The sequence below is a fragment of the Parviterribacter kavangonensis genome, from assembly GCF_056863335.1.
The window spans coordinates 110,290-165,503 of the sequence record NZ_JBXPJA010000003.1 but is presented as its reverse complement, the minus strand read 5'-3'; the positions used below and the strand labels follow the sequence as shown (position 1 = coordinate 165,503).

The window sequence follows — 55,214 nt, the reverse complement described above, 5'->3', positions numbered from 1 at the left end:
CCACCCGTCGACGCGCACCGAGGCGCGGCAGACGCCGGTGCACGCCACCTTCGGCAGCAGCCCGACGTCCTGCATCGCGACGCGCCCCAGCGGGACCAGGTGGACCTGGCGCGTGATCCCGCCCCAGTTCCACCAGCCCTCGCGGAAGCCCGGCGTGCGCCGGTTGTCGACGCGGACGACGAGCAGGTTCTCCGCGCCCGGCCGCAGCCCGGCGGCCGTGAGCTGGAACGGCGTGTACGGATCGGCGTTCGTGCCGAGCAGGCGGCCGTTGAGGAACACCTCGGCGCGCCGGCGCACGCCGTCGAAGCGCAGCCCCCACGCGAAGCCCTCGGGCGCGCGCGGCGCGCGGAACCGCAGGCGGTACCAGCTGACCTGGCCGTCGAACGTCGCCGGATCGGGCCGGCCGTCGTTGAAGACGTGTGGGACGGTGACCCGCTCCCAGGCGCCGTCGTCGGTGGCGCGGAACTCCCAGCCGCGGTCCAGCTCGGCGGCGCGCGGCGGCCCCGCGGCGTGCGCGGCGGCGGGCGCGAACGCCGCCAGGACCGCGAACGCGGCCAGGACGGGGAGCAGGGAACGACGCACCGGGGGGACCATCATGACGACGGGAGGTCAGGACGCCGCGAGCTTCTCGAGCCGCTCGGCCAGACGGAGCATGCCGTAGGACCGGGCCGTCTCCGCCGCGGACCGCCAGTCGGTCTGACGGTCGTCCGGCCTCCGTACCGGAACATCGACGAGCGTCGCGATCTCCTTGAACCGCCGCAGCGCCTCCGCGTCGTCGCGCAGGGCGGCGCCGATCCGGGGGCGCATCCGGACCGACGCGGCGATGGCGTCCTCGAGCGTTCCGTGCTCACGAAGGATGTCCTTCGCGGTCTTCTCCCCGATGCCCTTCGCACCTGGCAGCCCGTCGCTCGGGTCGCCCCGCAGCGCGATGAAGTCCGGGACCTGCTCCGGATCGACGCCGTAGCGCTTGCGGACCTCGGCGGGGCCGATGAGCTCGGGCCCCTCCTTGGCGCCGCGGGGGAACATGATCGTGACCGAGTCGTTGGCGCACTGGAACAGGTCGCGGTCGCCCGTGAAGAGCAGCGTGCGCCCGCCCGCCTCCGTCTCCGCCTGCGCGTAGGCGCCCAGGAGGTCGTCGGCCTCGAGCGTGTCGTGCTCCTCGACGTACCACCCGAACGCCTCGAAGTACGACCGCGCGCGGTGCCACTGGTGCGCCAGCTCTCCCGGCATCTCGGGGCGGTCGCCGTGGTAAGCGGGGAAGAGCTCCTTGCGGTAGACCGCCGCCTCGGCGCCGAAGCACAGGACGACGGCGCGCGGCGTGTGCTCCTCGATCGCCCGCAGCAGCAGGTTCGTCGTGCCCAGCAGCGCGTTGACCGGGTGGTCGTCGGCGTCGGTGATCGACTTGGGCAGCGCGAAGAACGCCCGGTAGAGCAGCGAAGGGGCGTCGACGACGAGCAGCGGAGCGGGCGGCACGGCGGCAGAGGCTAATGGCCGCCGTGGTGCGTGCCTTCGCGCATGACCGGGGTCAGACCCCATGCATGCACGGTGCGGCTGGTCGCGAGCGGCGTCCATCCGTCGGCGTCGAGCAGGACGACGCGGTAGGGGCGGCGCGCGGCCGGGACGCGGAACGTCGTCTCGGAGACGTAGTCGAGCTTGCGGCGGCGGTCGAACCACCAGCCGAACCGCTCGCGCCGGTAGGACTGCAGCGCGACGCGTCCGTACGGCAGCGGCGGCGTGACCTTCACCGTGACCGTCCGGCCGCGCACCGTCAGCGCCACCTTGCGGTCGGACACGAGCAGCTTGCGCGGGCGGCTCGTGCCCGCCGGCACGCCGGCGACGAGCGAGCCCGTCCGCTGCGCGGTGACGGTGGTGCGCCACGTGCCGTCCGCGGCGGCGGCCGCGGACGCGACCACGCGTGAGACGCCGGCGGCATCGACCTCGGAGACGACGACGGGCGCGGCCGGCGCCGCCCGGCCGGAGACGACGACCGGGTCGCCGGCGGGCACGGCGAGCACCGGCAGGACGTCGAGCGTCACGGGCGCGACGACGACGGCGCCGGTCATGGACGGGTGCAGCGTGCAGTGGTAGGCGATGACGCCCGGCTGGGCGACGGGCAGCTCGAACCGGCCCTCGGGCTCGAGGACGCCCGAGTCGAAGGCGCCGTCGTCGGCCGTGACCGTGTGGGTCCGGGCGCTCACGTTCGTCCACGCGACGACGTCGCCGGGCAGCGCATCGAGGTCGCCGGGCCCGTAGGCGTCCTGCTGGATCCCGACGCCCAGCGTCTCCGCCGCGGCCGCCGGAGCGAGGACGAGGGTGGCGACGAGGGCGAGGAGGGCTGCCGCTCTCACCGCGCGACCCGGTAGATGCCGATCATGCCGCGCATCATGTGGTCCTCCACGTGGCAGTGGTAGAGCCACGTGCCCGGCGCGTCCTCGCGCCAGCGGATGCGGAAGCTCTCGGCCGGCCCGACCGTCTGCGTGTCGCGGCCCTCGCCGTCCGGGGTGACCCAGCGGTGCCCGTGGACGTGGAAGGTGTGGAAGTCCGAGCCCATCGCCATGACGTCCCACTGGACGGTCTCGCCGACCTTGGCGGTGAAGACCGGCGTGTTGCCGACGAAGGCGCGGCCGTCGATCGCCATGAACTTGCCCATCGGCGACATCACGACCTGGAACTCGCGGTCGGGCGCACGCTCGTGGCGGCCGCGGATCGAGAGCATCCCGAACATCCCGCCCTCGATCGAGTGCATCATCGACGGCGAGTGGTCGTGGTACGGCCACACGCCCGCGGCGTTGCGGCCCGCGGTCAGCCGGTACGTCCACGACTGGCCCGGCTTCACGTCGGCGTCGCGCCCGGAGAAGCCGGGGACGTACGCGCCGTCGGAGCTCGGCTTGTAGGACACGCCGTGGAAGTGCATCGAGTGCGGCTCCCGACGCAGGGTGTCCATGTTCTTGAAGTGGATCCGCAGCTTGTCGCCGACGCGGGCGCGGATGAGCGGGCCGGGCACGAGCTGCCCGTCCGCGCTGGACCGCGACGCGTTCGGCAGCGGCGCGCGCCAGCCCTTCGTGTAGCGCCGGTAGACGACGGTCGGGAAGATCGTGCCCGCCGGGTCGACGGCCACGCCCTCGATGGCATCGCGACCGTTCGGCGCGATGTTCCAGCTCGTCGGGACGGCCGCCACCCACACGTCGACGACGCGCGCGTGGGCGGATGCGGCGCCCACCCACCCCACAAGCACGAGGGCCCCGGCTGCCGCCAGGGCCCTCATGGTCCTGCGAACGGGCATCGCGATCAGCCGACGATGACCTTCGCCTGCATCTGGCTGTGAAGCAGGCACATGAAGTACAGGGTCGTGCCCTTCTTGGCGGTGACCTTGAGGTCGACGGACTCGCCCTTCTCGCCGGGCCCGACGAGCGCCGAGTCGCCCGCCCTGTCGATCTCCGGCGCGGTGTTCTGGCCGGTCCCGTTCTCGAGGAACTGGAACTTCGGCGGCGCGTCGCTCTCCGGCTCGGCACCGTGAGCCGCGCCGAGCGTCTCGCAGATCTTGCAGTTCAGGAACTCGGAGACGGTGTTGGGGAGGTCCTTCTTCGCCACGACGGAGAGCGTGTGCGGGCCCTCGGTGACGACGTTGTCGACGACGTGCAGCGTGCCGCCGGACTTGACGCGGTACACGTCGCGGTCCCACCGCAGGGTGTCCTTGAAGAAGCGGTTCGCCTTGATCTGGAAGCTCTGCTTCTGCTTGATCGTGACCTTGGAGGGGACGGCGGCGGAGTGCGCGCCGCCGGCGAGCGCGACGCTCGACCCGGCCACGGCGACGACAGCGCCCGTGGCGAGGGCGATGAGCTTGGGGTGCTTCATGAAGATCCTTCCGGCCGGGAGGGTGGAGAGGGTGGGGGGAGACCCCGGCAAGCCGACCCTAACCAGGCACCGGAAGCCGGTGCAAGACCCCAGTTGCCGTGATACCGCGCCTTGGCGCGGCCGTACTCTCGAACGGTGCCCAAGCTCCCCACAGGCAGGATCGCCAGGACCGCCCGCTTCGGGTCGATGGTCGCCGGCGCCGCCCTCAAGCGCGACGACCCGGTCGCCGTGGCCGACCAGATCGTCCGCCAGCTGGGGCAGATGAAGGGCGCGGCGATGAAGATCGGCCAGGTCCTCTCGACGATCGACTTCGACATGGTCCCCGAGGACCGCCGGGAGGAGTTCAAGGAGCGGCTGGCATCCCTCCGCGACCAGGCGCCCGTCGTCCCGTTCGGGCAGATGGAGAAGCTGCTCAAGCGCGAGCTCGGCGGCCCGCTGAGCGCGACGTTCGCGGAGTTCGACGAGACGCCGGTCGCGGCCGCCTCGATCGGCCAGGTCTACCGCGCCCGCACGCGCGACGGCGACGACGTCGCGGTGAAGGTCCAGTACCCCGGCGTCGCCGAGGCGGTCGACACAGACCTGCGCAACATGAACCTGCTCTTCCCGCTCGTGAAGCGGCTCGCGCCCGGCCTCGACGTCAAGGCGCTGGGCGCCGAGCTGCGCGAGCGGATCGGCGAGGAGCTCGACTACGAGATCGAGGCGCAGAACCAGCGGCGGGTCGCCCGCGTCTTCCGCGGCCATCCGCACGTCTTCGTTCCCGCCGTCGACACGGCGCTGAGCACCCGCCGCGTGCTCGTGACCGAGTTCGTCGAGGGCGAGGGGTTCGCGGTCGTCAAGCGCGCCGACGAGGCCGAGCGCGACCGCTTCGCGGAGATCGTGTACCGCTTCTTCTGGGGCCTGCTCACGCAGGAGCGCCTCGTCGCCGGCGACCCGCACCCCGGCAACTACCTCCTGTGCCCCGACGGACGCGTGTGCTTCCTCGACTTCGGCCTGATGCGGCAGATCGCGCCCGAGTACCTCGAGGAGGAGCGACGCCTGGCGCGCGCGGTGGTGGCGGGCGATGCCGCGACCGTGCACGCGGTCATGGGCGACCTCGGCTACCTGCCCGACCCCGCCAGCTTCGACCCCGAGTCGGTCATGGACCAGATCGCGGCCGCCGGAGCCTGGTTCTTCGTGCCCGGCTTCCGACGCCTCGACCCCGAGTTCGTGCGCCACACGATGGAGGTCTCCGGATCGCCGCGCTCGCCGTGGTTCGAGCAGATGCGCCGCCAGAGCGTCCCTCCGCAGGCGCTGCTGCTGCGCCGCGGGGAGGGCCTGCTGTTCAGCGTCCTCGGCGAGCTGCGGGCGGGCGCCGACTGGGGCGCGATGGCGCGCGAGTACTTCGACGACGACGAGCCCTCCACCCCGATAGGTGCGCAAGATGCGGGCTTCTGGGGTGAACGGGTGCTCAGTTAGCGCGCATCCGCTCAAGGAACCGTGCGTGGCAGCCGAAGGGCGTGGCCATGGGACCCGATCCGGCCAGCCGCGCCGCGCACCGCCTGCTCTGCGGGCGGCTCGCCGGCCTGCTCTTCCTCGTCGGGTCCCTCGCGACGATCCCGGTCCACCAGATGTGGCAGCCGTCGGTCGGCGCGCACGTCTACGCCATCACGGCCCTCGGCGTGCTGTCGGGCCTCCTGTCGCTGCTCATGCCGTGGGACGCGATCAACGAGCGCTGGCTGCGGCTCGTGCCGCCGATCGCGTCGCTCGAGGTGGGCATCACGATGTGGGGCGTCGGCCGCCACGCCCAGGCCTTCATGTGGTTCCTCGTCTTCGTCGCCGTCTGGTCGGCGTACGCGTTCGACGACCGCCGCTCGATCATGTTGCACCTCGCCGGCGTGCTGGCGGTCGGGTGGTACCCAACGCTGCTGGCCGCCCCCGACGCGCGCGCGAACGTCGTCGCCGAGACGCTCATCGCCGTGCCGATCATCGCGGTGGCCGCCGGCGTGGTCGCGTACCTGCGCGAGCGGCTGACCGCCGCCATCGGCGCGCTCGGCCACGAGGCCCGCAGCGACGCGCTCACCGGCGTGGGCAACTACCGCCTGCTCGAGGAGCTGCTCGGCTACGAGCTGACGCGCCACCGGCGCAACGGCAAGCCGCTGTCGCTGCTCGTCTTCGACCTCGACGGCTTCAAGCAGGTCAACGACACGCTCGGCCATCCGGTCGGCGACCAGCTGCTGCGCGAGGTCGCGGCGGTCCTCGCCGACACGGTCCGCGACCAGGACACGGTCGTCCGTCAGGGCGGCGACGAGTTCTGCGTGCTCGCGCCGGAGACGGACGCCGAGGAGGCCGCCGCGCTCATCCAGCGCTGCAAGCACGGGCTGCGAGGCATCGTCGCGCAGGGCGTCCCGGTGTCGGCGAGCGCGGGCTCGGCCACGTTCCCGGCCGACGCGACGACGCCGGACGTGCTGCTCGCACAGGCGGATCTCGAGCAGCGCCGCGACAAGGCGATCGCTCGCGCGCGGCGCGGCGGGCTGCAGGCCGTCAGCTAGCTCGGCGGCGGGCGCGCGGTAGCGTGCGCGCCATGACGACACAGGTGGTGGTCAACGGCCTCGACGAGCTCAAGCAGCGCGTCGGCGAGGAGCTCGGCGTCAGCGACTGGCACGAGGTCACGCAGGAGGACATCGACACGTTCGCCGAGGTCACCGGCGACGATCAGTGGATCCACGTCGACGTCGAGCGGGCGAAGGACACGCCCTTCGGCGGGACGATCGCCCACGGCTTCTACACGCTCTCGCTCGCGCCGAAGTTCTCGTACTCGCTGTTCAAGCTCGAGGGCGTCGCGTTCGGCCTCAACTACGGGCTGAACAAGGTGCGCTTCCCCGCGCCGCTGCCGGTCGGCAAGCGCGTCCGCATGCGGATGGCGCTGCAGAACGTGGAGGACATCCCGGGCGGCGCGCAGATGACGATGCTCTACACGTTCGAGGTCGACGGCGGAGACAAGCCGTGCTGCGTCGCCGAGCACCTCACGCGCATCTACACCGGCTGACTCGATGACGACCGCCGCGACGCCGCCCGTCCTCGACCTCGTCCAGAGCGACGAGGAGATCCGCATCCGCGAGACCGTCCACGCGATCACGAGCGACTTCGGCCCCGCGTACATGCGCAGGTGCAACGAGGAGGGCGAGCCGCCGTCCGAGCTGTGGGAGGCGCTCGCCTCGCGCGGGTTCCTCGGCATCAACCTGCCGGAGCAGTTCGGCGGGGGCGGGCTCGGCATGAGCGCGCTGGCGGCGGTCGCGGAGGAGATCGGCGCGGCGGGCTGCTCCCTGCTGCTGATCGTCGTCTCGCCGGCGATCGTCGGCAGCATCCTCGTCAAGCACGGGACGCTCGAGCAGCAGGAGACCTGGCTGCCGGGCATCGCCGCGGGGACGACGCGCGTCGCGTTCGCGATCACCGAGCCGGATGCCGGGTCGAACTCGCACGAGATCTCGACGACGGCGCGGCGCAGCGACGGCGGCTACGTCATCAACGGGCAGAAGACGTACATCTCGGGCGTCGAGGACGCGCAGGCGATCCTCGTCGTCGCGCGGCAGAAGCTCGACGACGGGACGCTCGGGCTGCCGATGCTCTTCCTCGTCGACAGCGACGCGAAGGGGCTCGAACGCCAGCACATCCCGACGGCGCTGCGCAACGCCGACCGGCAGTGGCAGCTGTTCTTCGAGGACGTCGAGGTGCCGGCCGAGCGGCTCGTCGGGTCGGAGACCGCAGGCCTCAAGGCGGCGTTCGACGGCCTGAACCCCGAGCGCATCATGGGCGCCGCGGTGGCCCTCGGCGCGGGGCGGCGCGCGCTGAAGATCGGCGCGGACTACGCGCGGGAGCGCAGCGTCTGGCGCGGCAAGCCGATCGGCACGCACCAGGGCCTCTCGCACCCGCTCGCGCAGGCGAAGATCGAGCTCGAGCTGGCGAAGCTCATGACCCAGAAGGCGGCCGCGCTCTACGACGCCGGGGCGCCGTCGGGCGAGGTCTCGAACATGGCGAAGTACTCGGCCGCCGAGGCGGCCATCAAGTGCGTCGACCAGGCGATCCAGGTCCACGGCGGCAACGGCTTCGCGCTCGAGTACGGCCTGACCGACCTGTGGTGGGGCGTCCGCCTCGCCCGGACCGCGCCGGTGTCGCGCGAGATGATCCTCAACTACGTGGCCGAGCACTCCCTGGGGCTGCCCCGCTCCTACTAGACCGAGCGCCAGCGAGGGCTGGCGCGGCGGCCGTCATCCGCACTGACCTGCTCGCGCAGGAACGGGACCACGAGCGCGGCGACGCGCTCGGGGTCCTCGAAGAAGACCCAGTGGCCGTGCCCGGGCAGCCGCTCGATGCGCGCCGACGGGAACGCGCGCCGCTGGTGCTCGGCCTGCTCCGCCGGCAGGTAGGGGTCGCGGTCGGCCCAGAGGACCAGCGCCGGGCGGTCGAGCGCGCGCAGCGCCTCGACGGGCTCCTCCCACACCGGCTCCGGCGTCGCGCGGTACAGCGCGAGGATCGCCCGCTTCGTCTCCTTCGACCGCGCCTGCTCGGCGATGCGGCGGACGTGCTCGGCCGGCAGCTTCGGGTTCTCGCGGGCGATGAGGAACCGCACGGTCGGCGGGAGCGCGCCGGCCTGGAACAGCTCGCCGAGCACCGGCGTGCGCCAGATGCGGGCGAACCGGTGCCAGCGGTAGCCGATCAGCACGCCCGTGTTGAGCAGCGTCACGCTCGCGAGGCGATCCGGGTGGTCGGCCGCCCAGCGCAGGCCCCACCCGCCGCCGAAGTCGTGCAGCACGAGGTGCGCCCGCTCGATCCCGAGCCGCTCGACCATGCCGTGCAGGTGCCGCGCGTAGCCGGCCACGGTGTACGGGAAGTGGCGCGGCTTGTCCGCCTTCCAGTAGCCGGGCATGTCGGGCGCGACGGCGCGGGCGAACGCGCCGACGCGCTCCAGGAGGTCCACCCAGTCGCGGCCGGCGCCCGGGTTGCCGTGCACGAAGACGACCGCCTCCGTCGCGCCTTCCGGGCCCGTCTCGAGGACCGGCGACGTGACGCCGGCGACCGTGACGCTCGACGACCTCACGCGTAGAGCGCCTCGATCGCCTCGGCGTGCTTGGCGGCGATCGGCTTGCGCTTGAGCTTCATCGTCGGCGTCAGCTCGTCGCCGCCCGGCAGCCACTCGTCGTCGAGCACCTTGTAGCGCTTGACCTGCTCGACGCGCGACAGCTGGGCGTTCGCCGTCTCGACCGCCTTGGCGATCGCGTCCGCGATCTCGGGGTCGGCGGCGGAGCGGCCGGCGCGGACGTCGGGGTCGAGCACGATGAGCGCGACGTTGTACGGGCGGGCGTCGCCGATGACGACCGCCTGGCCGATGAGCGGGTGGGCGGACTTCAGGCGGCTCTCGATGTTCGCCGGCGACATGTTCTTGCCGGCCGCGTTGATGATGATCTCCTTCTTGCGGTCGACGATCTTCACGTAGCCGTCGTCGTCGATCTCCGCGATGTCGCCGGTGCGCAGCCAGCCGTCCTCGCCGATCGTCTCGGCCGTCTTCTCCGGGTCGTTGCGGTAGCCGGCCATGATGTGGTCGCCGCGGACGAGCAGCTCCCCGTCGTCGGCCAGCATCAGCTCGACGCCGGGGAGCGGCTTGCCGCACGTGCCGAAGCGCGGGGCGTCCGGCGGGTTCAGCGTCGAGATCGCGGACGTCTCGCTCATGCCCCAGACCTCGAGGATGCGCAGGCCGAGGGCGTCGAAGTACTCGAGCACCTCGACGGGCGTCGGCGCCGCTCCCACTACCGACTGCTCCACCTGGTCGAGCCCCAGGTTCGTGAGGATCTGCTTCTTCGTCGCGTCGTCGAGCTTCGACGCGTCGCCGAAGCCGCCGGCCTCGAGCGCGGCCTTCAGCTTCTCCCAGATGCGCGGCACCGCGCCCCACACCGTCGGGCGCACCTCGGGCAGCACGCCGATGATCGCGCGCGGGTCCGGCGCGCAGGTGACGGTGAAGCCGCCCACGCAGAGCGCCTGGTAGTGGCTGCCCCAGCGGTCGGCCACGTGCGCGCTGGGCAGGAACGAGACGATCCGGCCGCCCTGCGTCTGCGGCGCGACCTCCAGGCAGCCGCGGACGACCGTCATGAGGTTGCGGTGCGTCAGCTGCACGCCCTTGGGCGGACCGGTCGTGCCCGACGTGTAGATGAGCGTCAGCAGATCGTCGGGCTGCACGGCCCGCCACGACGTCTCGACGTCGAACGACGGGTCGCCGTCGGCCTCGAACGCCTCGAGCTCCTCGACCATGACGATCTCGCCGTCGAACCCGGCGGCCTCGACGACCGGACGGAACTGCTCCTCGGTGACCACGATCCGGTTGCCGGCGTTGCCGAACAAGTAGGCGACCTGCTCCGGCGCCGACGTGTTGTAGATCGAGAACGGCGTCGCGCCGGCGTGCAGCACGCCGAGGTCGACCGCGTGGAACTCCGGACGGTTTACGAGCATCAACCCGACCGTGTCGCCGCGCCCGACGCCATGCGCGGCGAACGCCGCGGCGAGGCGGTGCACGCGGTCGCGAAGCTGCCCGAACGTCAGCTCCCGCTCGCCACCCGGCGCCCGCACCGCGGGTTGGCCGGACCGCTCGGCGGCGGTGAGCTCGAAGGCCTCGCAGATCGTGGTCGCCCGGGCCGCGCGCGGCATGCCGGCCGCGGTCGAAGGCGTCGTTGTGCTCGCCATGGCGCGACCATACGCCTCACGGCGCGGCGCGAGAACCCCGCGCTAGCGGAGCCGGACGGACGGCCCGGTGAAGCGCTTCGTGAAGACCCGGTACACGCCGCCGCGGGCGACGTGCGCGCGGTACCGGCCGCGCTTGCCCGTCTTGACGCGCGTCTCGGTGACCCACGTGCCCGCCTTCGTGCGGCGCTGGACCTGCAGCTCGGTGCCGCGCTTGACGGGGCTGACGGTGCCGCTGATCGTGCCGTGGCCGCCGAGCTCGAGGGACGCCGCCCACGCCGAGCCGGGGCGCAGCTGGCTGTACGCGGCGCGCTTCGACGCCTGCGCCTTCGCGGTGACGTACGTGAAGTACGCCCAGGTGTCGTAGAGGCCGAAGCGCGAGCGCAGCGTCGCGCCGTCGACCGTGCTGCGGCCGCGGCTGCCGACGACCTCGGCGCGCACGACGCGGGGCGACACGCCGCGCTGGACGACCCGGATGCCCTTGAACGAGCCCTGGACCAGGCCGCCGAGCTTGCTCTTGGCCTGCTTGGTCGTGAAGTTGAACGGACCCCAGCGGTGGCGCGGGGAGACCCGGTCCCACGGGTCGCTGACCGACTTCAGCCACGGCTGCGCGATCGCGCCGGTGAAGCCGTACTCGGCGTTCTCGGTGCGCCCGCCGGAGGTGGAGAAGAAGTAGGTCGTGACCGGCCGGCCGCGGTAGGTGACGACCTCGAGCCGGGTGCCCGCGACTGCGGCGTCCGTCGTCGCGGTCTCCGACCCGACGCCGCCGTAGACCTGCGAGCGCGTGTCCGGGTACTGGTCCCAGCCGTCGCCGCCCTTGCTCGTCGTGATCGCGTACGTCCGCGCCGCGACCGCCTGCGCCTTGAGCGCCTCGGCCGGCCACGACGACGGGCTCTCGGCGGCGACGACGCCGCGCACGTAGTCCTCGAGCAGCACCGCGTTGACGACGTTCAGCCCGCCGAGCGGGGCGCCGCGCAGCTCGAGGGCGCCGCGGTAGGCGCCGGCGTGGTCGCCGGAGGTGATCGTCACGGGCGCGCCGCCCGGGCCGATGATCCGCAGCGGCGCCTCCTGGCTGCCGAGCTTGCGGCCCGTGGGCGAGCGCAGGACGACGCCCTTGCCGCCGACCTCCGCGCTGTAGGTCGTGCCCGGCGTCATGCGCCGCGTGCCGGCCTGCGCGGCGCCGGTGAAGGTGACCTTGCCGCGGCCGGACTGCAGCAGGACGCGGACGGTCGGGTTGGCGTCCAGGCGCCCGAGGGCGGTGTCCGAGTAGTAGTGGCCGAGGATCTGCCGGTACGTGCGGCCGAGCTCCGCCTGGCCCATCGCGCCGTACTGGCTCATGCCCACGCCGTGGCCGAAGCCGCCGCCCTTGATCGTCAGGCGCGATGCGGCATCCGCGGCCGCGGGAACGGCCAGGACGGCGATGAGCGGGATGGGGAGCAGGCGGCGCATCAAGGAACGAAGACCCGGGTGAGTGGCGGGAGTTCCGGTGGTACTAGGGTCCACCGTAGGGAACTCGGAACACCTTCTTCATCGGAACTTGGGGGTCGGTCACTTGAGCGCACGCCGCGCGTCGGACGTGTTCGTCGAATGCCTGGAGGCGGAAGGCGTGCGCTACGTCTTCGGGATCCCGGGCGAGGAGACCCTCGACCTCAACGAGTCGCTCGCCAACTCGTCGGTGTCGTTCCTGCCGGTCCGCCACGAGCAGGGCGGCGCCTTCATGGCCGACATGTACGGCCGCCTCACGGGCCAGGCGGGCGTCTGCCTCGGCACGCTCGGACCGGGCGCGCTCAACCTCGTCCACCCGGTCGCGGACGCGTTCCTCGACCGGGCGCCGCTCGTCGCTCTGACCGGCCAGTCCGACCTCGAGCGGATGCACAAGGAGTCGCACCAGTACATCGACCTCGTCGACGTCATGCGGCCGATCACGAAGTGGAACGCCCGCGTGACCTCGCCGGAGATCATCCCCGAGGTGGTCCGCAAGGCGTTCAAGGTCGCCGAGTCCGAGAAGCCCGGCGCCACGCACCTCGAGCTGCCCGAGGACGTCATGGGCATGGAGGTCGACGCCCAGCCGTTGCAGCGCCGGCGCAACGTCAAGCCCGAGCCGGGCGCGCGCGAGCTGCTGAAGGCCGCCGACCTCATCCGCAACGCGATCAACCCGGTCGTCCTCGCGGGCAACGGGGTCGTCCGCGCCAACGCCGCTCCGGCGATGCGCGAGTTCAGCCGCGCGACCGGCATCGCGGTCGCCGAGACGTTCATGGGCAAGGGCGTCATGGACTACGAGGACCGCCGCGCGCTCGGCACGGTCGGGCTGCAGTCGCGCGACTACGCGATGGCGGGCTTCGAGGACGCCGACGTCGTGATCGCCGTCGGCTACGACCTCGTCGAGCACGCGCCGAAGCACTGGAACCCGCGCAAGGACAAGAAGATCGTCGTCATCGACTCCGAGCCCGCGGAGATCGACGAGTGGTTCCAGCCCGAGGTGGAGCTCGTGGGCGACATCTACCACGTGCTCACGCGGCTGGCGGAGGAGTGCCGCGACGTGCCGCACTCCGGCGGGTCGCAGCGGCTGCGCGAGGTGGTGCTCGGCCGCTTCGAGGCGGCGAAGACCGACGATCACTTCCCGATGCAGCCGCCGCGCGCGCTGTGGGAGATCCGCCAGGCGCTCGGGCGGCACGACGTCCTCATCTCCGACGTCGGCCTGCACAAGCTGTGGATCGGGCGGATGTTCCCCGCGCACGAGCCGAACACGGTCCTCATCGCGAACGGCCTGGCGGGCATGGGCTTCGCGGTGCCGTGCGGGATCGCGGCGAAGCTCGTGCACCCGAACCGCAAGGTCGTCACGGTCAACGGCGACGGCGGGTTCCTCATGAACTTCCAGGAGCTCGAGGTCGCGATGCGGCTCGGCACCCCCACGGTCAACGTCGTGTGGGAGAACCGCCAGTTCGGGTCGATCGTCTGGAAGCAGGACAAGAAGTTCGGCCGCCACTTCGGGGTCGACTTCACGAACCCGGACTTCGTCAAGCTCGCCGAGGCGTTCGGCCTGCCAGCGAAGCGCTGCGAGGCCGTCGGCGACTTCGGCGAGCACCTCAAGTGGGCCCTCGCGCTCGACGTCCCCTCGGTGATCGTGCTGCCGATCGACTACTCGATCGACGTCGCGATCTCCGAGGAGCTCGGGACCGAGACCGTGGTTGCGTAGGCTGGCGGACATGGCCGTGGCAACGAACGAACAGGCGGTCGTGGACCGCGTCCCGAAGGGGCTCTACATCGGCGGCGAGTGGCGTGACGCCTCGGAGGGCGGGACGCTGACCGTCGAGGACCCGTCGACCGGCGAGGGGCTCGCCGAGGTCGCCGACGCCACCGTCGACGACGCGCTCGCGGCGCTGACCGCCGCGCACGAGACGCAGGCCGAGTGGGCGGGCACGCCGACGCGCGAGCGCGGCGAGGTGCTGCGCAAGGCGTACGAGCTGATCATCGAGCGCGCGGACGACCTCGCGCTGCTCATGACGCTCGAGATGGGCAAGCCGATCGCCGAGTCGAAGGCGGAGGTGCTCTACGCCGCCGACTTCTTTCACTGGTTCGCCGGCGAGGCGACGCGCATCGAGGGCTACTACAAGCCCGCCGAGAAGGGCGGCTTCCGCGTCCTGACGATGAAGCAGCCGGTCGGGCCGTGCGTCTTCATCACGCCGTGGAACTTCCCGCTCGCGATGGGCACGCGGAAGATCGGCCCGCAGATCGCCGCGGGCTGCACCGCCGTCATCAAGCCGGCGAAGCAGACGCCGCTGTCGATGCTGGCGCTCGCGCAGATCCTCGAGGAGGCCGGCCTGCCCGGCGGCGTGCTGAACGTCATCACGGCGAAGTCGTCCGGGAAGACGATGGAGCCGCTCATCAAGGACCCCCGCACCAGGAAGCTGTCCTTCACCGGCTCGACCGAGGTGGGCAAGACGCTCATCGAGCAGTCGGCCGAGCAGGTGCTGCGCGTGTCGATGGAGCTCGGCGGCAACGCGCCGTTCCTCATCTTCGACGACGCCGACCTCGACGACGCGGTCGAGGGCGCGATGATCGCCAAGATGCGCAACATCGGCGAGGCGTGCACGAGCGCGAACCGCTTCCACGTCGCCGAGGGCGTCGCCGACGAGTTCGCCGAGAAGCTCGCCAAGCGGATGGGCGACCTGACGATCGGCCGCGGCACCGACCCCGACGTGAAGGTCGGGCCGCTCATCGACGACGACCAGCGCGGCAAGGTCGCCGAGCTCGTCGAGGACGCGGCGGGCAAGGGCGCGAAGGTGCTCGTCGGCGGCGAGCGCGTCGACGGCGCGGGCTACTTCTACAAGCCGACCGTCCTCACCGACATCAGCGACGACGCGCGGGTGCTCGAGGAGGAGATCTTCGGGCCGGTCGCGCCGGTCAAGGGCTTCGGGTCCGAGGAGGAGGCCGTCGCGGCGGCCAACGCCACCGAGTACGGGCTCGTGGCCTACGTCTACACGTCGAACCTCAAGCGCGCGTTCCGCGTCTGCGAGGCGCTCGAGACCGGCATGATCGGGCTCAACCAGGGGCTCGTCTCGAACGCCGGCGCGCCGTTCGGCGGCGTGAAGCAGTCGGGCTTCGGGCGCGAGGGCGGCCACGAGGGCATCAACGAGTACCTCGAGACGAAGTACATCGCGATGAAGCTGTAGGACCGGGGCCCCTCGGCGGATGTCGCGCGTCCGGGGGGAGCGGTTCAAGATCCGGCTCGAGGGTGCCGACCGAGGAGGGTGTGCATGCCGCGCACCCCGAGACCGATCCGACCGCTGCCGGCTTCGACCTGCGCGCCGTGCTGACGGCCGTGGTGGAGGCTGCGCGCAGCGACGTCACGGGCAGCGATCGCGAGCTCCTCGACGGCGTCGCCGCGCTGCTCGCCGGCGGGCCGGTGGGCGACGTGCTCGTCGACCAGGTCACGAAGCTCGGTTCGGCGACCGCCTGGGATCGCGCGCTGCAGGCCGAGTCGGGCCGCGCGCGCCGTCACGGCCGGCCGCTCGCGCTGGCGCTCTTCACCGTTGCGCCCGGCGACGACGACGCGGTGCGCCGGGTCGCCGCCGCGCTCGCCGACCTCCGCGCCGGCGACGCCGCCTTCCGGACCGGCCCCACCACGTTCGCGCTGCTGCTGCCGGAGACCGACCAGGAGGGCGCGCAGGTCGCCGCCTCGCGCGTCACGGCCGACGCGGGCGTCGACGTCGCGTCCGGCGTCGCCGCCTTCTGGGGCTCGGCGCCCGCGATGGTCGAAGAGGCGCAGGCGCGCCTCGCGCGCAGCTGACCGCCGATTCGCCGGAGCCTCCGCGGAGAGGCGGAGGCTCCTCAGAGCTCGCCGGCGGCGCGCTTCTTCTTGATGTCCGCGAGGCGGTCCTGCCGCGCGGCCTCGCGCTCGCCGCGCCTCGCGTTGCTCTCCCGCGCCGCGCTTCCCCTGAGGCCGAACTTCAGCGGCGGCGCGATCGGGCGCCAGAGGCGGCGGACCTCGGCGGAGTCGCAGGCCGGGCACGGCGCGGTGCCGCCCGCGGGCGCGGTGGCCTCGAACTCCTCCCCGCAGGCGTCGCACGCGAAGTCGTAGAGCGGCACGCCCTCATCGTGTCACCTCCGCCGCCCAGCGCGCCTCGATCTCGTGCTCGTTCGTCGCGTAGCCCTGCGTCACGTAGCTGAGCCACAGCCGCAGCAGCCGGTGCTGCACCTGCCAGCAGTGCGTCAGCTCGTGCACCACGAGGTCCTCGGGGCACTCCTCCAGCGGCATCCGCACGAGGATGAGCGGCCCGAGGTCGTAGCCGCGGAAGCGGCGGAAGCCGGGGATCCGGAAGAACCACGGCGCGCTGATGACGCGAACGTGCCGGATGTCGACGGGCCGCGGGTACAGCGACAGCCGGTCCAGACGGGCCTTCGCGTTCAGGATCAACGTCCGTTCCGGCTCCGACCGTCGGGGCATCCGCGTAGCCTCCCGGGTCGCCGATGCCGCTCGTCGACCTGTCCGCGCCGATCGTCGCCAGCCCACCGGAGACGCCGGAGGCCCTGCGGACGGAGATCGTGTTCGAGGACCACGAGGCCGGCGCGGCCGCGATCCAGGGGATGCTCGGCGTCCCGAAGGAGCTGCTGCGAGACGGCGAGGGCTGGGCGGTCGAGACCTTCACCCGCTTCGGCACGCACAACAGCACCCACGTCGACGCGCCGTGGCACTACAACTCGCGCATCCGCGGCGAGCGCGCGCAGACGATCGACGAGCTGCCGCTGGAGCTCTTCTTCGCGCCCGCGATCAAGGTCGACTTCAGCCACAAGGCCGACGGCGAGGCGGTCAGCGAGGCCGAGATGGCCGCCGCGGTGGAGGGAACGGGCCACGCGCTGAAGCCCGGCGACATCGTGCTCGTCCAGACGGGCCGCGACGCGTTCCTGCAGGCGCCCGACTACATGATCCGCGGGCCGGGCGTGACCGCCGAGGCGACGCGCTGGCTGTTCGACCACGGCGTGCGCGTCATGGGGATCGACGCCTGGGGCTGGGACCGGCCGCTGCACCTCCAGGCCGCCGAGGCGAACGAGCGCGGCGAGCCGGGGATCTTCTGGGCCGCCCATCAGGCGGACCTGCCGTACTGCCAGATCGAGCGGCTCGCGAACCTGGCCGCACTACCCTCCTCCGGGTTCGAGGTCGCGTGCTTCCCGCTGCGGATCGTCGGCGCCAGCGGCGCGCCGGCGCGGGTCGTGGCCATCGTCCCCGATTGACGCATGCCCCCGTCCACTCGCGCACGTCCGGCCTTGCGCCGGCCGCAGATCGTCGCCGCGGCCGCGCTGCTGCTCGCGATCGTCATCGCGATCGCCTTCGCGCTGCGCGGCGGCGGCGACGAGCCCTCGCTGCGCGAGCAGTACGGCGGCCACGGCGGCGCGCCGGTCAACGCGACGGGCGCCGAGGGGCGCGTCGCGCTCGACGGCCGCTGGCGCATGGCGAACGACCCGAACGCGACGGGCGCCGACCGCGGCTGGTCGCGCGGGCGCTTCGGCGGCCGGACGGTGACGCTGCCGTTCGTCCCGAACGCGGGCCGCATCACCGGCGCGGCGGGAGAGCGCTCGCACGAGGGCTCGGTCGCCTGGTACCGCACGACGCTGCGGGTGCCGCGCGACGGCACGTACGCGGTGCGGTTCGAGTCGGTCAACCACCAGGCGATCGTGTGGCTCGACGGCAAGCGCGTCGCCGAGCACACCGGCGAGTACCTGCCGTTCGAGGCGCGGGTGCCGTTGGCGGCCGGCCGGACGCACCAGCTGGTCGTCCGTGCGGACTGGCGCGATCCCGACGCGATGAAGGCCGCCGGCTGGCACCGCACGTGGTTCAACTACGGCGGGATCAACCGCGAGGTGACGATCCGGCCGCTCGGCGACGCGGAGGTCGTCACGCCCACGGTCCGCACGACGCTGCGCGGCAAGAGCGCGCGGGTGGAGATCACCGCGCGCGCCCGCAACCTCACCGGCGAGGCGCGCACGATCGCGATCACCGGCAAGCTCGGCGAGCAGGAGGTGACGCTGCCCGCGGTCCGCGTGCCCGGCCGCGCCAGCCGAGAGGTCCGGGCGGTCGTGGACGTCGAGAAGCCGAGGCTGTGGTCCCAGCGCGACCCGCAGCTCTACGACCTGACGCTCGAAGCGGGCGATGGCGAGACGGGTGGCTGGCGCGGGCGGATCGGCCTGCGGGAGCTGCGGCGCGACGGCTCGACGCTGCTGCTGAACGGCGAGCCGGTCAAGCTCATCGGCGCGTCGCTGCACGAGGACGCGATGGGCCGCGGCGACGGCCTGCGGGCGACGGACATGGACGAGCTCGTCAGCGAGCTCAAGGACCTCCACGCGAACGCCACCCGCGCGCAGCATCCGCTGAGCCCGGCGCTGCTCGAGCGCCTCGACGCCGCCGGGATCCTCATCTGGCAGGGCATCGGCCCGGTCGACGCGCCCGGCGCGTGGACGTCGAAGACGCCGGCGCAGCAGCAGCAGGCGCGCGACCGCGTCCGCGCGTCCGTCGCCCAGCTGCAGACGCACCCCTCGATCGTCGCCTGGAACCTCGCCAACGAGGTGGCCGGCCAGGGCCACCCGGACGGCCAGCCGGAGTTCATCCGGGCGTCGGCGCGCGAGCTGCACCGGCGCGACCCCGGCCGCCTCGTCGCGCTCGACGTGTGGGGCGCGCACCCGCCGAAGGAGCCGGGGCCGATGTACGAGGACATCGACGCGATCGGCTGGACGAACTACCTCGGCTGGTACGAGGCGACGTACGCGACGTCCAGCGAGCTGGCGACGCTCATCGAGACGCAGCTCGCCGACTTCCAGCGGATCTTCCCCGACAAGGTCCTCGCGGTGACCGAGTTCGGGGCCGAGGGCTCGTCGCGCAACGCGACGGACGAGCCCGGCGGCTTCGCGTTCCAGGCGCGCGTGCTGCGGACCCACCTCGAGACGTACGGCCGCATGCAGGGCCTCTCGGGGATGCTCGTGTGGAACCTGCGCGACTTCGGCGTGGCCCCGAGCTTCGGCGGCGGCTCGATCGTCGAGGTCGTCCCCGGCATCAAGGTCGTGCCGGGGCTCAACGAGAAGGGGCTGCACCGGTACGACGGCCGCCCGAAGCCGGCGGCCGCCGTGGTGCGCAGCGAGTTCTCGAAGCTGACGGGCCGCTAGGCCCGCCGGCCGGTCAGCTCGTCGAGGAGCCGGCGGCGATCTTCCGCAGATCCAGCGCCTTGTCGAGCGTCTCCTCGTCGACGCCCTTCTCCCGCGCCACCTCGCGCAGCGTGCGACCGGAGGCCGACGCCTCCTTGACGATCTCCGACGCGCGGTCGTAGCCGATGAACGGGTTCAGCGCGGTCGCGACGGCGAGCGTGCCCTCCGCCGAGCGCTCGCAGCCCTCGAGGTTCGGCTCGATCCCGTCGACGCACTTCTCCTTCAGCGCGGTCGCGCTCGTCGAGAGCAGGTGGATGGACTGGAGCAGGTTGCGGGCGATGAGCGGGATGCGGACGTTCAGCTCGAACTGGCCCTGCGAGCCGCCCATCGTGATCGCCGCGTCGTTGCCGACGACCTGGCACGAGACCTGGAGGACGACCTCCGGGATCACCGGGTTCACCTTGCCCGGCATGATCGACGAGCCCTTCTGCAGCTCGGGCAGGTACAGCTCGCCGATGCCGGACCGCGGTCCCGAGCCCATGAGCGCGAGGTCGTTCGCGATCTTGGTGAACGAGACGGCGGCGACCTTCAGCGCGCCCGACAGCTCGACGAGCGCGTCGCGGTTGGCCTGCGCCTCGAACGGGTCCTCCGGCGCCGAGATCTCCAGGCCGGTCGCCTCGGAGAGCTTCGCCCGGACGCGCTCGGCGAACTCCGGGTGGGTGTTCAGGCCCGTGCCCGTCGCGGTGCCGCCGAGCGGGATCTGCGCGACCTGCGGCAGCGCGTTCTTGACGCGGCGCTGCGCGAGGCGGACCTGCGCCGCGTACCCGGCGAACTCCTGGCCGAGCGTCACCGGCACGGCGTCCATGAGGTGCGTGCGGCCGGACTTGACGATGTCCTTGAACGCCTCGGCCTTCGCGGTCAGCGACTGCTCGAGCGCGGCGAGCGCGGGCAGCAGCGTGTTCGTCGCCTCGTCCAGCGCGGCGAGGTGGACGGCGCTCGGGAAGACGTCGTTCGACGACTGCCCCATGTTCACGTGGTCGTTCGGGTGGGCGCCCTCGCCGGCGAGGTTGGCGATGACCTCGTTGGCGTTCATGTTCGACGACGTGCCCGACCCGGTCTGGAAGACGTCGATCGGGAACTGGTCGTCGTGCTCGCCCTCGGCGACCTGGTCGGCCGCGCTCGCGATGCGCTCGGCGAGCTGCGTGTCGAGCAGCTCGAGATCGCCGTTGACGCGGGCCGCCGCGCCCTTGATGCGGCCGAGCCAGCGGACGACCGCGACCGGGACGCGCTCGCCCGAGATCGGGAAGTTGTCGACCGCCTTGGTGGTCTCGCCACCCCAGAGCTGCTGTGCTGTCGCCACTCAGGTCACCGCCTCTTCACAAGGATCCAAGTTCTCGCTTCGTTGAAGCCTCACGATATGACTCCGGAGACACCGCTGCTCACCCGCCGCACCCTGTTGCGCACGACCGCGCTGGCGACCGGCGCGCTCGCGCTGGGCCCCTCGTTCTGGAAGCGCGCGGTCTCGGCCGCCGCGACGGTCGGGGACGGCCCGTACGGCCCGCTCGCCGCGACGCCCGACGCCAACGGGTTCCGCCTGCCGGCGGGTTTCACCTCGCGCGTCATCGCGCGGGGCGGGCAGCTCGTGCCGGGGACGAGCTACGTGCTGCCGATCTTCCCCGACGGCCAGGCGACGTTCGCGCTGCCGGACGGCGGCTGGATCCTCGTCACGAACTCCGAGACGCCGAACGGGCAGGGCGGCGTGTCGGCGATCCGCTTCGCGAAGGACGCGTCGATCACCGGCGCGTACCGGATCCTCGGGCAGACGTCGACGAACTGCTCGGGCGGCCCCACGCCGTGGGGCACATGGCTGTCGTGCGAGGAGACCGACCTCGGCGCCGTGTGGGAGTGCGACCCGACGCAGCCGTCGCAGGGACAGCGCCGCCCGGCGCTCGGGCTGTTCAAGCACGAGGCGGCGTGCGTCGACTCCGTCGGCCAGCGGCTCTACCTGACCGAGGACAACGGGGACGGCGGCTTCTACCGCTTCACGCCCGACCTGTACCCGCTGCTGACGTCGGGCCCGCTGGAGGTCGCCTCGGTGGCCGCCGACGGCGACGTCACGTGGCTGCCGGTGCCCAACCCGCAGCCGGGCGACGGCGACGCCTTCACGAAGGACCAGGTCGCCGGCATGACCGAGTTCAAGCGCGGCGAAGGCATCTGGTTCGACTCCGGCGTCGTCTACGTCGCGACGACGAGCGACGGCAAGATCCACGCGTACGACACGGCCGCGGAGCACATCGAGGTCATCTACGACCGCTCCGCGCTGCCGGATCCGCCGCTGACCGGTGTCGACAACGTCACCGTCTCGCCGTCGGGCGACCTCTTCGTCTGCGAGGACAACGGCGCGGAGGGCGGGACGCTCGACGTCGGGCTGCTGACGCCGGACCTCGTCGTCTCGCGGTTCCTGTCGGCGGTCGGCGAGGAGCACATCTTCACCGCGCCGAACCCGAGCCAGGGCGGCATCCCGAGCACGAGCGAGCTGACCGGCCCGATCTTCAACCCGGCGGGCACGCGGTTCTACGTGTGCTCGCAGCGGGCGCGGCAGCTGGGGGTCGGCGCACCGGCGGGCGCGATCTACGAGATCAGCGGGCCGTTCCGCGTCCAGCGCCCGGCGCGCGGGCCGGCGTCGCCCGGCAACGAGCGCACGTCCGTCGAGGCGGCGCGGGAGGCGCGCGAGGCGGGGCAGGCGGCGGGATCCGGCCAGGCCGGCTCGCTGGCGGCGGCGCCGCTGGCCGGCACCGCGCTCGGCGTCGAGGTGCCGCGGCGGCTGAAGCTCGCGACGGCGCGCAAGCAGGGCATCCCGGTGCTGCTGACGCTGTCGCGAGCGGAGACGGTGACCGCGTCCGCGCGGGCACGGTTGACGCTGCCGCGCAAGCGCGGGCAGAAGAAGCGACGCCGCCGCGCCGTCTCGCTCGGCTCGCGGCGCCAGCGGTTCCCCGGGTCGGGTCCGCGGGAGCTGCGCATCCGCCTCGCGCCCGGTGGCGTCCGCGCGCTGCGCGGGCGCCGGACGCCGGTGCGCGCGGTCATCGCGGTGAAGGTCGGGTCGGCCCGCGCGGTCGAGCGGACCGTCCTGCTGGTCCCCTAGCCGCAGAACGCCGACAGCTCGCGTGCGACGCCGATCGGGTCGTCGTACGCGAGCAGGAACCCCGTGTCCGACAGGACGCGCAGCTGGGCGTTCGGGAAGAGGTCGAGCGCCTCCTCCGCCGCGCGCAGCGGGTGGAGCCGGTCGCGGTCGGCCCACAGCAGGCAGACGCGCGTGTCGATGCGCGGGTAGGCGTCGAGCAGGTCGCGCGGCACGTCGCCGGGCCAGTGGCGCGCGAGCTTCGCCCACGAGCGGACGAGGTTCGGGTTGCCCGGCACGTCGGCGAACGCGTGGCGCAGCAGGTCGCGCGCCGGCGTGCCGTCGAGCGTCGAGAGCTTCGGGCCGACCGACGGGCTCATCACCCGCGGCGCCGCGCGGGCGGCGAGGCGGTGGGCGCCCGGCATCCGGCCCGCTCGGGCGAGCAGCCGCCAGCGCCGGACGAGCGGCCCCGCCTCGCGCGCGGCGTGCATCCGGTTCGGCATGACCACGAGGCGGCTCGGATGCAGCCGATCCGTCGCCACCGCGCGCAGCAGGATCTCCGCGCCGAGGTCGTGCCCGCCGACCATCGGCCGCGGCCCGCACGTCTCCCGGCAGAACGCCGCCATCACATCCACGAACCAGTCGAGCGTGTACGGATGCCGAGGCCGGTCCTCCGAGTCCCCGTGCAGCGGGAGGTCCGGGAGGATCAACCGGAACCGGTGCGAGAGGTCGTCGACGATCGGCGCGAACTCCCGGTGCGACAGCAGCCCCGAGTGCAGCAGCGCCAACGGCGGCCCCGTCCCCGCCTCGCGATAGGCGACCCGAGCCCCGTCCGGCGCGTGGAAAAGACGCAGTCTCACCGGACCGACCTCTCGCCGGCGAAGAGGCCGGCGGACGGGCCACGGCCCCTCGCCCCGTCTCCGGCCGCGGAGGAGGCCATGACCCTCACCCCGTCTTCTCCCCCGCGGCGAGCCCCCTCTCGAGCGCGGTCTTCGCCGCCGCCGTCGGCCGGTCGAGGGCGGCCGAGCGTTCGAGTCTCCGGACCAGCTCGGCCTGGATGCCGTTCTCGCGCGACGCCCCTCTGCGCGCGGCGCCGACGAGGTAGCCGAGCTGCAGCGCGGCGGTCGCGTCGGACGGCGCGCGCTCCTCGAGGTGCTCGGCCGCGCCGGTGAGCACCGACCCGACGTTCTGGAGGTCACCGTCGGAGCGCGCGTTGGCGATGCACTTGCTGAGCGGCACGCCGCCCTGCAGGGTCACCGTCTCGGGAGCCTTCGCGAGCGCCTTCTCGACGGCGTCGGACCCGGACGTGCAGGCGAACGAGAGCGGCTCGGGGTCGTCGCCGCACCCCGCGGCGAGCGCCGCGATCGCGAGGAGCTTCGCTGCGCGCCGGGCCGCCACGCCGCTCATCCTAGATTCGACCGGTGCTCCGCTCGCCCCATGACCGCGAGATCGTGCGGCTGGCGGTGCCGGCGCTGGGCGCGCTCGCGGCCGAGCCGCTGTACCTCCTGGTCGACACGGCGATCGTCGGGCACCTCGGCACGCCGCAGCTCGCGGCGCTCGCGCTGGCCGCGACGCTGCTGACGACGCTCACCTCGCTGTGCATCTTCCTCACGTACGCGACGACCGCCGCCGTGGCGCGACTCGAGGGCGCCGGCGAGCACGCCCGGGCGGGCGCGCTGGCCGCCCAGTCGCTGTGGCTCGCGCTCGCGATCGGGATCTCGATGACGGCGCTGCTCGTCGCCTTCGCGGACCCGCTCGTGACGCTCATCGGCGGCGAGGGCCACGTCGCCGACCTCGCCGCGCGCTACGTCCGCATCAGCTCGCTCGGCGTCACGTTCGCGCTCATCGCGCTCGCCGGCCAGGGCTACCTGCGCGGCGTCGCCGACCTCAAGACGCCGCTGCTCATCGTCGGCGCCGGCAACGCGCTGAACGTGGTGCTCGAGCTGCTCTTCGTCTACGGCTTCGACTGGGGCCTCGACGGCTCCGCGGCCGGCACCGTCGTGGCCCAGTCGGTCATGGGCGGCGCCTTCGTCGTCCTGCTCCTGCGCCCGAAGGCCGAGACGCGCCGGCCGCGCCGCGCGCTCATCGCGCCGCTCCTGCGCACCGGCGGGCACCTCGTGATCCGCACGGGCGCGCTGCTCGGCTCGTTCCTCGTCGCGAGCGCCGTGCTCGCCCGCATCGGCGCCGCCTCGCTCGGCGCCCACCAGATCGCGTTCCAGCTCTTCGTCTTCCTCGCGCTCGTCCTCGACGCGATCGCGATCGCGGGGCAGGTCATCGTCGCGCGCGAGCTCGGCTCCGGCGATGCGCCCGAGGCGTTCGCCGCTGCGCGCCGCATGATCGAGCTGGCGATCGGCGCCGGCGCCGTCATGGCGGTCGGGCTGCTCGCGACGAGGACCGTCGTCCCAGGCCTCTTCACCGACGACCAGGCGGTCGTCGACCAGGCGGAGGTCGTCTGGCCGCTCTTCGCCGCGATGCAGCCCGCGGCCGCCGCGGTCTTCGCCCTCGACGGCATCCTCATCGGCGCCGGCGACACGCGGTACCTCGCCTGGTCGATGGTGCTCGCCGGCTTCGGCGCGTACGTCCCGATCGCGCTCGCGGCGCTGCACTTCGACTGGGGCATCACCGGCGTCTGGTGCGGCCTGCTCGCGCTCATGGCCGTCCGCCTGCTCACCCTCGGCACCCGCTTCCGCGGGCGCCGCTGGGCCGTCACCGGCGCATGAACGGGGTCAGACCCCATGCATGCGTCAGTGCGGCTCGGGCACCTCGAGCCCGTTCTCGCGCATCCCGCGCTCGTACTCGGCGATGACCGTCTCGATGACGGCGACGCGCGCGTGCTTCTTGCTCTCGCCCGGGATGACGAACCAGCGCCCGCCGGAGTGGTCGGTGCGCTCGAGCATCTCGTTCACCGCCTCCTCGTAGGCCGGCCGCTTCTCGCGGTTGCGCCAGTCCTCGTCGGTGAGCTTCCACGACTTCAACGGATCGTGCTCGCGCGCCTCGAAGCGCTCCTTCTGCTCCTTGTCCGAGATGTGGAGCCACAGCTTCACCATGACCATCCCCTCGGCGGCGAGCATCCGCTCGAACGCGAGGATCTCGTCGTAGCCGCGCTGCCACTCCTCCTCGGAGGCGAAGCCCTCGACGCGCTCGACGAGCACGCGGCCGTACCAGCTGCGGTCGAGCACGGCCATGCCGCCCCAGCCGGGCAGCGCGGGCCAGAAGCGGTGCAGGAAGTGGTGGCGCTTCTCGTCGGGGGTCGGCGCGGCGAACGTCTTGACGCGCACGTGGCGGACGTCGAGCTCGGCGAGCAGGCGCTTGATCGCGCCGCCCTTGCCGGAGGCGTCCCAGCCCTCGAAGACCACGCAGAGCGGCGGTCCGAGCTTCTTCTGGCCGGTCAACCCGGCGTTCTCGAGGCGCAGCTGCAGGAGCCGCTGCTGCGCCGTGGCGAGCCGCTCCTCGTACTCCTCGGTCTTCAGCTTGAGCGTGAGATCCGCGTCGTCCAGGCGTGCCATGGGCCGTGAAAGCTATGCAAAGCGCGCAATGCGGTGGTCAACTCACCGATCTTGGCGAACCCTTCGCACATGAGCCCGAACCGAACCTCGTCCCGCCTGGGCCTCTCGACGTCGGAGGCCGCCCGCCATCTCGGCGTCTCGCTGTCGACCGTCCGCCGCTGGTCGGACGCCGGCCATCTCGTCGGCTACCGCACCCCGGGCGGCCAGCGCCGCTTCACGGTCGAGCAGCTCGACGCGTTCCTCGCGTCGCTCTCGTCCACCGATCGCGACCGGACGTCGAGCCACGCCGCCTAGCTCCTGCGCGTGCAAGGGCACGCCCGGGATGCAACAACCCTCTCGGAAGTTGCGCATCGCTTGCCGAACCTCGATACATCGGGCATGAGCGCGATCCGGACGAACGCCGCTGCGGCCATGCTCGGGGTGAGCCCGAACACGCTGCGCAGCTGGGAGCGTCGCTTCGGCTTCCCGTCCCCGCGCCGCAGCGCCGGAGGCCACCGGCAGTTCGAGCTCACCGAGATCGAGGCCCTGCGCCAGGCGCTCGAGGAGACGCACAACGTCTCGTCCGCCATCTCCGTCGCCCGCGAGCGCGGGTCCGGCCCCTCGTCGCCCGTCAAGCTCCGCTCGCTGCTCGGCCGCTTCGACGAGCCGGCCGCCGACCGGCTGCTCGAGGAGTCGCTCGCCGTCCGCTCCGTCGAGCGCACGGTCGAGGAGATCCTGCTGCCCGCGATCGGCGCGCTCGGCGAGAACGGCGAGCGCACGTCCCCCGAGTACGGCTTCGGCTGGCGCTGGGCGTCGGGGTGGCTCGCCGCCCAGAACCGCACTGCGCCGCCCGCGCACCGCAACGACGCCGCGCTCATCATCGACGCGACCCGCCCGCTCGACCTCGACGCGCTGAACGCGCAGGCGCTCGAGCTGGTCCTGCGCCGCGCGGGCCTGCGCACGCTCGCGCTGCCCGTCGACCTCGACCCGCTGCGCATCGGCCGCGCGCTCGCCGCGCTGACGCCGAGCGCGGTGGTCCTCGTCGGCCGCCACTGCTCGCTGGACACGTTCGGCCGGCTCGTCTACGCGGCACGCCGGACCGGCGACGGCGTGCAGGTCTACGACTTCAGGGGTGCGTTGCCCGAGACGGGCGCAAGCACCGTTCCGCGACTCGGGGAGCGGCCGCTCGCGGCGCGTGAGCGGCTGCTCGCCGACCTCGACGGCCGCGGTCGCGACCGCATCGCCGCCACCGGCTGAGAGGCCTCTTCGCCGTCGGTACGATCGGGTCGTGACCCGCGCGGACGGCACGAAGCCCCTGCTCATCGCCAGCGTCGTGGACCAGGTCTACGCCGCGCTGCGCGAGCGCATCGTCTCGGGCGCCCTGCCCCGTGGGAGCCGGCTGCACCAGGAGGATCTGGCCGCGGAGCTGGGCGTCTCCCGCACTCCGATCCGCGAGGCGCTGCGCCGGCTGAGCGCCGAGGGCCTCGTCGAGATGCAGACCAATCGCGGCGCGCGCGTCGCGGACATCGACGTTGGCGACATGGTCTCGCCGACGCGCGCCCGCATGGTCATCGAGCCCGGGGCGGCCCGGATGGCGGCGGAGATCGGCGCCTCGGTCGAGCGCATGCGCGCCGCGATCCAGACTCAGCGCGACGTCATCCCGGACGTCGAGCGCAGCTTCGAGGCCAACCGCGAGTTCCACCTCGCGCTCGTCGCCGCGGCGGACAACCCGTTCCTGATGCAGTTCTCCGAGCTGCTGTGGGTCGCCCGCATCGGCGCGCCCATCTACGCGCGGCAGGCCGACACCGAGGCGCAGATGGCGCTCGACGCCGACGAGCACGAGGCGATCACGGATGCGATCGAGGCGGGCGACGGGAGGCGCGCCGAGACGCTCACCCGCCGCCACCTGCAGGACGCGCTCAAGCGCCTGCTCGTCGCGGTCCGCGACCGCCACGCCGCCTGACGACCGGCGGCTACGCCTCCTTGCGCACGCGGTTGCGCAGTGTGCCGACGCCGCCGACGGAGATCTCGACCACGTCGCCCTCGACGAGGTAGCGCCGGGGGTCGCGCGAGTCGCCCACGCCGCCCGGCGTGCCCGTCGCGATGACGTCGCCCGGCAGCAGCGTGATGCCGCGCGAGAGGTACTCGATGAGGTCGACGACCGGGAAGATCAGGTCGCGCGTGTTCGCGTCCTGCATCACCTCGCCCGAGACGACCGTCTTGACGTCGACGTCGGCCAGGTCGACCCCGTCGAGCGAGCTGATGACCGGCCCGATCGGCGTGAACGTGTCGAAGCTCTTGCCGAGCGTGAACTGCCGCAGCGGCGTCTCGAGCTGCGCGCGGCGCCCCGAGACGTCGTGCACGGCGGTGATGCCGCCGATCGCCGAGAGCGCGTCGTCGCGCGTAGCGCGGTACGTCTTGCGGCCGATCACGATCGCCAGCTCGCCCTCGAAGTCCGGGCGCGTCTCCTCGTGCGGGATGACGATGTCGTCGCCGTGACCGACCACCGATGACGGCAGCTTCGCGAACACGACGGGGACGGGCGGGACGTCGAGCTCGGATTCCTCGGCGTGCGACCGGTAGTTCAGGCCGATGGCGAGGATCTTCGACGGGAGCACGGGCGGCAGGACGCGTACGCCGGCCAGCGTGTGCTCGGCGCCGCCGGCGCCCTCGAGCGCCTGCCACGCCTCCGCGGTGGGGACGAAACCTCCGGCGCCCGCCGGACCCGCGTCGCGGATGGTGTCGCCCTCGAGCACGCCGATGCGCGCTTCGCCGCCGTCGACGGCGTAGTGGATCGCCTTCACTTCGCTTCTTCCTCCTGGAGCTCGCGCAGGACCTTCATCGCGTTGACCGCGCGCGGGACGCCCGCGTACGGGGTGATCTGGAGGATGCACTCCTCGATCTCGTTCCACGGCACGTCGATCGCCCGCAGCGCGCGGACGTGCGCACGCACCTGGGGATCGCTCGAGCCGAGCGTCGACAGGACGGCGACGATGATCAGCTCTCGCTCGCGCGCGTCCAGGCCCGGGCGGGTGTGCACGTCGCCGAAGGCGAAGTCGACGATCCAGTCGCCCAGCACGCCCATCCGCTTGAGGAACTCCTCGCCGGTGGGCTCGTCCCCGAGCTCCTTCAGGCGCGCGAGCGCGCGGGCTCGGCGATCGTCGTCGTCCGCCATCTTGCCTCCTTGACCGCTTCCCGACTGCCTGGATAACGTATCCAATCATGGTGCGCCGGATCCACCATGCCGCCCTGCGCGCGACCGACCTCGACGAGGCGGAGGCACGATGGGCCGTGCAGTTCGGGCTGACGCCGCGCGACCGGCGCGACGGCTGCGCGTACCTCGCGTGCGCCTACGAGCCCTACTCGCTCGAGCTCATCGCCGGCGACGGCGACCCCGGCCCCGACCACACGGGCTGGGAGCTGGCGCGCGACGTCTCCCTCGAGGACGCGCGCTCGCGGCTGGATCGCCTCGGCGTCACGTACGAGGAACGCGACGGCGCGCTGCACCTGACGGATCCCGACGGCCACGGCGTCGAGCTGCTGCCGTACGCCGTCCCGGACGACCGCCGCCCGGACGTCGCGCGCACGACCACGACGCTGCCCGGCTTCCGCCCGCGCAAGCTCGGCCACATCAACGGCATGGTCGGCGACCTCCCCGCCACCCGCGCCTTCTACGTCGACGTCCTCGGCCTGCGGGTCGCGGACCACCTCGGCGACGCCGGCACCTGGCTGCACTGCAACGCCGACCACCACGCCGCCGCGTTCGTAGCCTCCGACACGCCGCACTTCCACCACATCGCGCTCGAGCTCGCCGACTGGGGCGAGCTGCGCGTGGCGCTCGACCACCTCGCGCAACACGGCCGCTGGCTGACGTGGGGCCCGCTGCGCCATGCGCTCGGGCAGAACCTCGCGGCGTACGTCCGCATCCCGGAGGAGCGGCTGCAGGTGGAGCTCTACTGCGACATGGAGCAGCTCGCCGACGATCACGAGCCGCGCGAGTGGCCGGACGACGTCCGCTCCTCCAACACGTGGGGGATCCTGCCCCCGCGCTCCTACTTCCGCTTCGACGACGCCGCCATCGAGCACGAGCGGCAGGGCCTCGAAGCCCAAGGCCACCCCCTACCTCAACCGGGAGACCATCCATGAGCACGACCTCGCTCGCGAACGCGACCGGCGCCCGCACCGGAGAGCAGTTCCTCGAGGGCCTCAAGCAGGGCGGACGCGAGATCTGGCTGCGGGGCGAGAAGGTCGAGAACCCGCTCGACCATCCCGAGCTGCGCCACGCCGCGCTGTCCATGGCGCGCGTCTACGACGTCCAGCACGAGCACGCCGACGAGGTCCTCGTCCCGTCCCCGGCCAACCCGGACCTCAAGGTCAACATCACGCACGTCATCCCGCGCGAAGTCGAGCAGCTGCACAAGCGCCGCCGCGCGTTCGAGCTCGTCGCCGCGCTGTCGGGCGGCACGATGGGCCGCACCCCGGACTACCTCAACGTGACGTTCGCGTGCTTCGCCGGCCGCGCCGACGTGTGGGCGCGCCGCGGCAACGAGCAGTACGCCGAGAACCTCGTCAACTACCAGGCGTTCATGCGCGACAACGATCTGTCGACGACGCACGCGCTCATGAACCCGCAGGTCGACCGCTCGAAGGCCGAGGCCGACCAGGCGGCCGGCCGCGTGGCGCTGCACAAGATCGGCGAGACCGACGACGCGATCATCGTGCGCGGCGCGCGGATGCTCGCGACGCTCGCGCCGTTCGCCGACGAGCTGCTCGTCTACCCGGGCTCGGACATCCGCCCGCAGGACGGCCGCTACGCGCTGTCGTTCGCGATCCCGATCGCGACGCCGGGCCTGAAGTTCATCTGCCGCGACAGCTACGCCCGCGACCGCGACCCGTTCGACTACCCCCTGTCGTCGCGCTTCGACGAGATGGACCCGGTCGTCATCTTCGACGACGTCGAGATCCCCAAGGAGCGCGTCTTCCTCGACGGCGACACGGTCGGCTACTCAGAGGTCATCACCGACACCGGCTGGCGCGGGCACATCATGCACCAGGCCTTCACGCGCGCGTGGGTGAAGCTCAACTTCGCACTCGGGCTCGGGCACATGATCGCCAAGACGACCGGCGTCGGGCGCTTCGACCACATCCAGGAGAAGCTCGGCCAGATGTGGAACATGACCGAGCTCGCCCGCTCGGCGATCGTCGCGGCGGAGGCCGGCGCGAAGATCGACGAAGGCGGCGTCGCCTACCCGGACGAGCGGCCGTTCGTCGCGCTGCGCGGTGAGATGCCGAAGTGGATGCCGAAGGCGAACGAGTTCATCCAGCTCATCGGCGGCGGCGGCTTCATGGCGACGCCGACGCGCGCCGACGTCGAGGGCCCGCTCGCCGAGGACATCGCCATGTACTTCCAGGCCGGCGGGGCGGAGGCCGAGCGGCGCATCCGGCTCTTCCGCCTGGCCTGGGACTTCATGGGGTCCGAGCTCGGCGGCCGCGGCGAGCTGTACGAGCGGTTCTACCTATCGGACTCCTGGCGGATGACGGCTCTGGCCTACACCATCGCCGACAAGTCCTTCCCCGAGCAGCTCGTCGAGCAGTTCCTCAAGGACTGAGCGAACGTCCGTGGCGCCCACCGTCCTCATCACGGGCGGCGGCACCGGGATCGGCGCGGCCGTCGCGCGGCTCATGGCGCGCGACGGCTGGGCGGTCTGCGTGAGCGGGCGGCGCGAGGCGCCGCTCGCGCAGGTGGCCGGCGAGATCGGCGGCACGTGGGTCGCCGCCGACACGTCGACGCCCGAGGGGGCCGAGGCCGCGGTCGAGGGCGCGGTCGCGCACGGCGGGCGCCTGGACGCGCTCGTCACCAGCGCGGGCACCGGCGCCGGCGGGGCGGTGGGCGAGCAGACGCTCGAGCGCTGGAACCGCGTGATCGGGACGAACCTGACGGGGGTGTTCCTCGCCTGCCGGGCCGCCCTGCCGCACCTCGTCGCGTCGCGGGGCGCGATCGTGACGGTGGCGTCGCTCGCCGGCCTGCGCGCCGGGCCGGCGTCCGCCGCGTACGCGTCATCGAAGGCGGGGGCGATCATGCTCACGCAGTCGATCGCCGTCGACTACGGGCCGCAGGGGGTGCGCGCGAACTGCGTGTGCCCCGGCTGGATCCGCACCGACATGGGCGACGCCGCGATGGAGGAGCTCCGTCCCGGCGATCCCGAGAGCGCCTACGCGCTCGCCACCGACCCCGTGCCCGCCCGCCGGCCGGGAACCCCGGAGGAGGCCGCCGCCGCCGTCGCGTGGTTGGCCGGTCCGCAGGCGTCGTACGTCAACGGCGCCGTCATCACCGTCGACGGAGGCAGCGCGGTGGTCGATGCCGCGACACTGGCGTTCCGTCCTCAGCACGCAGCACCCGACGGAGGAGAGAGCACCGCATGACCAACGACACGATCGCGACGGCACCGCGCGCCGTCCTCGATCCGTCCGATCTCCGGGCGGCCGGCATCAGCGTGGTCCGCCTGCAGTACGCCGACCTGCACGGCGTGATGCGCGGCAAGGACATCCCGGTCGGCGCGTTCGCGCACGCGATCGAGGACGGCGTGAACTTCGTCGAGGCGATCATGACCGTCGATCTGCGTCACAACGTGATCGCGGGCTTCGAGGGCGGCTTCCCAGACCTCAACGCGCGGCCGGACCTCGACACGCTGGTCCGCCTGCCCTGGGAGCCCAACGTCGCCGCCGTCATCTGCGACTTGCACGAGCCGGGGAGCGGCGAGCCACACGCGATGGACTCGCGCGGCGCGCTCAAGCGGGTGCTCGCGGAGTTCGCGTCGCTCGGCCTGCATCCGGTGCTCGGCCCCGAGCTCGAGTTCTACCTCTGCGAGCCGGATCCCTCGGACCCGCGCGGCTACAAGCCGTACGCGGTCCAGGACAGCCCGGTCTACACCGTCGGCCCGCTCGCGGACCCCCGCGGGATCCTCAGCCGCATGCTGCAGGCGACCGTCGATCTGGGCCTGAACGCCGTCGCCGCCGCGCACGAGTACGGGCGCTCGCAGTACGAGATCAACCTCCGGCACGGCCGCGCGCTCGACTCGGCCGACCGGGCGTTCCGCTTCAAGAACCTCGTCAAGGAGCTCGCCGCGCAGGAGGGCCTGCTGGCGACGTTCATGGGCAAGCCGTTCAACGACGACGAGGGCTCGGGCTTCCACCTGCACATCTCGCTGTGCGACGACGAGGGCAACAACGCCTGCGGCGACCCGGCCGAGCCGCACGGCCTGTCCCCGAACACCCGGCACTTCATCGCCGGCGTCATGGAGCACTGCGCGGGGATGATGGTGTTCTTCAACCCGACGGTGAACGCGTACCGCCGGATCAGCGCCGAGGCGCTCGTCCCGACGCGCGCCTCGTGGGGCCACGACCACCGCATGACGCTCGTCCGCGTGCCGCCGGAGCGCGGCGCCGGCGCGCGCCTCGAGCTGCGCGTCGGCGACGGCACCGCCTCGCCGTACCTCGCGTACGCCGCGGCGCTCGCCGCCGGCCTGGACGGGATCCGGCGCGAGCTCGAGCTGCCCGAGCCGATCGAGGGGATGATCTACGACCTGCCCGAGGAGCAGCAGGGGCCGGCGCTGCCGACCACGTTCGCCGACGCGCTGGAGGCGCTGAAGGCCGACGACGTGCTGCTCGAGGCGCTCGGCCGGCCGCTCGTCGACACGTTCGAGGTCATCAAGGCCGCCGAGCTCGAGCGCTTCCGCACGTGGGTGACGGACTGGGAGTTCGCCGAGTACGCGAACCGGCTCTGATGAGCGCGCCCGCGATCCCGGCACGGGCCTTCCGCGACGCCGTCGGCGAGTTCGCCACCGGCGTCACGGTCGTCTGCGCCGAGGACGACGGGGAGCCCGCCGGGATGACGCTCAACGCGTTCACGTCGGTGTCGCTCGACCCGCTCATCGTGCTCGTCTCGCTCGGTCACGGGTCGCGCACGCTGACGGCCGTTCGCAGGAGCGGGCGGCTGTCGGTGTCGGTCCTGCACCGCCATCAGCAGGAGGTCGCGATCGCGTTCGCCGAGCGCGGCGGGGCGTTCCCCCTGGAGCACGTGACCCGGGGCCGCGACGGCTTCCTCGCCGTGCGCGGTGCCGCGGCGATCCACCACTGCGTCGTGCGCGACGTCGTCCCGGCCGGCGACCACGACCTCGTCCTCGGCGAGGTCGTCGGCCTCGAGCACCACGGCGGCGACCCGCTCGTCTTCCACCGCGGCAAGTTCGGCGGCCTCGTGACGGACCTCATCGTCCCGCCTGGCCACCCCATCTCGCTGGAGGAGGGCGCCGGCTGGTAGCCGGCGCCCTCTCCCTCACCTCAGTCGCGCAGGTAGCCGCCGGCGGGCGCCGCGGCGCCCGGCTCCAGGGGCTCGTCCAGCGGCGGGACGCCCTCGTGCTCGACCGCGTGCCTCGCCGCGGTGCGCAACGCGTCCGGCCGCGTGAACTGGACGATCAGGTACCAGATCAGCGCGATGCCGATGCAGATCAACGCGAAGTAGACGCCGCGGTTGTTCGGGTACTGGGGCCACGGATCAAGCGAGCCCTTGTACGCGAGGATCGGCGTCGCCAGGCCGATCAGCACGACGATCAGCTTCCACCACAGCCCGCTGCCCTCGGTGGCCCGGTTCTGCCACAGGAGCTTGAACGCGAAGATCGCGAGGAACACGTACACGAGCTCGACGAGGTAGGAGCCCGTCGCCGTCGTGATGAAGAACGCCTGGATCTCGTCCGGCAGCTCCGTCGCCTTGCCGTAGTGCGTGACGCCCGCCCAGATCATGAGGGCGATCGACCACACGACGATGATGAGGTTGCCGGCGAGCGGTGTGTCGCGGCTGGACGTGCGGGAGGTCCAGCGCGGCAGCAGCCCGTCGCGGCCGAGCGCGAAGATGACGCGCGAGGCGGTGACGAGGATCGCGATCGACAGCGACAGCGCGTCGAGGATGACCACGAGGTCGACGAGCCAGCTCAGCCAGTTGCCGACGTACTGGTTCGCGAGGTCGCCCATCGGGGACGGCGAGGCGAACCAGGCGCCCTCGCCGAGCGCCTCCTTGCCGAACCCGATCGTCGCCGCGTACGTGACGAGCAGGTAGAAGAGGCCGCTCAGCGCGATCGTCAGCAGCACGGCGCGCGGGATCGACTTGCGGGGCTCGTGCGTCTCCTCGGCGATGGAGGCCGCGGCCTCGAAGCCGATGAACAGCGTCACGGCGAAGAGGACGCCGTTGAAGATGGCGTTGCCGTCGGTCTGGCCCGGGTCGAACACGGACAGCGTGTTCACGTCGGCGCCGCCCTTGAAGATGATCGCGAACGCGAGGATCAGGAACGGGATCGACGAGATCGCCGCCAGCATCAGCACGCCGCGGACCGCGAGGCGCACGCCGAAGTGGTTCAGCGCGAACGCGATCGCCAGGCAGACGGCGCCGCCCAGCCACCACGGGATGTCCGCGCTCAGGTGCGTGTTGAAGAACCCGTCGGTGAGGAACCCGAGCGCGATGTAGATGCCGCCGGCGCCGAGGAACATCGTGCCGAGCAGGAAGACGCCTGCCGCGAACAGGCCGAACCCGCTGTGGACGGCCTGCGCGAGGTACTCGTAGATCGCGCCTGCACCGGCGTAGCGCCGGGCGTAGATCGCGATGACGTAGCCGAGGCCGAGCGCGCCGATGGTCCCCAGGAGGACCGACAGCGGCGTGTTCCACCCCGCCGCGTTCGCGACGAGGCCGCTCACGAGGCCGGCCGAGAACATCGGCCCGATCGCCAGCGACTGCCCCACCGCGTGGAGCGTGGTCAGCCGACGCTCGCCCAGATGCCCGCCCGAGGCCTGCTCGGGCGACGACGTGCTCACCGCCATGTTCTCTCTCCCCATCCAGCCGCCAAGCGGCCCGCTTCCGGGCCGCGCTCAACGTGTGCTCGGATACATTACGCAGAGCCGCGGACCGCGGTCAACACCGCCCACTTGGATACATTGTCCGAGAGGAGTACGGTTGGCGGCCATGAGCACCTCGGGGCCCGATCTCCAGCACGTCGACCTGCTGGACAACGACCTCTTCGCCGACCACGAGCCGTGGGAGGTCTTCGACCTCCTGCAGCGCGAAGCGCCGGTCTTCCGCCACCCCGAGCCCGACGGCGGCCGGGGGTTCTGGGCGCTCACGAAGTTCGATGACGTCGCCGGCGTCATCCGCGACCCCAAGACGTTCTCCTCCGAGGTCGGGGGCGCGGCGAACATCCACGACCTGCCGGAGGACGTGCTCGACGCGCGCCGCAACTTCCTCGAGTTCGACCCGCCGAAGCACGGCAAGTACCGGCGCCTCATCTCGACGAACTTCACGCCCGGCGCCGTCGGCCGGTACGAGGAGTGGCTGCGCGCACTCGTCACCACCCTGCTGGACCGCGTGCTCCCGCAGAAGGAGCTCGACCTCGTCCACGAGCTCGCCGCGCCGATCCCGATCCGGGTGCTCGGCGAGATCCTGGGGCTGCCGGACGAGGAGCTTCCGACGCTCATCGAGCTCGGCGACCGTCTGCTCGTCGACACCGATCCCGACTACGTGGGCGAGCACGCCTTCGCGGGCGAGCGCGATGAGGACAAGTACAAGCCGTTCGGGTCGCCGTGGGCCGACGAGCTGTGCGCGCTCGGGCGCGCGCACTACGCCGAGCGCCGCGAGTGCCCGCGCGAAGACGTGCTCACGAAGATCGCCGTCGGCGAGATCGAGGGCCGTCCGCTGACCGACCGCGAGCTCGACAACATGTTCGCGCTCATGATCGTCGCCGGCAACGAGACGACCCGGCAGGCGATCGCGCTCGGGACGAAGGCGCTCGCGGAGCACCCCGACCAGTTCGAGCTGCTGCGCCGGGACCGCTCGCTCATCCCGAGCGCGGTCGAGGAGCTCCTGCGCTTCTCGTCGCCGGTCTGGTACTTCCGGCGCACGACGACGACGGACGTCGAGATCCGCGGCACGCAGATCCCGGCCGGGGACAAGGTCGTCGTCTGGTTCGCCGCCGCGAACCGGGACCCCGACCACTACCCCGATCCGCACCGGCTCGACGTCACGCGCAACCCGAAGGACCACCTGACGTTCGGCCGCGGCGGCCCGCACCACTGCCTCGGCGTGCACCTCGCCAAGCTCGAGCTGAAGGTCTACCTCGAGGAGCTGCTCGAGCGGGTGACCAAGGTCGAGCTCGCCGGCGAGGCCGTCCGTCACCGCACGAACTTCACGAACGGCCTGAAGAAGCTGCCGGTGCGGGTGGAGCTCGCGGCGTGACGCCGCCGCGCCTCGTCCTCGTCCTCACCGAGAACTGGACGCTGCAGTCGCCGCGCGATCTGCGCGGTCTCGTGCGCATGGCACAGGAGGCCGAGGACGCCGGCATCGACGGCGTGATGATCAGCGAGCACATCGTGCTGGGGCCGAGCTCCGGCGCCAACGGGATCATGGGCAACCCGCGCGACTACGCCGCGCCCGGCAACCAGGATCCCGCAACGCCGTGGCCCGACTCGATCGTCCTGATGAGCGCGATCGCCGCGGTGACCGAGCGCCTGCGGCTCATCGGCGCGGCGATCATCGCGCCGCTGCGGCATCCGCTCCTGCTCGCCCACCAGCTGGCGGCGCTCGACCTCGTCAGCGAGGGGCGGCTCGTCGTGCAGCCGACGGTGAGCTGGCACCGCGACGAGTACGACGCGCTCGGCGTGCCGTTCGAGAAGCGGGGCAAGCTGCTCGACGAGCACCTCGCCGCCTGGAAGGCGCTGTGGGCCGGGAGCCCCGCGAGCTTCCACGGCGAGCACTACCGCTTCGACGACGTCTGGCTCGAGCCCAAGCCGTACCGCCCGGACGGGCCGCGGATGTGGTTCGGCGGGATCCAGGTCTCGCCGTGGATCATCCGCCGCCTCGTCGAGCACGGCCACGGCCTGCACCCCTTCGGCCAGCCGACGGCCGAGGAGCTCGCTCCGCTGCGCGACGCGATGCAGGCGGCCGGCCGCGACTTCGGCGAGCTCGAGGTCGTCGGCGGCATCCGCCCGCGGTTCCCCGACGACGACCACCCGGGCGACCTCGACGAGGCCGCCGAGCGCATTCCCGCGCAGCTCGAGGCCGGCTACACCACGATCTGCTTCAAGCCGTCGATGTACACGGACGACCGCGACGAGGTGCTGGCGTTGTGCCGCCGGCTCGTGTCGCGCGTCGAGGCGCTGGCATGAGCCGCCGCCCGCGCATCGCCATCACCCCATGGCGGCGCGTCGTGCCGACGTACCTCGGCGAGCGCACGGTGCTCGACGCGCTCGACCCCGCGTACAGCGACGGCGTGGCGACCGCGGGCGGCGTCCCGCTCGTCGTCCCGCGGCCCCCGCGCGGGCACGAGGCGGAGATCGCCGAGGCCGCGCTGGGGCTGGCCGACGGCGTGCTGCTGTCCGGCGGCGGCGATGTCGACCCATCGTCGTACGGCGCCGCCGACGACGGCGGCAACGCCGACGTGGACCCCGCGGCGGATGCGTGGGAGCTGGCGCTCGTGCGTGAGGCGCGGCGCCGGGGGCTGCCGGCGCTCGGCATCTGCCGCGGCGCGCAGATCATGGCCGTGGCGGCGGGCGGCCGGCTCGCGCAGTCGCTGCCCAAGGAGGCGGAGCACCGCGACATGGCCTCGCTGAGCCCGGAGGAGATCCTCGCCGAGCGCCACCCGGTCACCGTCGAGCCGGGCTCGGAGCTCGAGCGCGCGCTCGGCGCCACGCAGGTCGAGGTCAACACCATCCACCACCACGCGATCGCCGACGCCGGCGACCTGCGCATCACCGCGCACGCCGCGGGGGACCTGATCGAGGGCGTCGAGCCGGCCGACGGCTGGCCGGCCATCGGCGTGCAGTGGCATCCCGAGAAGATGCGCGAGCCGGTGCAGCACCGGCTCTTCGAGTGGCTCATCAGGAGGAGCACGTGACGCTACGCGGCTACACCGCACCCCTTTCGCCGGACGGCCGGGCCGGCATCGTGCCGCCGCCGCCGTGGCACTACTCCGGCGACTTCCTCATCGTCGAGTACCGCACGGACCCCGACGCGGTGGCGGCGCTGCTCCCGCCCGAGCTCGAGCCCGCGGACGATCCGGGCGCGGTCGCGGCGATCTTCGCGGACTGGCAGTCGTGCAGCGACGACCTGCACGAGCTCGTCGACCCGATCCAGTCGCAGTACCGCGAGTTCTTCATCGTCGTCGGCGCGAAGCTGAACGGCGAGCCGGTCAGTCGCTGCGTCTACATCTGGGTCGACAAGGACTTCGCGATGTACCGCGGCTGGATCCAGGGCTTCCCGAAGAAGCTCGGCTCGATCCACATGACGCGGCTGTTCCCCGTCGGCAAGGCGACGCCGCGCCTCGAGCCGGGCGCGCGCTTCGGCGCGACGTGCGCGGCGAACGACCGGCAGGTGGCCCGCGCGGTCGTCACGCTCACCGGCGTGTCCGAGACCGGCCCAACCGTCAACGACCCGCCGATGCACAACACGCGGCACTTCCCGGCCTACGACGGGCTGCGGCCGGACGTCTTCGAGCTCGTCCGCGCCGGCGGCTTCGACCGCGACGGCACCGAGGTGTGGGAGGGCGACGCCGAGCTGCGGCTGTACGACGACACGCTCGAGGATCTCCGGGCGATCGCGCCGCAGGAGGTCATGAAGGGCTTCCGCTTCTCCTTCTCGTACACCGTCGACGGCGGCGAGGTCGTCGCTCAGCACGACAAGGACATGCCCACCCGATGAGCCCGCTGATCGATCCCCCGCCGTCGAAGATCATCGCGACGCACCTGACCTACCGGTCGCGCGTGGAGGAGTACGAGATGGCGGCACCGCCCGAGTACCCGTCGTACTTCCTCATGCCGCCGAGCTCGCTGAGCGAGCACCTCGCTCCGGTCGCGCGCCCGCGCGGCTGCCGCTACCTCAACTACGAGGGCGAGCTCGCCGTGGTGATCGGCAAGCCCTGCCTCGGCGTGTCCGAGGACGAGGCGCTCGACTACGTCCGCGGCTACACCATCGCCAACGACTTCGGCGTCCACGACTTCCGCCACGCCGACCGCGGAGCGATGCTGCGTGTCAAGGGCCAAGACGGCTTCTGCCCGATCGGGCCGCGGATCGCACCCGCGGACGAGATCGTGCCCGAGGAGCTGACCATCCGCACGTTCGTCAACGACGAGCAGGTGCAGGAGGCGAACGTCGGCGAGGACCTGATGTTCTCCGTCGCCTACCAGATCGCCGACCTCGCCCGGCTCATCACGCTGGAGCCCGGCGACCTGCTGCTCACCGGGACGCCGGCCCACTCGCGGCCGGTCGAGGTGGGCGACGTGGTGGCGGTGGAGATCGACGGCATCGGCCGCCTGGAGAACCCGATCGTCGAGCTCGATCGCGATCTCCTCCCCGGGGTCGGCTACCAGCCCGAGGTCACCGCCGCGACGCTGCACGTCGCACTGGCGATGCCCGAGGACGAGGCCGAGCGGCGCGTCGCGGGCGGAGACGCCTAGCGCAGGACGTCGAGGAGCTGCGTGCGCGCGCTGGCGATGTGCTCCGCCATGCGCCGCGCCGCGGCCTCGGCGCGCCGGCTGCGCACCGCGGCGAGCACCGCGGCGTGCTCCCCCGCCGTGCGCTCGAGCATGACGGTGAACGGCAGCGCGTCCGTGGCGCCGAACATGCGCTCGCGGGCGTCGACGATCGTCCGCTCCAGCAGCGCGTTGCCGGTCGCGCGTGCGATCGCGAGGTGGAAGCGCGCGTCGGCACGGCGGAACGCGGCGGCGTCGGGCGCGGCGCGCAGCTCGCGCACGGCGGCGTGCAGCGCTTCGAGGTCCTCGTCGGTGCGCTGCGTCGCGGCCAGGCGCGCCGCGCCGCACTCGACGACCAGGCGGAACGCGATGAGCTCCTCGAGCTGGGGCAGACGCGCGCGCAGGTCGGCCTTCAGGCGCTCGGGCGGCACCGCGACCACGGGGCCTCCACGCGTCCCGCGGCGGGTGACGATGTAGCCCTCGCCCTGCAGCACGCGCAGCGCCTCGCGCAGCGTCACGCGCGAGACGCCGAGGCGGCTCGCGAGGTCGCGCTCGGCCGGCAGCCGCTCCCCCGGCGCGAAGGTGCCGAGGTGGATCGCGCGGCGCAGCCGCGCGGCGACCGCCTCGTACGCGGCCGGCAGCTCGAGCGGCGCGAACGCCGCGTCCGGCGAGAGCGCGTCAGAGGTGGTGGGCGTACTCACGGCGCTCCCACTCGGTCACCCGCGCCAGCTCGGCGTGCCAGCGGTCGAGCTCGTAGCGCTTGATCATCGTGAACGTGCGGCAGAGAGGGTCCCCGAGGCCGCGCCACAGCACCTCATCGGCCTCGAACGCGTCGAGGGCGGCGTCGAGCGTCCGCGGAAGCGCCGGGCCGAGCGCCGACTCGTCGAGGTCGTACGGGTTGCCGGCCACGGGCGCGGGCAGCTCGAGGCCCCGGTCCATGCCGTCGAGCCCGGCACGGAGCAGGGCCGCCATGACGAGGTACGCGTTCGCGGTGCCGTCGCCGGAGCGGATCTCCGCGCGTGTCGCCGCACCGCGCTCGGCCGGGAACCGCAGCAGCGCGAGCCGGTTCTCGAGGCCCCAGTTGATGTGGGTGGGGGCGAGGCTCTCGGCGATGAAGCGCCGGTACGCGTTGACGGTCGGGTTGAGCAGCGCGGTGAGGGCCGGCATGTGCTCGAGCACGCCGGCGGCGAACTGCCGAGCGAGCGGGCTCAGGCCGTCGGCATCGCTCTCGTCGAAGAACGCGTTGGCGCCGTCGGGGCGCGCGAGCGAGACGTGGAGGTGGAAGCCCGATCCCTCGTCGTCGTCGCGCAGCTGGCCCATGAACGTCGCGAGCAGGCCGTTGACGTGGGCGATGTCCTTCGCCATGGCCTTGAAGCGGAAGGCCCGGTCGGCGGCATCGAGCGCCGGCCCGTGCATGAGGTTGATCTCGTACTGCCCGCGGCCGTACTCCTGCGTCGCGACGGTCGGCTGCAGGTCCAGGTCGCGGGCGGCGCGGACGATCTCGCGCAGCACGCCGCGGGGGTCGGAGATCGGGCCGCACGTGTAGACCGACGAGTCGTGCGCGACGTAGTTCGCCAGCGTGCCGGGCTCGACGAGGTAGAACTCGAGCTCGGCCGCGGCGACCGGATGGAGGTCGCGCTCGGCGAGCGCTTCGCATGCGGCGGCGAGCGCGTTGCGCGGGTCGACGCCCCAGCGGTCGCCGTGCTCGTCGTGGCCGACGGCGAGGCACCACATCACCGCCGGGTCGTCGGGGCGGCGGACGAGCGTGCCGAGGTCGGGGATGGCGCGGAAGTCGCGGAAGCCGTGCTCGAAGCCGGCGACGACGTTGTGGCGCAGATCGACGGTCATGACCGCCTCGGTCTGCGCGATGCCGTGCTCCTGCACGTACGGCCAGGCGCCGACGGGGACGTCCTTGCCGCGGCAGACGCCGTGCAGGTCGGGGTACGAGACGCGGACGATCTCCACGCCGTCGGGCAGGCCGGTCACGGACGGTCCTCCTTCGGTCATCGGTCGGCGGCGAGGGCTGTGCGGTAGGCGCCGGCGACGTCCTCGCGCCGCCACGGGCCGGGCTCCACGGGGATCCAGCCGGCGAGGGCGAGATCGGTGAGCGGCTCGACGTCGGCCTCCGTCACGCCGAGCGAACCGAGCGCCGGGCAGCCAACGTGCTTGAGGAGCCGGTGGACCGCGCGGACGGCGCGCGAGCCGTCGGCGTCGCCGCCTGGCGGCTCGCCGAGCGCGTCGGCGATGCGCTCCGCCCGGTCGGGGACGAACCGGCGGTCGTGGTCGAGCGCCTCGGCGATGACCACGCCCACGCTGAGCCCGTGCGCGATCCCGTGGCGGACCCCGAGCGCGTGGCCCAGCGAGTGGTCGGTGCCGGCCTCGGAGAGGTTCATCGCCAGGCCGGCCATCAGGCTCGCGCACGCGAGGCGGTTGCGGGCATCGTGGTCGGCCGGTGCTTCGACGACCCGTGGGAGCGCGTCCCGGACGAGGTGCAGCGCCTCCAGCGCGATGCCGTCGGCGACCGGCTGGCGCGTGGCGGCAGTGATCGCGCCGATCGCCTGTGCGAGTACGTCGAGGCCGCCGTGCAGCGTCGGGCCCGCCGGGAGGCCGTGGGTGAGGACGGGGTCGGCGAGGCACGCCTGCGCGCGGTTGTGCGGGCTGGGCGCGGCCACCTTGAGCCCGCGGTCGTGGTCGGCGAGCACGATGCCGCCCGTGACCTCGCTGCCCGTGCCCGCCGTCGTCGGCACGGTGACGAGCGGGAGGTCGAGCGGCGGAACGGGGATCGGCTCGCCGGGCCACAGGAACGGCTCGATCGGCCCGTGCGCCGCGACGAGCCGCGCGGCCTTGGCGGTGTCGAGCGCGGACCCGCCCCCGATCCCGATCAGCCCATCCACACCGAGGCCGGCCAACCACTGGCCGGCCGCGTTCGCGGACGCCGGAGTCGGCTCCGCCGGCGCGATGACGTGCACTGGCGGACCGCCGACTGCGGCGAGCGCCTGCTCAACGGCCGGGATACGCAGCACTGCCGGGTCGGCGACGACGGCAGGCCTCTCGACGCCGAGCGCGGCGAGCGTCTCGGTCAGCTCGGCAAGCACCCCATCGCCGAACCGGATCCGGACCGGAAGATGCGTCGAGAACGACGGGATCGCGTTGTTCACGCGGTTGACCGTATCGGTCCTGCGGTCTACGGTCCAGACCAATGCCGGTTCAGACTGATCTCATCGCCGGCGCGGCGCGGGAGCCCGCGATCGAACTCGGCGGAGTCCTCGAGGATCCGAACACAGGCGAGGTGGTCGGGCGGCAGCGCGCCACGTCTCGGGAGGCGCTCGAGGGTGCGCTCGATGCCGCCTCTCTCGCCTGGGGCGGCGGCCGCGGATCGTGGAGTGGGATCGATCTCGAGGGGCGGGCGGCTCTGCTCGAACGGTTCGCGGAGGCGCTCGACGTGCGGGCGGAGGGGATCGCGGTTGCCGATGCCTTCGACTCGGGCGTTCCGCTCTCGGTGACCCGGGCGATCGCGGGGTCGCTCGGCGGGACCATGCGGGGTGTCGTGGCGACGGCGCGCGAGGCGCTGGCGCCCGAGGCGCTGCCGGCAGACGGCCGGCGCGTCGAGCTGCACCGGCTGCCGTTCGGCCCGGCGGCGCTCCTGACGCCGTGGAACGCGCCCTCGCCGACGGCGGTCACGAAGATCGCGAACGCGCTGGCGGCGGGGTGCCCGGCGATCCTCAAGCCGTCCGAGCATGCCCCCGGGGCGGCGGCGCTCATCGCCGAGGCCGCGCTCGAGGCTGAGCTGCCGGCGGGCGCTCTGCAGGTCGTGCACGGCGGCGCGGACGTCGCGATGGTTCTCGCGTCCGACGCGCGCGTGCGCGTCGTGAGCCTCACGGGCGGCGCGGCCGCGGGGCGGGCGGTTGCCGCCGTCGCGGCCGCGCGGATGGCGGCCCTGCAACTCGAGCTCGGCGGGACGAACCCGGCGATCGTGACCGAGGACGCCGCCGTCGAGACGACGGCGCGCGCGCTCGCCGAGGGGATGACGAAGCTCAACGGGCAGTGGTGCGAAGCCCCGCGCCGCGTCTTGGTCGCCCGCGAGCGCCACGACGACCTCGTCGACGCCCTGCGCGACGTGCTGTCGGCCGTGCGCATCGGGCCGACCGGCGACGACGCGACGACGATGGGCCCGCTCTCCCACCGCGCGCACCGCGATCGGGTCGTCGCGCGGACGAACGCGCTCGGCGGCACGGCGCAGGCCACGGCGGACGTCCCGGATCTGCCGGGCTTCTTCCTCAGCCCCACGGTCGTCACCGGCGCGGACGCGAACGAGGAGATCTTCGGCCCCGTCATCACCGTGCGCTCCGTCGGCGACGACGACGAGGCGGTCGGCGCCGCGAACGCACTCGGCGACGGCCTCGCCGCCTACGTCTTCGCCGGCGACGCCGACCGCGCCTTCGCGCTCGGCCGGACGCTCCACGCCGGCGAGGTCCGCCTCGGCGGGACCCACCTCCTCGATCTCGCTCCCGGCTCGGCGCAGGCGTTCTGGGGGTCGAGCGGCATCGGCGGCCACGGCCAGCCCGGCGTCCTGCTCGCCCACACGGGCGCCCGCATCGTCGGCGAAGACGACCCCGCACTTCCCGTTTGAGCGTCCCGCCCTCCCTCGCCGCCCCGCGTCGATGCGGTCCGCCGGGGTGATCGAGCGCGACGAGCAGGGGATGAGCGCGGAGGAGCCGGTCCACGAGCAGGCGCCTGTGCCCGCCCTGGCCGACCGCGAGGCCGTGCTGGCGGACCTGACCCGGCACGTGACGGCGGCGTGGGCCTCGTTCGACCATCCGCGAGCGGCGGAGCCCCGAGGGATCGCCGCCGCCTAGCGCCGGGCGCGCTCCCACCACGCGTCGAACAGCCGGAACGCGTTCGCCCGCGCACCGGGCGCATGGTGCAACCCGGCCGCGCGCAGGTCCTCGCCGTCGACGCCGAGCTCCTCGAGCTCGCCGGGCATCATCGCCACCCACTCCTCGACGATGGGCGGCGTCACCTCCGGATGGAACTGGGTGCCGAGGTGGCGGCCGTGGCGGAACGCCGCGGGCCCGGCCGGCGTGTGCCCGAGGACCTCCGCGCCCACGGGCGGGTCGAACACGTCCCAGTGGAACTGCAGCCACGGCCCCGGCGCCACGACGTCCGGCGCCGTCGTCGCGACCTCGACCCAGCCGACCTCGGGGATCGACGCGCGGCGCACGCCGCCGCCGAGCGCGACCGCCAGCGCTTGGCCGCCGAAGCACAGCCCGAGCACCGGCACGTCCTCCTCCACCGCGCGCTTCAGCAGCGCGATCTCGTCCGCGATCCAGCCCGGCTCGCCCGCGTCGGCCGAGTACTGGGAGCCGAGCGACGCCACCGCGTCGTAGCCGTCGAGCGTGCGCGGCACCGGATCGCTCCACGAGGCGTGGATCTCCGGTTCGAGCCCGCGGTCGGCCATCCACTCGCCGAGTACGCCGGGCGGGCCGGCATGCCCATGCTGCAGAACGAGGACACGAGGCGTTGACGGCATCTCGTTAGGAGCCTAATGTGTTCTCCGTGGCCTCGCAACCGCAGCCCGTGGCGTCGCTCGTCCGGGAGGAGGACGACGTGCTCGCCCGCGTCGGCGACTTGCCGGTCGACGTGGCGGCGATGGCAGCGGCCGCGAACATCTGGCGCGCGGCGCAGGCACTGCGCACGCACCTCGAACGCAGCGTCCTGCGCGGCGAGGGGCTGAGCTGGGGCGGCTTCTCGCTGCTCTTCAACCTCTGGGTCTGGGGGCCGATGGAGACGCGCGCGCTCGCCACCTCGATGGCCTGCAGCCGCCCGACCGTCACCGGGCTCGTCGCGACGCTGGAGGGCCGCGGTCTGGTCGGACGAGCCACGCACGCGTCGGACGGGAGGCTCGTCGTGGTCTCGCTGTCCGCGGCGGGCGAGCGGACGATCGAGGCGGTGTTCCCACGCTTCAACGAGGGCGAGGCGCGCGTCACGCGCGATCTGTCCGCGGACGAGAAGGCGACGCTGGCGCAGCTGCTGCGCCGCGTCGTGCGAACGGCGAACGAGGAGGACCGGAAGGCATGAGCGGAGCGGCCGTGGGAGCGGCGCACATCGAGGTCGAGGGCGTCTCCGTCGACACCCGCCACTTCATCGGCGGCGAGCGCGTCGGCTCCGCCAAGACCTTCGAGGTCCGCAGCCCGATCGACTGGGAGAACTGGAAGCTCGCCGACGTCGCGGCCGGCGGAGCGGCCGACGTCGACGCCGCGGTCGCGGCGGCCCGGCGGGCGTTCCCCGCCTGGGCGGCGCTCGGCCCCGACGGGCGCCGCGAGGTGCTCGGCCGGCTGGCCGACGCGATCAGCGCCGCGGTGCCCGACCTCGCGAAGGTCGAGGTCGCCGACAACGGGTCGCTGCTCGAGGCGATGCGCGAGCGCGTGCTGCCGCGCGGCGCGAACAACATCCGCTTCTTCGCCGACTTCGCCGTCGAGCGCCTCGCCCAGCCGCCGCGCACGCTGCACGGCGGGGAGCGCAACCGCGTGCGGCACGACCCGGCCGGCGTCACCGCGATCTCGACGCCGTGGAACGCGCCGTTCATGCTCGCGACCTGGCGCATCGGCCCGGCGCTCGCCGCCGGCAACACGGTCGTGCTCAAGTCCCCGGAGTGGGCGCCGCTGACCGCGTCGCTGTTCGCCGACCTCTGCGTCGAGGCCGGCGTGCCGGCCGGCGTGTTCAACCTCGTGCAGGGAACCGGCGCGGACGCCGGAGCGCCGCTGACCGGGCACCGCGACGTCGACCGCGTCGCGTTCACCGGGTCGCCCGCCACCGCGCGCACCGTCTACCGAGACGCCGCCGCCAACCTCACCCCGGTTTCGTTCGAGCTCGGCGGCAAGTCGCCGTTCATCGTGTGCGACGACGCCGATCTCGCCGCGGCCGCCAAGACCGCCGCCTACCAGTACGACAACTCCGGGCAGGTCTGCCTCGCGGGCACGCGGCTGCTCGTGCAGCGCTCGATCCACGACGCGTTCCTCGAGCGCTTCCGCGCCGAGGTGGATGCGATCGAGGTTGGCGACCCGCGCGAGGACGGCACGACGTACGGCCCGCTCATCCACCCGGTCGCGCTCGACCGCGTCCGCCGGCACATCGCCCGCGCGGTCGAGCAGGGCGCGACGCTCGCGTTCGGCGGCGAGTCGCTCGGCGGCCTCTACTTCCCGCCGACGCTGTTCACCGACGTGCCGGCCGACGCGGACATCCTGCGCAACGAGGTGTTCGGGCCGGTGCTCGCGCTGCAGACGTTCGAGGACGACGACGAGGCGATCGCCCTCGCGAACTCGACCGACTTCGGGCTCGCGGCGACGATCTACACCGGGTCCGAGCAGCGCGCGGACCGCCTGTCGGCCGCGGTCGGCGCGGGAACCGTGTGGGTCAACTGCTTCTACGTGCGCGACCTCGAGACGCCGTTCGGCGGCTCCGGCGACTCCGGCATCGGCCGTGAGGGCGGTCACCACTCGTTCGACTTCTATTGCGACGTCAAGACCGTCTGCGAGCGGACGTCGCTCTTCGGGGAGGGCTCATGATCGGTGCGATCCACCACGTGAAGCTGCGCGTCGCCGACGTGCGCGAGGCGCGCGACCGCTGGTGCCTGCTGCACGGCCTGACGGGCGAGGTGGATGGCAAGCGCGCGCTGCTGCGCTGCAGCTACGAGGACTTCTGCCTCTGGCTCGAGGAGTCGGACGAGGCGCCGGGCCTCGAGCACGTCGGCTGGGAGCTGCTGCGAGACGTGAGCATGGAGGAGGCCGCCGCGCGCCTCGCGGCCGAGGACGCCGGCGCGGTCGACATCGAGGTGCCCGGCCGCGGGCCCGGGCTGCGGCTCGACGACGCGGACGGCCACGGCGTGGTCGTCGTCGAGTCGGTCGAACTGCCGCTGGAGGAGCGCTGGCCGCCCGTGGCGCGCTTCACCGACGAGCTGCCCGCCTACCACCCGCGCAAGCTCGGGCACGTGAACTTCCTGACCGACGACGTCGCGCGGATCGCCGGCTGGTACGAGCGGGTGCTCGGGTTCCGCACGACCGACTGGATCGGCGACGGCGCGTGCTGGATGCACGTCAACCCCGACCACCACGTCATCGCGTTCCTCGACAAGGGCTACCGCCACATCCACCACCTCGCGTTCGAGCTCGTCGACTTCGGCGAGATGCGCCAGGCGCTCGACCACATCGGCCAGCACGGCCGGTGGGTGTCGTGGGGGCCCGGCCGCCACGGCATGGCGCAGAACCTCTTCTGCTACATCCGCATGGTCGAGGAGGAGATCTTCGTCGAGCTCTTCGCGGACATGGAGCGCGTCTATCCCGGCCACCAGGTGCGCCACTTCCCCGACGACCCGCACGCGTCGAACACGTGGGGCACGCTGCCTCCGCGGACGTACTTCAAGTTCGACGCGGAGTCGGTGCAGGCGGAGAAGGACCAGCTCGCCGCGCTCGGCGTCGTGCCGTAACCCCGGGCCCTGGTGCGGGTAGGACCCGGTGCTCGTGATGCGCCTGGTCTCGTACGCCTACTGGGCGCTCATCGCCATCACGTGCCCGATCTTCTTCCTTGGGGCGGTGGTCGTCTGGGCCGTCACGCTGCCCTTCGACCGCCGCAAGGTCGTGCTGCACCTGTACTCGTCGGCGTGGGCGATGTCCTACGTCCTCATCAACCCGTTGTGGAAGGTGCGGGTCACCGGCCGCGAGCACCTGCCTTGGCGCGGCCCGGCCGTCCTCGTCGCGAACCACGCATCGCTCATCGACATCCTGGTCCTGTTCGCGCTGTACCGCCCGTACAAGTGGGTCTCGAAGGCGGAGAACTTCAAGATCCCGTTCGTCGGGTGGAACATGCGCCTCAACGGCTACGTCCCGCTCGTGCGCGGCGACCGCTCGTCCGTGGTGACGATGCTCGCCGAGTGCAGCCGGCTGCTGCGCCGGGGCAACCCCGTGCTCTTCTTCCCCGAGGGCACGCGCACGAAGGACGGCCGGCTGCAGCCGTTCAAGGACGGTGCGTTCGAGCTCGCCGTCGAGCATGGCGTGCCGGTGATCCCGATCGCGGTGCACGGCACCGGCCGCGCGCTGCCGAAGCACGGGATGGTCCTCCAGGAGCACGTCGACTGCCGCGTCGAGGTGCTCCCGCCGCTCGACCCCGCGGCGTACGGTGGCGTTGCCGCGGTGCGGGAGGCGGCGCGCGACCGGATCGCCACCGCCCTCGCCGGGCGGGCGCCCGGGCCGTAGTCGTTCGTGGCACCTGGAACGTCCGGGGATGCAGGTAGAACTCCGCGCCGATGCTCGTGCCCGGCGACCCGCTGGCCCATCGCGCGCTCGACTCGCTGCTGCGCGCGGAGGCGTCCGTGCGGCGGCGGCTGTCCGCCGACCTGGAGCGCGAGGGCGTCTCGGCCACCGGCTTCTCGGTCCTCGTCGTGCTCGCGACCGCGGGCGGCGAGCTCGAGCTGCGCACGCTGCGCCGCCGGCTGCGGACCTCGAAGGCGAACGCGACCGAGGTCGTCACGACGCTGTGCCAGCGCGGCCTCGTCGCGCGCACGCGCCTGCCGCACGACCGCCGCGTCGCGGCCATCGCGCTGACCCCGCGCGGCGGGGAGATCGTCGACCGCCTCTTCCCCGAGCACACCGAGCGCGTCGCGGCGACGTTCTCGGTGCTCGACGAGGTGGAGAAGCGCCAGTTCGCGGACCTCTGCCGCAAGCTGGCCGCTTGACAGGCTCGGGCGCCGCGGAGACGCGGCGCCCGGAGGACCCGGCCTAGCGGCGCTCGCGCAGGCGGATCCGGCGCCCGTCGGCCGTCGACCACGCGACCGCGACCGCCCCGCCGGCGCTCGCGCCGACCGAGAAGGTCGCCGCGAGCTCGCCCTTGGCGGTCACGCGCTTGCGGACGCCGGTGTGCTCGGCCCCGTCGACCGTCACCTCGACGAGCGGGCCGCCGCGCGGCGACGTCGAGATGTCGCGATAGACGAAGTGCGCGCTGCCGCGGCCGTCGGCCGCCGCGCCGTACGCGAGCGGGGTGTCGTCGACGTCGCTGATGCGGCGCGCGATGCCCGCCGGCGTCGCGACCATGAGGCGCGAGCCGGCGTCGTCGAGCGTCGCCGCCGATGCGCTCTGCAGCCACGACACCAGCGTGTCGCCGTCGCTCTTCGGCAGCACCGCGACGTCGTCGGCCGAGACGCCGTCGTCGAGCACGCGCGGCGCCGTGAACTCGGCCGCGCCGGGCGCGCGCGTCGCGACGAGCACGCGCTGGGTGATCCGCTGGATCGTCTCGACCCAGGCGACGACGATCGTCCCGTCGGGCTCGACGCCGACGGCCGGGTCGCTCGCCGGCCCGTCACCCTCGAACTGCGCGACGTCGCGCAGCCCGCCGGTGCCCTGGGTCGCGACGGTCAGCCGCGGGAACGCGACCCCGCTGATGCGCTTCGTGTAGGCGACGACGTTGCCGCCGGTCCTCGTGACACTCGCATCCGCCTGCAGCAGGCCGGGGATGAGGTAGCGCACGGTGCCGGCGAAGCGGCCGTTCGCGCCCGGCGACGCCAGCTCGAGGTCGGGCGTCGAAGAGCCGCGCAGCCACGCGAGGCGCGCGCCGCCCGGCCCGGCCACGAACGCCGGCGCGGACGCCGTCGAGCCGCCGCCGGTCAGCGTCTGCAGCGCCGTCAGCCGCATGCTCGCGGTTCGAACCGCGCGCGCCCGCACGCGGAACACGGAGCCGTCGTCCCAGCGCCAGCCGAAGATCGCCTCGCCAGGCTGCGTCAGCAGCGTCGGCGCCGCGATCCGGTTCGCCGACGAGTGCACGAGCAGCTGCTGCGCGCCGCCGGGGTTCCCGAAGCGCGCCATGAGCCCGCTGCCGCCGGGGTTGCGGCGCACCCACGCGGTCACGTTCGTCCCGTTGCTGCCCGGCACGACGACCGGATCGGTGACCCGCGCGGGCCCCTTCGCGACGTCGGCCGTGACCGGCGCCGACCACGTCGCCGCTCCCGCGGCGGCCGGCGCGGCCAGCGCTGCGGCGACGAGCAGCCCGGCTGCGATTCGAGCGGTCATCGGATCCCTCACTTCTCCACTCCTAGAATGGCCTTTCCATGGCGCATCGCCCAGTCGACCCGAACCAGTCCTTCCCTGAGCTGGAGAAGGCCGTCCTGCAGCGCTGGAGAGATCGTGACGTGTTCCACGAATCTCTGCGCCGACGGGAAGGTGCGGAGCCATGGGTGTTCTACGAGGGGCCCCCCACCGCGAACGGCCGGCCGGGATCCCACCACGTCCTGGCCCGGGTGTTCAAGGACATCTACCCGCGCTTCAAGACGATGCGTGGCCACTACGTCCCGCGCAAGGGCGGCTGGGACACGCACGGCCTGCCGGTCGAGATCGCCGTCCAGCAGCAGCTCGGGATCACGAACAAGCACGAGATCGAGGACTACGGCATCGCCGAGTTCAACCAGAAGTGCCGCGAGTCGGTCTTCGAGTTCCTCGAGGACTGGAACGCGCTGACCGAGCGCATCGGCTTCTGGATCGACCTCGACGACGCGTACCGGACGCTCGACACGACGTACGTCGAGTCGGTGTGGTGGGCGCTGCGGCAGATCTACGACAAGGGCCTGCTCTACGAGGGCCACAAGGTCGTCCCGTACTGCCCGGGCTGCGGTACCGCGCTGTCGTCGCACGAGGTGGCGCTCGGCTATCGCGACGTGATCGATCCGTCGGTCTACGTGAAGCTGTCGGTCGTCGAGGACGGCGGGCCGGTGCAGCGCGGCGACGAGCTGCTCGTCTGGACGACGACCCCGTGGACGCTCGTGTCCAACGCGGCGGTCGCGGTCCATCCCGAGCTGACGTACGTGCGCGTGAAGACCGGGCCGCTGGAGGCGCCGGTCGTCCTGGCCGAGGCGCTCCTGGACCGTGTACTGAGGCCCACCCACCCCGACGCCGACGTGAAGGTGCTCGAGCGCTTCCCCGGCGCCGCGCTCGACGGCGTCCGGTACGAGCCGCCCTTCCCCTACCTCGGCCGCGACGCCTACGGCGAGCGCGGGCACACCGTGCTCCTGGCCGACTTCGTCACCGCCGAGGACGGCACCGGACTCGTGCACACCGCGATCGCGTTCGGCGAGGACGACTTCCAGCTCGGCCAGCGGTACGGGCTGAACGTCGTCAACCCGGTGAAGCTCGACGGCACGTACGACGAGCGGATCGGCAAGTACGCGGGGCGCTTCGTCAAGGACGCCGATCCGGACCTCATCGAGGACCTCCGCGGCCGCGGCCGGCTGCTGCGCGCCGAGGACTTCCAGCACTCGTACCCCTTCTGCTGGCGCTCGGGCGACCCGCTCCTCTACTACGCCAAGCCGGCCTGGTACATCGCGACATCGAAGGTCCGCGACCGGCTGCTCGCCGCGAACGAGTCGGTCAACTGGCACCCCGAGCACATCAAGCACGGGCGCTTCGGCAAGTGGCTCGAGAACAACGTCGACTGGGCGCTGTCGCGCGAGCGCTACTGGGGCACGCCGCTGCCCGTCTGGCGCTGCGAGGAGGGCCACGTCCACTGCATCGGCTCGTTCGACGAGCTCGAGCAGCTGTCGGGCGTGCGCCTCGAGGACCCGCACCGTCCGTACGTCGACGACGTCGGCTTCCCGTGCCCGGAGTGCTCGCGCCCGATGCGGCGCGTGCCCGAGGTCATCGACGTCTGGTTCGACTCGGGCGCCATGCCGTTCGCGCAGTACCACGCGCCGTTCGAGAACGAGGAGCTCTTCCAGCAGCGGTTCCCCGCCGATTTCATCTGCGAGGCGCTCGACCAGACGCGCGGGTGGTTCTACTCGCAGCTGGCGATCTCGACGCTGATCTTCGACCAGTCGGACTTCCGCAACGTCGTCTGCCTCGGCCTCATCCTCGACGAGGAGGGGCAGAAGATGTCGAAGTCCAAGGGGAACATCGTCGACCCGTGGAGCGTCCTCGACCAGTTCGGCGCGGACGCGTTCCGCTGGTACTTCTTCACATCCAAGCAGCCGTGGGACGGCTACCAGTTCTCGATGGACCGGGTGGGCGAGGGCGTCCGCCTGTTCCTCAAGCAGCTGTGGAACACGTACGGGTTCTACGTCCTGAACGCGAACGCCACGCCGTCGCCGGAGCCGTCCGAGCCGACCGAGCTCGACCGCTGGGTCCTGTCGCGCCTGGCGGCGACGGTCGAGACGGTGACCGAGCGGCTCGAGGACTTCGACGCGACGATGGCCGGGCGCGCGATCGCCGAGTTCGTCGACGACCTATCGAACTGGTACCTGCGCAGCTCGCGGCGGCGGTTCTGGCAGAACGAGGGCGCGGCGTTCGACACGCTGCGGACGTGCCTCGTCACGACGGCGCAGCTGCTGGCGCCGTTCACGCCGTTCGTCGCCGACGAGATCTACGAGAACCTCGTGGGCGACGAGGCGAGCGTCCACCTCACCGACTGGCCCGGACCCGACCCCGCCCGCCCGCGCGACCTCGCGCTGGAGGACGGCATGCGCGTCGTCCGCGAGGCGGTCCGCCTCGGCCGCGCCGCGCGCGCCGCCGCGAAGGTGAAGGTCCGCCAGCCGCTGCGCGAGGCCGTCATCGTCGCGCCGGGGCCCGAGCGGACCGCGCTGGAGGCGATGGGCGATCTCATCCGCGACGACCTGAACGTCAAGGCGCTGCGGTTCGTCGAGCGGGCCGACGACCTCGGCTCGTACGAGGTCAAGCCGAACTACCGCACGCTCGGCCCGCGCTTCGGCAAGTCGATGCCGATGGTCGCCGACGCCGTCTCCGCGCTGGACCCGGTCATGACCGCGGAGTCGCTGCGCGAGGGGCGCACGGTCGGGGTGAACATCGGCGGCGACGAGCACGAGCTGACCGCCGACGACCTGCAGCTGCGTCTCGAGCCGCTCGAGGGCTACCAGGTGGAGCGCGAGGCGTCGCACGCGGTCGCGCTGGACCTCTCGATCGACGAGACGCTGCGGCGCGAGATGCTCGCCCGCGAGGTCGTCCGCGCGGTGCAGAACGCGCGCAAGGACGCGGGGCTCGAGATCTCCGACCGGATCGCGCTGACGCTCGGCGGCGACGGGGAGCTGCTGGAGGCCGCGCGCGAGCACGAGCCGTACGTGGCCGGCGAGACGCTGGCGGTCAGCGTCTCCTACGAGGGCAACGGGGCCAGCGACCCCGCGACGATCGAGGGCCGCGAGCTGCGCATCGCGGTCGCGCGCGCCTAGGGGGCGAGAAGTCCTCGGGTCCGCCCTCGTGGGGGCATGGACACCGAGAAGCTCCGCACGGTCCTCGAGGCCGTGCCGTCAGGTCAGTGGGTCTCGTACAGCGACGTCGTCGCGGCCGTCGGCTCGGCGCCGCCGGCCGCACGCAGGCTCAACCAGCGGCTCATGAAGGACGAGCTGCCGAACGCGCATCGCGTGCTGAAGAGCGACGGGCGGGTCGCGTTCACGGCGCTCGGCGACCCGGGCGGGGTGCACGACCGGCTCGTCGCCGAAGGGATCGTCTTCGACGACCGCGGCCGGGCCGCGCAGGAGCAGCGGCACCGGCCGGAGGCGATCGTCGAGGAGCCGGCGGCAGCCGGCGAGCGCTAGCGGACGGGCCCGCGGGTGCCCTCGTCGGGGCCGCCGTCGTAGCGGATGCCGGTGATGACCACGGCGCCGCGGCTGCCCTCCTCGGGCCCGCCGTCGTAGCGGACGCCGGGGGCGAGCCGCTCGGCGGCCGGCGTGGCGCTCGTGCCCGCGCTGTCCGAGTCGCCGATCGCCAGGACCAGGACGACCGCGACGGTCGCGGCGAGCGCGAGCAGCCCGGCGATCAGCAGCATCGCCCGGTGCGACGGCGCCGTCAGCGAGTGGGCGGGTGCGTGCCATGTGACGTGGGACATGAGGGACCTCCAGGTCGTCGGTTGCTCCCACCCTCCTCCCGCGCGCA

General features: G+C 72.8%; 56 protein-coding genes (1 of these 56 running past the window's edge). 33 read left to right on the top strand and 23 right to left on the bottom strand.

Going from position 1 to position 55,214, the window contains the following annotated elements:
* The 5 genes from AC1UE4_RS20635 to AC1UE4_RS20615 form a co-directional block, all read right to left on the bottom strand.
* Nucleotides 1–582: the 5' portion of a glycoside hydrolase family 2 protein gene (locus tag AC1UE4_RS20635; protein WP_482919215.1), read on the bottom strand. 1,440 nt of this gene lie to the left of the window's left edge; the window shows 582 of its 2,022 coding nt (coding positions 1–582); it begins with the start codon at nt 580–582; its stop codon lies off the left edge, out of view.
* A 27-nt stretch (nt 583–609) separates the two neighbouring features.
* On the bottom strand, nt 610–1,473 hold the full coding sequence (locus AC1UE4_RS20630; protein WP_482919214.1) for a 5'-3' exonuclease: 864 nt from the start codon (nt 1,471–1,473) through the stop codon (nt 610–612).
* 11 nt (nt 1,474–1,484) lie between these two features.
* Entirely contained in the window at nt 1,485–2,348 is an 864-nt protein-coding gene (locus AC1UE4_RS20625; protein ID WP_482919213.1) for a cupredoxin domain-containing protein, read from the bottom strand.
* Nucleotides 2,345–3,220, bottom strand: coding sequence for a multicopper oxidase domain-containing protein (locus AC1UE4_RS20620; RefSeq protein ID WP_482919212.1), 876 nt, complete (start codon nt 3,218–3,220; stop codon nt 2,345–2,347). Before AC1UE4_RS20620 ends, AC1UE4_RS20625 begins: the two co-directional genes overlap by 4 nt.
* A gap of 68 nt (nt 3,221–3,288) precedes the next feature.
* Nucleotides 3,289–3,855 carry a hypothetical protein gene (locus AC1UE4_RS20615; RefSeq protein ID WP_482919211.1) on the bottom strand — a complete coding sequence of 189 codons (567 nt, stop codon included), beginning with the start codon at nt 3,853–3,855 and terminating at the stop codon, nt 3,289–3,291.
* Nucleotides 3,856–3,990: 135 nt separating this feature from the next.
* Between AC1UE4_RS20615 and AC1UE4_RS20610 the strand changes: the two genes are divergently transcribed.
* The 4 genes from AC1UE4_RS20610 to AC1UE4_RS20595 are packed head-to-tail and all read left to right on the top strand — an operon-like array spanning nt 3,991 to nt 8,066.
* The gene (locus tag AC1UE4_RS20610; RefSeq protein WP_482919210.1) at nt 3,991–5,310 is read left to right on the top strand and encodes an ABC1 kinase family protein; all 1,320 of its coding nucleotides are present in this window, start codon (nt 3,991–3,993) and stop codon (nt 5,308–5,310) included.
* A 47-nt stretch (nt 5,311–5,357) separates the two neighbouring features.
* Nucleotides 5,358–6,383: a GGDEF domain-containing protein gene (locus tag AC1UE4_RS20605; protein ID WP_482919209.1), complete on the top strand. Its 1,026-nt coding sequence runs from the start codon at nt 5,358–5,360 to the stop codon at nt 6,381–6,383.
* Nucleotides 6,384–6,415: 32 nt separating this feature from the next.
* Nucleotides 6,416–6,880 carry a MaoC family dehydratase gene (locus AC1UE4_RS20600; RefSeq protein ID WP_482919208.1) on the top strand — a complete coding sequence of 155 codons (465 nt, stop codon included), beginning with the start codon at nt 6,416–6,418 and terminating at the stop codon, nt 6,878–6,880.
* A 4-nt stretch (nt 6,881–6,884) separates the two neighbouring features.
* Entirely contained in the window at nt 6,885–8,066 is a 1,182-nt protein-coding gene (locus AC1UE4_RS20595; protein WP_482919207.1) for an acyl-CoA dehydrogenase family protein, read from the top strand.
* Here the strand turns inward: AC1UE4_RS20595 and AC1UE4_RS20590 are convergent.
* Genes AC1UE4_RS20590 through AC1UE4_RS20580 form a run of 3 tightly spaced genes read right to left on the bottom strand, consistent with a single transcriptional unit; the run spans nt 8,063 to nt 12,009 of the window.
* A complete protein-coding gene (locus AC1UE4_RS20590) occupies nt 8,063–8,929 on the bottom strand; it encodes an alpha/beta fold hydrolase (protein ID WP_482919206.1) in 867 nt (288 codons plus the stop codon). The two genes, AC1UE4_RS20595 and AC1UE4_RS20590, sit on opposite strands and share 4 nt — an antisense overlap.
* Complete coding sequence (locus tag AC1UE4_RS20585; protein WP_482919205.1) at nt 8,926–10,563, bottom strand: AMP-dependent synthetase/ligase; 1,638 nt, start codon at nt 10,561–10,563, stop codon at nt 8,926–8,928. Before AC1UE4_RS20585 ends, AC1UE4_RS20590 begins: the two co-directional genes overlap by 4 nt.
* Before the next feature lie 42 nt (nt 10,564–10,605).
* On the bottom strand, nt 10,606–12,009 hold the full coding sequence (locus tag AC1UE4_RS20580; RefSeq protein WP_482919204.1) for a SpoIID/LytB domain-containing protein: 1,404 nt from the start codon (nt 12,007–12,009) through the stop codon (nt 10,606–10,608).
* A 103-nt stretch (nt 12,010–12,112) separates the two neighbouring features.
* Between AC1UE4_RS20580 and AC1UE4_RS20575 the strand changes: the two genes are divergently transcribed.
* The 3 genes from AC1UE4_RS20575 to AC1UE4_RS20565 all read left to right on the top strand — a co-directional run bounded on the left by AC1UE4_RS20575 (nt 12,113) and on the right by AC1UE4_RS20565 (nt 15,850).
* Nucleotides 12,113–13,756: an acetolactate synthase large subunit gene (locus AC1UE4_RS20575; RefSeq protein ID WP_482919203.1), complete on the top strand. Its 1,644-nt coding sequence runs from the start codon at nt 12,113–12,115 to the stop codon at nt 13,754–13,756.
* 10 nt (nt 13,757–13,766) lie between these two features.
* Complete coding sequence (locus AC1UE4_RS20570; protein ID WP_482919202.1) at nt 13,767–15,233, top strand: NAD-dependent succinate-semialdehyde dehydrogenase; 1,467 nt, start codon at nt 13,767–13,769, stop codon at nt 15,231–15,233.
* 62 nt (nt 15,234–15,295) lie between these two features.
* A complete protein-coding gene (locus AC1UE4_RS20565) occupies nt 15,296–15,850 on the top strand; it encodes a hypothetical protein (protein ID WP_482919201.1) in 555 nt (184 codons plus the stop codon).
* 41 nt (nt 15,851–15,891) lie between these two features.
* Here AC1UE4_RS20565 and AC1UE4_RS20560 read toward each other — a convergent pair whose 3' ends face one another.
* Nucleotides 15,892–16,149, bottom strand: coding sequence for an FmdB family zinc ribbon protein (locus AC1UE4_RS20560; RefSeq protein ID WP_482919200.1), 258 nt, complete (start codon nt 16,147–16,149; stop codon nt 15,892–15,894).
* 4 nt (nt 16,150–16,153) lie between these two features.
* Nucleotides 16,154–16,507, bottom strand: coding sequence for a hypothetical protein (locus tag AC1UE4_RS20555; RefSeq protein WP_482919199.1), 354 nt, complete (start codon nt 16,505–16,507; stop codon nt 16,154–16,156).
* Between the two features lie 23 nt (nt 16,508–16,530).
* Here AC1UE4_RS20555 and AC1UE4_RS20550 point away from each other — a divergent pair, with 23 nt between their 5' ends.
* Together AC1UE4_RS20550 and AC1UE4_RS20545 are read left to right on the top strand one after the other, a co-directional pair.
* Nucleotides 16,531–17,292, top strand: a complete 762-nt coding sequence (locus AC1UE4_RS20550) for a cyclase family protein (protein WP_482919198.1) — start codon at nt 16,531–16,533, stop codon at nt 17,290–17,292.
* A gap of 33 nt (nt 17,293–17,325) precedes the next feature.
* Entirely contained in the window at nt 17,326–19,215 is a 1,890-nt protein-coding gene (locus tag AC1UE4_RS20545) for a glycoside hydrolase family 2 protein (protein ID WP_482919197.1), read from the top strand.
* Between the two features lie 13 nt (nt 19,216–19,228).
* Here the strand turns inward: AC1UE4_RS20545 and AC1UE4_RS20540 are convergent, their stop codons facing one another.
* Entirely contained in the window at nt 19,229–20,554 is a 1,326-nt protein-coding gene (locus AC1UE4_RS20540) for a class II fumarate hydratase (RefSeq protein ID WP_482919196.1), read from the bottom strand.
* A gap of 57 nt (nt 20,555–20,611) precedes the next feature.
* Between AC1UE4_RS20540 and AC1UE4_RS20535 the strand changes: the two genes are divergently transcribed.
* Entirely contained in the window at nt 20,612–22,336 is a 1,725-nt protein-coding gene (locus tag AC1UE4_RS20535; RefSeq protein ID WP_482919195.1) for an alkaline phosphatase PhoX, read from the top strand.
* Here AC1UE4_RS20535 and AC1UE4_RS20530 read toward each other — a convergent pair.
* Together AC1UE4_RS20530 and AC1UE4_RS20525 are read right to left on the bottom strand one after the other, a co-directional pair.
* Nucleotides 22,333–23,172 carry an alpha/beta fold hydrolase gene (locus AC1UE4_RS20530; protein ID WP_482919194.1) on the bottom strand — a complete coding sequence of 280 codons (840 nt, stop codon included), beginning with the start codon at nt 23,170–23,172 and terminating at the stop codon, nt 22,333–22,335. The genes AC1UE4_RS20535 and AC1UE4_RS20530 overlap by 4 nt on opposite strands.
* Nucleotides 23,173–23,257: 85 nt before the next feature.
* Complete coding sequence (locus AC1UE4_RS20525) at nt 23,258–23,710, bottom strand: hypothetical protein (protein ID WP_482919193.1); 453 nt, start codon at nt 23,708–23,710, stop codon at nt 23,258–23,260.
* 23 nt (nt 23,711–23,733) lie between these two features.
* Here AC1UE4_RS20525 and AC1UE4_RS20520 point away from each other — a divergent pair, with 23 nt between their 5' ends.
* Nucleotides 23,734–25,032, top strand: coding sequence for an MATE family efflux transporter (locus AC1UE4_RS20520; protein WP_482919192.1), 1,299 nt, complete (start codon nt 23,734–23,736; stop codon nt 25,030–25,032).
* Between the two features lie 24 nt (nt 25,033–25,056).
* On the opposite strand, the gene AC1UE4_RS20515 is transcribed toward AC1UE4_RS20520, so the two are convergent.
* Nucleotides 25,057–25,818 carry a polyphosphate kinase 2 family protein gene (locus tag AC1UE4_RS20515; RefSeq protein ID WP_482919191.1) on the bottom strand — a complete coding sequence of 254 codons (762 nt, stop codon included), beginning with the start codon at nt 25,816–25,818 and terminating at the stop codon, nt 25,057–25,059.
* Nucleotides 25,819–25,887: 69 nt separating this feature from the next.
* Between AC1UE4_RS20515 and AC1UE4_RS20510 the strand changes: the two genes are divergently transcribed.
* From AC1UE4_RS20510 to AC1UE4_RS20500, 3 genes are all read left to right on the top strand, one after another.
* Entirely contained in the window at nt 25,888–26,112 is a 225-nt protein-coding gene (locus AC1UE4_RS20510) for a helix-turn-helix domain-containing protein (protein WP_482919190.1), read from the top strand.
* Nucleotides 26,113–26,196: 84 nt separating this feature from the next.
* A complete protein-coding gene (locus AC1UE4_RS20505; protein ID WP_482919189.1) occupies nt 26,197–27,054 on the top strand; it encodes a MerR family transcriptional regulator in 858 nt (285 codons plus the stop codon).
* 31 nt (nt 27,055–27,085) lie between these two features.
* Nucleotides 27,086–27,760: a GntR family transcriptional regulator gene (locus AC1UE4_RS20500; RefSeq protein ID WP_482919188.1), complete on the top strand. Its 675-nt coding sequence runs from the start codon at nt 27,086–27,088 to the stop codon at nt 27,758–27,760.
* Between the two features lie 10 nt (nt 27,761–27,770).
* Here AC1UE4_RS20500 and AC1UE4_RS20495 read toward each other — a convergent pair whose 3' ends face one another.
* On the bottom strand, nt 27,771–28,601 hold the full coding sequence (locus AC1UE4_RS20495) for a fumarylacetoacetate hydrolase family protein (protein WP_482919187.1): 831 nt from the start codon (nt 28,599–28,601) through the stop codon (nt 27,771–27,773).
* Nucleotides 28,598–28,972 (bottom strand): carboxymuconolactone decarboxylase family protein, encoded by a 375-nt coding sequence (locus AC1UE4_RS20490; protein WP_482919186.1) that lies wholly within the window; start codon nt 28,970–28,972, stop codon nt 28,598–28,600. The genes AC1UE4_RS20495 and AC1UE4_RS20490 overlap by 4 nt, the downstream gene beginning before the upstream one ends.
* Nucleotides 28,973–29,019: 47 nt before the next feature.
* Here AC1UE4_RS20490 and AC1UE4_RS20485 point away from each other — a divergent pair, with 47 nt between their 5' ends.
* The 5 genes from AC1UE4_RS20485 to AC1UE4_RS20465 are packed head-to-tail and all read left to right on the top strand — an operon-like array spanning nt 29,020 to nt 34,114.
* On the top strand, nt 29,020–29,943 hold the full coding sequence (locus AC1UE4_RS20485; RefSeq protein ID WP_482919185.1) for a VOC family protein: 924 nt from the start codon (nt 29,020–29,022) through the stop codon (nt 29,941–29,943).
* Nucleotides 29,940–31,406, top strand: coding sequence for a 4-hydroxyphenylacetate 3-hydroxylase family protein (locus AC1UE4_RS20480; protein ID WP_482919184.1), 1,467 nt, complete (start codon nt 29,940–29,942; stop codon nt 31,404–31,406). The genes AC1UE4_RS20485 and AC1UE4_RS20480 overlap by 4 nt, the downstream gene beginning before the upstream one ends.
* Nucleotides 31,407–31,416: 10 nt before the next feature.
* Nucleotides 31,417–32,220 carry an SDR family NAD(P)-dependent oxidoreductase gene (locus tag AC1UE4_RS20475; RefSeq protein WP_482919183.1) on the top strand — a complete coding sequence of 268 codons (804 nt, stop codon included), beginning with the start codon at nt 31,417–31,419 and terminating at the stop codon, nt 32,218–32,220.
* Nucleotides 32,217–33,581 (top strand): glutamine synthetase family protein, encoded by a 1,365-nt coding sequence (locus AC1UE4_RS20470; protein WP_482919182.1) that lies wholly within the window; start codon nt 32,217–32,219, stop codon nt 33,579–33,581. The genes AC1UE4_RS20475 and AC1UE4_RS20470 overlap by 4 nt, the downstream gene beginning before the upstream one ends.
* Entirely contained in the window at nt 33,581–34,114 is a 534-nt protein-coding gene (locus AC1UE4_RS20465) for a flavin reductase family protein (RefSeq protein ID WP_482919181.1), read from the top strand. The genes AC1UE4_RS20470 and AC1UE4_RS20465 overlap by 1 nt, the downstream gene beginning before the upstream one ends.
* Nucleotides 34,115–34,134: 20 nt before the next feature.
* Here AC1UE4_RS20465 and AC1UE4_RS20460 read toward each other — a convergent pair whose 3' ends face one another.
* The gene (locus tag AC1UE4_RS20460) at nt 34,135–35,661 is read right to left on the bottom strand and encodes an APC family permease (RefSeq protein ID WP_482919180.1); all 1,527 of its coding nucleotides are present in this window, start codon (nt 35,659–35,661) and stop codon (nt 34,135–34,137) included.
* A gap of 142 nt (nt 35,662–35,803) precedes the next feature.
* On the opposite strand from AC1UE4_RS20460, the gene AC1UE4_RS20455 reads away from it, so the two are divergent.
* Genes AC1UE4_RS20455 through AC1UE4_RS20435 form a run of 5 tightly spaced genes read left to right on the top strand, consistent with a single transcriptional unit; the run spans nt 35,804 to nt 40,284 of the window.
* Nucleotides 35,804–37,069, top strand: a complete 1,266-nt coding sequence (locus AC1UE4_RS20455; protein ID WP_482919179.1) for a cytochrome P450 — start codon at nt 35,804–35,806, stop codon at nt 37,067–37,069.
* Complete coding sequence (locus tag AC1UE4_RS20450) at nt 37,066–37,998, top strand: TIGR03619 family F420-dependent LLM class oxidoreductase (protein WP_482919178.1); 933 nt, start codon at nt 37,066–37,068, stop codon at nt 37,996–37,998. Before AC1UE4_RS20455 ends, AC1UE4_RS20450 begins: the two co-directional genes overlap by 4 nt.
* On the top strand, nt 37,995–38,726 hold the full coding sequence (locus AC1UE4_RS20445) for a gamma-glutamyl-gamma-aminobutyrate hydrolase family protein (protein ID WP_482919177.1): 732 nt from the start codon (nt 37,995–37,997) through the stop codon (nt 38,724–38,726). Before AC1UE4_RS20450 ends, AC1UE4_RS20445 begins: the two co-directional genes overlap by 4 nt.
* Nucleotides 38,723–39,529, top strand: coding sequence for an acetoacetate decarboxylase family protein (locus AC1UE4_RS20440; protein WP_482919176.1), 807 nt, complete (start codon nt 38,723–38,725; stop codon nt 39,527–39,529). The genes AC1UE4_RS20445 and AC1UE4_RS20440 overlap by 4 nt, the downstream gene beginning before the upstream one ends.
* Nucleotides 39,526–40,284, top strand: a complete 759-nt coding sequence (locus AC1UE4_RS20435) for a fumarylacetoacetate hydrolase family protein (protein WP_482919175.1) — start codon at nt 39,526–39,528, stop codon at nt 40,282–40,284. Before AC1UE4_RS20440 ends, AC1UE4_RS20435 begins: the two co-directional genes overlap by 4 nt.
* On the opposite strand, the gene AC1UE4_RS20430 is transcribed toward AC1UE4_RS20435, so the two are convergent.
* Genes AC1UE4_RS20430 through AC1UE4_RS20420 form a run of 3 tightly spaced genes read right to left on the bottom strand, consistent with a single transcriptional unit; the run spans nt 40,281 to nt 43,457 of the window.
* The gene (locus AC1UE4_RS20430; RefSeq protein WP_482919174.1) at nt 40,281–41,000 is read right to left on the bottom strand and encodes a FadR/GntR family transcriptional regulator; all 720 of its coding nucleotides are present in this window, start codon (nt 40,998–41,000) and stop codon (nt 40,281–40,283) included. The two genes, AC1UE4_RS20435 and AC1UE4_RS20430, sit on opposite strands and share 4 nt — an antisense overlap.
* A complete protein-coding gene (locus AC1UE4_RS20425; RefSeq protein ID WP_482919173.1) occupies nt 40,978–42,285 on the bottom strand; it encodes a glutamine synthetase family protein in 1,308 nt (435 codons plus the stop codon). The genes AC1UE4_RS20430 and AC1UE4_RS20425 overlap by 23 nt, the downstream gene beginning before the upstream one ends.
* A gap of 17 nt (nt 42,286–42,302) precedes the next feature.
* Entirely contained in the window at nt 42,303–43,457 is a 1,155-nt protein-coding gene (locus tag AC1UE4_RS20420; protein ID WP_482919172.1) for an iron-containing alcohol dehydrogenase family protein, read from the bottom strand.
* 41 nt (nt 43,458–43,498) lie between these two features.
* Here AC1UE4_RS20420 and AC1UE4_RS20415 point away from each other — a divergent pair, with 41 nt between their 5' ends.
* A complete protein-coding gene (locus AC1UE4_RS20415) occupies nt 43,499–44,929 on the top strand; it encodes an aldehyde dehydrogenase family protein (RefSeq protein ID WP_482919171.1) in 1,431 nt (476 codons plus the stop codon).
* Between the two features lie 46 nt (nt 44,930–44,975).
* Nucleotides 44,976–45,155: a hypothetical protein gene (locus tag AC1UE4_RS20410; protein WP_482919170.1), complete on the top strand. Its 180-nt coding sequence runs from the start codon at nt 44,976–44,978 to the stop codon at nt 45,153–45,155.
* On the opposite strand, the gene AC1UE4_RS20405 is transcribed toward AC1UE4_RS20410, so the two are convergent.
* On the bottom strand, nt 45,152–45,757 hold the full coding sequence (locus AC1UE4_RS20405) for a type 1 glutamine amidotransferase (protein WP_482919169.1): 606 nt from the start codon (nt 45,755–45,757) through the stop codon (nt 45,152–45,154). The genes AC1UE4_RS20410 and AC1UE4_RS20405 overlap by 4 nt on opposite strands.
* A 98-nt stretch (nt 45,758–45,855) precedes the next feature.
* On the opposite strand from AC1UE4_RS20405, the gene AC1UE4_RS20400 reads away from it, so the two are divergent.
* The 5 genes from AC1UE4_RS20400 to AC1UE4_RS20380 are packed head-to-tail and all read left to right on the top strand — an operon-like array spanning nt 45,856 to nt 50,026.
* Nucleotides 45,856–46,377 carry a MarR family winged helix-turn-helix transcriptional regulator gene (locus AC1UE4_RS20400; protein WP_482919168.1) on the top strand — a complete coding sequence of 174 codons (522 nt, stop codon included), beginning with the start codon at nt 45,856–45,858 and terminating at the stop codon, nt 46,375–46,377.
* Complete coding sequence (locus tag AC1UE4_RS20395; RefSeq protein ID WP_482919167.1) at nt 46,374–47,864, top strand: aldehyde dehydrogenase family protein; 1,491 nt, start codon at nt 46,374–46,376, stop codon at nt 47,862–47,864. Before AC1UE4_RS20400 ends, AC1UE4_RS20395 begins: the two co-directional genes overlap by 4 nt.
* The gene (locus AC1UE4_RS20390; protein ID WP_482919166.1) at nt 47,861–48,781 is read left to right on the top strand and encodes a VOC family protein; all 921 of its coding nucleotides are present in this window, start codon (nt 47,861–47,863) and stop codon (nt 48,779–48,781) included. The genes AC1UE4_RS20395 and AC1UE4_RS20390 overlap by 4 nt, the downstream gene beginning before the upstream one ends.
* Before the next feature lie 37 nt (nt 48,782–48,818).
* Nucleotides 48,819–49,547: a lysophospholipid acyltransferase family protein gene (locus AC1UE4_RS20385; RefSeq protein WP_482919798.1), complete on the top strand. Its 729-nt coding sequence runs from the start codon at nt 48,819–48,821 to the stop codon at nt 49,545–49,547.
* A gap of 50 nt (nt 49,548–49,597) precedes the next feature.
* The gene (locus AC1UE4_RS20380) at nt 49,598–50,026 is read left to right on the top strand and encodes a MarR family winged helix-turn-helix transcriptional regulator (RefSeq protein ID WP_482919165.1); all 429 of its coding nucleotides are present in this window, start codon (nt 49,598–49,600) and stop codon (nt 50,024–50,026) included.
* A gap of 43 nt (nt 50,027–50,069) precedes the next feature.
* Here the strand turns inward: AC1UE4_RS20380 and AC1UE4_RS20375 are convergent, their stop codons facing one another.
* Nucleotides 50,070–51,353: a hypothetical protein gene (locus AC1UE4_RS20375; protein ID WP_482919164.1), complete on the bottom strand. Its 1,284-nt coding sequence runs from the start codon at nt 51,351–51,353 to the stop codon at nt 50,070–50,072.
* Between the two features lie 38 nt (nt 51,354–51,391).
* On the opposite strand from AC1UE4_RS20375, the gene ileS reads away from it, so the two are divergent.
* Nucleotides 51,392–54,511 carry an isoleucine--tRNA ligase gene (ileS, locus tag AC1UE4_RS20370; protein ID WP_482919163.1) on the top strand — a complete coding sequence of 1,040 codons (3,120 nt, stop codon included), beginning with the start codon at nt 51,392–51,394 and terminating at the stop codon, nt 54,509–54,511.
* 36 nt (nt 54,512–54,547) lie between these two features.
* Nucleotides 54,548–54,877 (top strand): MGMT family protein, encoded by a 330-nt coding sequence (locus tag AC1UE4_RS20365; RefSeq protein WP_482919162.1) that lies wholly within the window; start codon nt 54,548–54,550, stop codon nt 54,875–54,877.
* Here AC1UE4_RS20365 and AC1UE4_RS20360 read toward each other — a convergent pair.
* Nucleotides 54,874–55,167: a hypothetical protein gene (locus AC1UE4_RS20360; protein ID WP_482919161.1), complete on the bottom strand. Its 294-nt coding sequence runs from the start codon at nt 55,165–55,167 to the stop codon at nt 54,874–54,876. The two genes, AC1UE4_RS20365 and AC1UE4_RS20360, sit on opposite strands and share 4 nt — an antisense overlap.
* Nucleotides 55,168–55,214: the final 47 nt, after the last annotated feature.

Excerpts from the sequence above, each read along its gene's own strand:
- AC1UE4_RS20615 (WP_482919211.1), bottom strand. The coding sequence starts at position 3,855 with ATGAAGCACCCCAAGCTCATCGCCCTCGCCACGGGCGCTGTCGTCGCC.
- AC1UE4_RS20605 (WP_482919209.1), top strand. The coding sequence starts at position 5,358 with ATGGGACCCGATCCGGCCAGCCGCGCCGCGCACCGCCTGCTCTGCGGG.
- AC1UE4_RS20600 (WP_482919208.1), top strand. The coding sequence starts at position 6,416 with ATGACGACACAGGTGGTGGTCAACGGCCTCGACGAGCTCAAGCAGCGC.
- AC1UE4_RS20595 (WP_482919207.1), top strand. The coding sequence starts at position 6,885 with ATGACGACCGCCGCGACGCCGCCCGTCCTCGACCTCGTCCAGAGCGAC.
- AC1UE4_RS20585 (WP_482919205.1), bottom strand. The coding sequence starts at position 10,563 with ATGGCGAGCACAACGACGCCTTCGACCGCGGCCGGCATGCCGCGCGCG.
- AC1UE4_RS20580 (WP_482919204.1), bottom strand. The coding sequence starts at position 12,009 with ATGCGCCGCCTGCTCCCCATCCCGCTCATCGCCGTCCTGGCCGTTCCC.
- AC1UE4_RS20570 (WP_482919202.1), top strand. The coding sequence starts at position 13,767 with ATGGCCGTGGCAACGAACGAACAGGCGGTCGTGGACCGCGTCCCGAAG.
- AC1UE4_RS20555 (WP_482919199.1), bottom strand. The coding sequence starts at position 16,507 with ATGCCCCGACGGTCGGAGCCGGAACGGACGTTGATCCTGAACGCGAAG.
- AC1UE4_RS20550 (WP_482919198.1), top strand. The coding sequence starts at position 16,531 with ATGCCGCTCGTCGACCTGTCCGCGCCGATCGTCGCCAGCCCACCGGAG.
- AC1UE4_RS20535 (WP_482919195.1), top strand. The coding sequence starts at position 20,612 with ATGACTCCGGAGACACCGCTGCTCACCCGCCGCACCCTGTTGCGCACG.
- AC1UE4_RS20515 (WP_482919191.1), bottom strand. The coding sequence starts at position 25,818 with ATGGCACGCCTGGACGACGCGGATCTCACGCTCAAGCTGAAGACCGAG.
- AC1UE4_RS20510 (WP_482919190.1), top strand. The coding sequence starts at position 25,888 with ATGAGCCCGAACCGAACCTCGTCCCGCCTGGGCCTCTCGACGTCGGAG.
- AC1UE4_RS20505 (WP_482919189.1), top strand. The coding sequence starts at position 26,197 with ATGAGCGCGATCCGGACGAACGCCGCTGCGGCCATGCTCGGGGTGAGC.
- AC1UE4_RS20490 (WP_482919186.1), bottom strand. The coding sequence starts at position 28,972 with ATGGCGGACGACGACGATCGCCGAGCCCGCGCGCTCGCGCGCCTGAAG.
- AC1UE4_RS20485 (WP_482919185.1), top strand. The coding sequence starts at position 29,020 with ATGGTGCGCCGGATCCACCATGCCGCCCTGCGCGCGACCGACCTCGAC.
- AC1UE4_RS20480 (WP_482919184.1), top strand. The coding sequence starts at position 29,940 with ATGAGCACGACCTCGCTCGCGAACGCGACCGGCGCCCGCACCGGAGAG.
- AC1UE4_RS20470 (WP_482919182.1), top strand. The coding sequence starts at position 32,217 with ATGACCAACGACACGATCGCGACGGCACCGCGCGCCGTCCTCGATCCG.
- AC1UE4_RS20465 (WP_482919181.1), top strand. The coding sequence starts at position 33,581 with ATGAGCGCGCCCGCGATCCCGGCACGGGCCTTCCGCGACGCCGTCGGC.
- AC1UE4_RS20460 (WP_482919180.1), bottom strand. The coding sequence starts at position 35,661 with ATGGCGGTGAGCACGTCGTCGCCCGAGCAGGCCTCGGGCGGGCATCTG.
- AC1UE4_RS20455 (WP_482919179.1), top strand. The coding sequence starts at position 35,804 with ATGAGCACCTCGGGGCCCGATCTCCAGCACGTCGACCTGCTGGACAAC.
- AC1UE4_RS20445 (WP_482919177.1), top strand. The coding sequence starts at position 37,995 with ATGAGCCGCCGCCCGCGCATCGCCATCACCCCATGGCGGCGCGTCGTG.
- AC1UE4_RS20435 (WP_482919175.1), top strand. The coding sequence starts at position 39,526 with ATGAGCCCGCTGATCGATCCCCCGCCGTCGAAGATCATCGCGACGCAC.
- AC1UE4_RS20415 (WP_482919171.1), top strand. The coding sequence starts at position 43,499 with ATGCCGGTTCAGACTGATCTCATCGCCGGCGCGGCGCGGGAGCCCGCG.
- AC1UE4_RS20405 (WP_482919169.1), bottom strand. The coding sequence starts at position 45,757 with ATGGCCGACCGCGGGCTCGAACCGGAGATCCACGCCTCGTGGAGCGAT.
- AC1UE4_RS20395 (WP_482919167.1), top strand. The coding sequence starts at position 46,374 with ATGAGCGGAGCGGCCGTGGGAGCGGCGCACATCGAGGTCGAGGGCGTC.
- AC1UE4_RS20390 (WP_482919166.1), top strand. The coding sequence starts at position 47,861 with ATGATCGGTGCGATCCACCACGTGAAGCTGCGCGTCGCCGACGTGCGC.
- AC1UE4_RS20385 (WP_482919798.1), top strand. The coding sequence starts at position 48,819 with ATGCGCCTGGTCTCGTACGCCTACTGGGCGCTCATCGCCATCACGTGC.
- AC1UE4_RS20380 (WP_482919165.1), top strand. The coding sequence starts at position 49,598 with ATGCTCGTGCCCGGCGACCCGCTGGCCCATCGCGCGCTCGACTCGCTG.
- AC1UE4_RS20375 (WP_482919164.1), bottom strand. The coding sequence starts at position 51,353 with ATGACCGCTCGAATCGCAGCCGGGCTGCTCGTCGCCGCAGCGCTGGCC.
- ileS (WP_482919163.1), top strand. The coding sequence starts at position 51,392 with ATGGCGCATCGCCCAGTCGACCCGAACCAGTCCTTCCCTGAGCTGGAG.
- AC1UE4_RS20365 (WP_482919162.1), top strand. The coding sequence starts at position 54,548 with ATGGACACCGAGAAGCTCCGCACGGTCCTCGAGGCCGTGCCGTCAGGT.
- AC1UE4_RS20360 (WP_482919161.1), bottom strand. The coding sequence starts at position 55,167 with ATGTCCCACGTCACATGGCACGCACCCGCCCACTCGCTGACGGCGCCG.